A 43843-nucleotide genomic window follows, 5' to 3' on the forward strand; every position below is an offset into this window, starting at 1 on the left:
GAGCGTCACTCCTGGCTGGGCTTCCTCTCGCCGACGGTCTCCGACGGCGGCTGGTGGAGCCTGCCCGGCCGTCGGCTCGCCCTCGCGGCGCTCGTCCCGACCGCACTCGTCGGCCTCCTCTGGTATCTCTCCCACCGCACCTGGCGGGCGTACGAGTCCCAGGAACCCCTCGACCGCACGCCCGAACCCGAGAACGGCCCCGGGCACACCGCACTCGGCCGGCCCGGCTTCTGGTACGGGCGCCGCCTGGTGGCCCGCCTGCGCGCCGCCCACACCGCGGCCGGCCTGCTCACGGTGGCCGCGGCGGTCGGCACCGCGGCCGCCCGCCAGGACCGCCGGCCCGGCGGCCCGGCCCTCCTCGACGTGCTCGGACGGCTGCTGGAGGCGTCCCTGTTCACGGGCGCGCTGGTCACGGCGTGGGTGGTGTGCCGCCGGGGCCGCAGCGAACGCCGCCTCGACCGTCGCCTCGACGCCCACCTCGTGCACCGCCTGCCGTCGGCCGCCCTGGTCCTGCTCGCCCTGACGCTCGTGTACGCCGGCTGGGACCGCCCCGGCTGGACCTCCGAGGGCCGCCTCCCGGGCGACGCGACCTTCGGCGGCCTCGCCATCGCCCAGGGAGCCCTGGTGATCGTCCTCGCGATCGTCGCCCGCGCCCTGCACCACTGCCCGCAGAGCACCGCCACGCCCGGGGAACGCTGTGCCCTGAACGGGCTGGGCGGGCCCGCGGTCGCGATGCTGGCCTGCGCCCTGGGCGGCGTGATGTCCGGCGGTGTCTCGCAGCGGGTGTCGGACTGGCTCGACGGCACCGGAACCTTCCTCGACGGACCGCCGGTCCTGCTGACCTGGCAGGCGTCCGTGATCCCCGTGCTGCTCGTCGTCCTGCTCGTGCTGTGCGCGGTGCTCGGCCGCCAGACCCTGCTGCTGACCCGGGCCGAGCAGGACAAGGTGATCAGCGAGTACGGGGTGGCGCCCGGCGACCCGTCCCGCACCCGGCGCATCGCCCGGGCCCGCGCGATAGCCACGCTCACCGACCGCGCCCCGCTCCTCGTCGCCGTCACCTCCACCGCGACGCTGCTGCTGGGCGCGGGCGCGCTCGTCGGCGCCTTCGGCACCGGGAAGACACCGGTCCGGGCCGGGGAGACGGCTCAGCCCTTCGTGCACGGCGCGGCCCAGACCGTGCAGGCACTGGGCTCCTGGCTCATCGGACTCGGCTTCATACTGTTCGTCACCTGGGGCAGGCGCGCCTACAAGGACGCCTCCGCGCGGCGCACCATCGGCATCCTCTGGGACGTCGGCACCTTCTGGCCGAGAGCCGCGCACCCCTTCGCCCCGCCCTGCTATGCCGAGCGCGCGGTACCCGACCTGACCTGGCGCATGGCCTCCTGGACGCGGGCCACCGGCGGACGCCTCGTCATCTCCGGCCACTCCCAGGGCAGTGTCCTCGCGGCCGCCGCGGCCTGGCAGCTGAAACCCTCCGACCGCAAACGGGTCGCCCTGCTCACCTACGGCTCCCCGATCGAGCGCCTCTACGGCCGCTGGTTCCCGGCCCACTTCGGACCCGAAGCCCTCGACGCCCTGCACCAGGACATCGACTGCTGGCGCAACCTGTACCGGCCGACCGACCCCATCGGCGGTCCGGTGCGGCTGTCCGGCGACGACTGCGGCCCCCAGGTGGACCGCGAGCCCCTCGCCGACCCGCTTGCGTACGGCCGCACCGAGGCGCACCCGCTGCCCACGCCCGTCCTGGGCCACTCCGACTACCAGGCCGACCCGGCGTTCGCGGAAGAACGCGAGCTGCTGCTGGCCCGGCTGCGACCGGAGGTTCCCGTGCAGCGCACATGACCGGGTCAGGGCAGCTCGGGCAGGTCCTCCGCGTACAGCAACGTCAGATCGTCCTTGCTGGGCTCCGCCACCTGCGCGACGCGGCTCGCGTGCCGCTCCACCATCGCCTCGAACGTCTGGCGCGCGGTACGCCCGTTGCCGAACGCGGGGCCCTTCGGGAGTTCCGTGAAGTACTTCAGCAGGGCCTCCGAGGTGGCCGGACCCAGCTGGTACTCGTGCTCCTCGGCCTGCTGCTCCACGATCCGCAGCAACTCCTCGGGGCCGTAGTCGCCGAAGGTGATGGTCCGCGAGAAACGGGACGCCACCCCGGGGTTGACCGAGAGGAACCGCTCCATCTCCGCCGTGTAGCCCGCGACGATCACGACGACGGAGTCCCGGTGGTCCTCCATCAGCTTCACCAGGGTGTCGATGGCCTCCTTGCCGAAGTCGCGGCCCGCGTCCTCCGGCGACAGCGCATACGCCTCGTCGATGAACAGCACACCGCCGTGCGCCCGTTGGAAGGCCTCCTGGGTGCGGATCGCCGTCGAGCCGATGTGCTCGCCGACCAGATCGACCCGGGACACCTCGACGAGATGGCCCTTCTCCAGGACGTGGAGAGAGGCGAGGATCTCGCCGTAGAGGCGCGCGACCGTCGTCTTGCCGGTGCCGGGGGAGCCGGTGAAGACCAGATGGCGCTTGACGGACGCCGCCTTGAGCCCCGCCTGCTGACGGCGCCGGCCGACCTCGATCATGTCGATGAGGGCCCGCACCTCGCGCTTGACGCTGTCCAGGCCCACCAGGGTGTCCAGCTCACCGAGCACGTCCTTGGAGGCCCGCACCGAGATCTCCGGGTCGGCGGCGGACGGCTGCGCCTCGGGCACCGTGGCGCGCTGTTCGGGGATCGCGCCGAGCAGGCCCGGCGACTGGGCGGTCGTCTGCACGGCCGGTTCCGGGACCGCCGAGGCGCCCGGAGTCCGCACCCCCGCGCTCTCGTCGCTGGTGCAGTCCTCGACCACGGGGCCGGAACCGGACGTGGCGTCGCCCCCGGCGTCCGCGAACTCGTAGCCGCCCCGCGCACAGCGCTCCGTACGGCACTTGCGCAGCGTCGTACGACTGCCGTCTATCACATGGAAGCCGTAGCCGCCGCTGTTGGTCACCCGGCAGTTCAGGAAGCTGCCGCGGCCGCCGGCCGACACATAGAACCCGGCCTCGGCGGGGGAGTCCACCGTGCAGCGCTCGACGGTGGGGTCGGCGCCCTTGGTGACGATCACGCCGGTCTGCGTGCCGTCCACGGTGCAGTTGTTGAGGGTGCCGCCGCTGCCGTGGTCGCGGAACCACGCGCCGGTCGCCGCGTCCCGGATCCGGCAGTCGTCGAGCTGGGCCGTCGCGCCGTCGCTCACCGACACGGCCGTGTTGCGGACCTGGGAGAGGTCGCTGTCGACGACGTCCGCGCGGGAGCCGCGGTCGAGGACGAACAGCGCGTCCGGCACGTCGTGCACCCGGCAGGAGTCGAGGACCGCGGTGGCGCCGTCGCTGACCCAGACGGCCGGGTAGTCGCCGGTGCTGTCGAAGATCTCGCACTGGTTGGCGTCCACGCGCGTGCCCGGGTCCCACACCGACAGCCCGTTGCGACCGAACTGACGCACCGTCGTACGGGTCAGGGTCAGCACCGAGCGGGAGCGCAGATCGACCGCGTTCTCCGGGATGTCGTGGATCCGGCAGTCCGCCAGCGTGAGCACCGCGTCCGTGTCGAGGGTGACGCCGTCGGCCGTGGTGCGGTGCACATCGCAGTCCGTGAGGTGCGCGGCGGCCCGGGCGGTGATCTGGACGCCGCTGCCCCGGACCTCGTAGACCTCGCAACCCACCGCCTCCAGGGCGGAGTTCTCGCCGGTCGCGCTCAGGCCCGCGCCCGAGGTGTGGTGCACCCGGCAGCGCTCCAGCCGGGGGTGGCCGCCCCCGCGCACCGAGACGCCCGCCTGACCTGCGGCGACTACCTCGCACTCCTCGAAGACACCGCCGCCGCCGTCGACCACGGCGATGCCGATGCCCGCCGGGTTGTCGACGGTGCACCGCCGGACCGTCGGGCGCGCGCTGCCGCGTACCTCGATGCCCGCCGCGGACCGCGTGACGATCCGCAGGTCCAGCAGCTCGGGCGTGCCCTCCTCGACGAGCACCGCGGGCGCGGCCGCGTCCTGGCCCTCCACATGCAGGTCCTGCACCACGGCCGAGGCGCGCACCGTCAGCGGCACCCCGTCCGGCGGCGCCAGGCGCACGGAACCCGGGGAGCCCTCGGGGCCGCGCAGGGTCACCGACCGCTGCACGACGAGGTTCTCCCGGTAGGTGCCGGGAGCGATGGTGAGGACGTCCCCCTCGGCCGCGGCCTCCAGGGCGGCGGCGAGCGATGCGTACTCACCCGTGCGGCGCCGCCACCTCGATGTGCCGGTGTGCGTCACCTGGACCGTGCCCTGTGCCATGGCGTTGCTGTGCCCCCACCTCGTGGTACGCGGGTTGATGCCGAATGGTTCGGCCGGACCACCGTAGCGTGCGCGCGGGTGGTGGGTTGACCAGAGACGAAAGGCCGTCAGCTGCCGGTGCCGGTGCGGCCCCAGTCCGGGCCCGCCCGGTCCCATGCCTGGTCCCAACGGGCGTACCGGCGGCGGACCATGCGCCAGACGATCAGCCGCCGGCCGGCCTCGACGGCGCCCGCGGTGAGCAGGGCCGTGCCGAAGCCGGCGAGCACGGCGTGCGTCGTCGCCGTGGCGGAGTCCAGCGGGCGGGCCGTCGGGCGGCCGTGGCCGTCCGTCCATATCTCGAAGCGGTCGCCGCTGTGCGGGGTCTTGAGGCCCGCCAGGACCGTGCCGTGCTGCGCGGTGCCGTCCGGTGCGGTCCAGTCCGCGACCACCCGGGTACGGGCCTCCCGGCCGGTGGAGGTCTCGGGATCCACCTCCAGCGGCGAACCGTCCGCCTTCCGCACCACGGTGGCCGTGACCTCGTGACGCGACTCGCGCTGCTCGCGGACCGATCGCTGCAGGACGTCCTGCGCGACGCCGCCCACGAGGGAGCCCACCGCCGGCGCGACGAGGAGGATCAGGAGCAGGGCCGACAGGGCCACCCACGCCTCGACCAGATCCGTCCTACGGCGCAGCGGGTTGTGTCGCCAGCGCCAGATTCCGCCGATCGCTCGCACCGTCCGCACCCCCTTCCCCGCTCCGTGATAACCCCCGGCGGAGCCGTTCACGCGCGAGCCCGGTGAAAGAGAGAGCGAAATCACCAGGGCTCGGGACGTCTCATGAACTTCTCACGCAATCCCAACGCTTCAGGACCGGGTGGGGGTTCCCACGGATCGGCGGGCTCGCCGAACGGGGGGCTAGGCGATGACGCGCACCGGATCGCCGACGGTGATCGTGCCGTGGGAGAGGGGCACCAGGTTCTGGCCGAAGACCAGCTTGCCGCCGAGGCGCCGGTGCCGGCCCAGGGTGTACAGGGGTTCCCTGCCGCGCTCCGCGGTGCCCTGGTCGGTGGTGGTCACGACACACCGGCCGCACGGTTTGGCGACCCGGAACTCGACCTCGCCGACCGCGAGGCGCGACCAGCCGTCCTCGGCCCAGGGGTCGGTGCCCGCCACGACCAGGTTGGGCCGGAAACGGTTCATCGGCAGCGGTCCCTCCTCGGCGTGCTCGCCCCGAGCGATCAGGGAGTTGAGGGCGTCGAGGGAGGCGGTGGCGGCGGCCAGCAGCGGAAATCCGTCGGCGAAGGTGACGGTATCGCCGGGCAGCGCGTCGCGGGGTCGTCCATGTGCACGAGCCGGACGTCGGCGCCCACGTGGGCGCTGCACCAGGCGTGCGCGGCGTCGTCGGCGAGGACCCCCTCCACCTTGTCGCGGAAGATCTGCAACGACACCGTGCCCACCGGCTCGGGCACCGCCACGGTCAGCGGCTCCAGACCGGGCGCGGACAGACGCACGCCGCCGCCGGGCAGAAGCTCGGCGGCGGCCAGTGCGAGGCGCGGCTGCTGACGTTGTGTGACGACCTTTCCCCCGCCGTCGATCAGTGCCCAGCGTCGGTCTCCGGCCAGCCCCCAGGGCTCCACTACGGCCGTACGGGGCTCCTGGCCCCGGAACGCCTTGACCGGATGGACGTGAATCGACAGCAGGTGCGCGGTGCCCATGAGGTCATCCTGCCAGGCGGCGCCGACGACCTCGGACGGCTGTTTAGTAGCCGCGGTACTGCTGGTTGTTGTACGGGTCCTGGTACTGCGGCGCGGCGGGCCGGGGAGCGGCCGGGCGCATCGCCTCGTAGCCCGTGCCGGGACCCGCCGGGCGCTGCTGCTGCGCCTGGGGACCGGGGTAGCCGCGCGGCGGGCCGGCCTGCGGCGGGATGTACGCCGCCGGGGCCTGCTGCAGCGGCGAGGGCTGCTGCGCCTGCGGGTAGCCGTAGGGCTGCTGGGACGGACCCGCCGGGAGCGCGGGCAGCGCCGACGGCAACGCGGGCAGGTTGCTGCCGCCCATGCCCATGTCGTACGCGGCGGGGACCCGGATCGGGGCGATCTGCGGGGTCCCCCGCTCGGCCACGAGCGAGTCGTAGATCGGAGTGTCCGGGAAGGAGGCGTAGTAGCCGCCGCCATAGGTGGAGCGGGGGGAGGTCATGGCACATAAGTTAAGCCCACGATGTGCTGGTTGGGGAGACCGATAAGAGGGTTGTTTTCCGTGTCGGCAGTGACCTTGGAGCCCCAATGCGAGCGAACTTGGGAAAAAAGGACGGCAATCCGCGCACGGATCGTGTAAAGGCCGAGTTCCCGGCGGGTTACCAAGGGTTGGCCAGGGCTGTTCCTGTGCTCCTCATGGGCCTTCGCCGTCCTGCGCAATAGGTTGGCGGGGTAGACAGACCGGAGGGGTGCCGGGGCGCGTGCTGCCTTGCGCACCGACACGCGATGGGGGCGTACATGTCAATGTCGAAGGGTTCCAATGCTCCGGTGCCGACCACGGCACTGCGGGTGGAATTGGGGTGGCGCTCGGGACCGGGAGTTCCGGACGCGGACGCCTCGGCGCTGCTGCTCGTGGGCGGAAAGGTCCGCTCCGACGCCGATTTCGTCTTCTACAACCAGCCGGCCCATTCCTCCGGAGCCGTCCGCCACGAAGGCAAACGCGACGCCGGAGGCCGGGTGACCGACACCCTTGTCGTCGACCTCGCGCGCGTGGAGCCCGCGATCGAGACCGTCGTCCTGGCCGCCTCGACGGACGGCGGCGCGTTCGGCCGGGTACCGGACCTCTACATCGAGGTACGTGACGCGGCACAGGGCACGGTCGTGGCACGGTTCGACAGCGCGGGCGCCACGGTCGAGACGGCCTTCGTGCTGGGCGAGTTCTACCGCCGCCAGGGCGTCTGGAAGTTCCGGGCCGTCGGCCAGGGCTACGGCAGCGGTCTCGAGGGGCTGGCCACCGACTTCGGGATCACCGTGGACGAGCCGCAGCACGCGGCCGCCCCCGCTCCGACGACGCCCCGGACACCGCCGGTGCCGCCTCAGTCACCGCCGCCTCCGCCGCCGATGGTGCCCGCCTTCCCGGTCACCGTGCCCCCGCCCGTCCACCAGGGCCCGCCCTCCGCGCCGCCGGCCCCGCCCGTCGCGCCGGTCCGGCTGACCAAGGTGACGCTCACCAAGGCCGCACCCTCGGTGTCCCTGAGCAAGCAGGGCGGCACCTCGGGCGCCCTGCGGGTGAACCTCAACTGGGAGGTGCGCAAGCAGTTCTCCGGGTGGGGCAGCAAGCGCGGGCGCGCGATGGCCCTGCACAACGACCTCGACCTCGACCTGTGCGCCCTGTTCGAGCTCGCCGACGGCCGCAAGGGCGTGGTCCAGGCTCTCGGCAACTCCTTCGGCGCCCTGCACCAGCCGCCCTACATCCACCTCGACGGCGACGACCGCACCGGCGCCGTGGCGAGCGGCGAGAACCTCACCGTCAACCTCGACCACAGGAGCGACTTCCGGCGCATCCTCGTCTTCGTGACCATCTACGAGGGCGCGCGCTCCTTCGCCGACCTGCACGCCACGGTCACCCTGCAACCCCAGTACGGCGCACCGATCGACTTCTCGCTGGACGAGTGCACGGTCCCGTCGACCGTCTGCGCGCTCGCGCTGATCACCAACCACGGCGGCGACCTCGTCGTCCAGCGCGAGGCCCGCTACCTGGTGCCCGACCGCGGGGTGAGCCCGCAGCGCACCGTCGACTACGCCTACGGGTGGGGCATGAACTGGACGCCGGGCCGTAAGTAAAGGGGTCTCCCGACGGACTCAGCCCTCGTCGGCGACGGCGTCCGGACGTGCGTAGGTGCGGCCCTTCCAGGCCGCACCGCGCCCCCGGTGGTGCTGGACCGCGGAATCGACCGTCATCAGGAGGTAGAGGAACGCGGTGAACGGCAGCAGAGGGGCGAGCCACAGCGGCTGACGGAAGTAGCGGAGCATCGGCAGATAGGTCCCCGTCATCACCAGCCACGCCAGGCCGCCGAACACCGCGGCGGCCGTGCTGCCGACGGCGAGCCCGCCGAGCAGCGCGAGCGGCGGCGCCAGGTACACCAGGGCGAGGCCGAGCACCGTGCCGACGAGCAGCAGCGGGTTGTGCCGCAGCTGCGCGTAGGCGCTGCGCGACACCATCCGCCACAGGTCGTGCAGCCTCGGATACGGGCGCACGCTGTCGACGCGGTCCGCCAGTCCCAGCCAGATGTGGCCGCCCCCGGACTTCACGGCCCGCGCGAGTGCCACGTCGTCGATGACGGCCTGCCGGATGGCGTCCGGGATCCGCGCCCGCTCGGCCGCCTCGGTGCGCAGCAGGACGCAGCCGCCCGCGGCGGCCGCCGTCCGCGACCCGCGCCGGCCGATCCGTCGGAAGGGGTAGAGCTGCGCGAAGAAGTAGACGAAGGCCGGCACCACCAGCCGCTCCCACAGGCTCTCCACCCGTAGCCGGGCCATCTGCGAGACGACGTCGAACCCCCCGGTGCACGCCGCCGCCACCAGTTCCCGCAGGCTGTCGGGGGCGTGCGCGATGTCGGCGTCCGTCAGGAGGAGGTACTCGGGCTCACGCGCGCGTGCCAGGCCGACTCCGTGGCGCACCGCCCACAGCTTCCCGGTCCAGCCCGCGGGCGGTTCGCCCGGTGAGTCCACGGTCAGCGGGAGCCCGCCGTGCTGCCGGGCGAGCGTGCGCGCCAGCTCGCCCGTGCCGTCGCGGCTGCCGTCGTCGACGAGGAAGATCTCCGCCCGCCCCGGATAGTCCTGCGCGAGCAGTGAGGGCAGGCTCTCGGACAGCACCGCCGCCTCGTCGCGCGCGGGGACCACGACACAGACCGACGGCCACTCCTGCGGATCCCTGCGGGCGGGGAGCCTGACGTCCGTGCGCCAGAAGAAACCCTGACAGAGCAGCAGCCACAGCCAGGCGGCCAGGGACAGGGCGGCGATCCACACGATGGCGCTCACGCGCGCAGTCTGCCCCACCCGGCCCGGCCGCAAGAGCACATCGTCTATCGTGGCCGGGTGAAGATCGCGCTCATGGACTCCGGAATCGGTCTGCTGGCGGCCACCGCCGCGGTACGGCGCCTGCGACCCGACGCCGATCTCGTGCTCTCCCTCGACCCCGACGGCATGCCCTGGGGCGCGCGCACCACGCAGGACCTCACCGCGCGGGCCGTGGCCGTCGCCGAGGCCGCGGCCAGGTACCGGCCCGAGGCCCTGATCGTCGGCTGCAACACGGCGACCGTGCACGCCCTGTCGGCCCTGCGGGCCCGTCTGGAACCCGCCGTCCCGGTGATCGGCACCGTCCCGGCGATCAAGCCGGCCGCGGCCGGCGGCGGCCCCGTCGCGATCTGGGCCACGCCCGCCACCACCGGCAGCCCCTACCAGCGCGGCCTGATCGAGGACTTCGCCGACGGCGTCACGGTCGCCGAGGTGCCCTGCTGGGGGCTGGCCGAGGCCGTGGAGCACGCGGACGAGTCGGCGATCGACGCCGCGGTCGCCGCGGCCGCCGCCCTCACCCCCGACGATGTGACGACCGTGGTCCTGGGCTGTACCCACTACGAGCTGGTCGCCGACCGCATCCGCGCGGCCGTGCAGCGTCCCGGGCGTCCGCCGCTCGTCCTGCACGGCTCGGCGGGCGCCGTGGCCGCGCAGGCACTGCGCCGGATCGGCGCGCGCCCCGAACCCGAGACGTCCGCCCTCGGCGCAGTGACGGTTCTCCTCAGCGGCCGGGTGGGCGCTCTCCCGGCGCCCGCGCTGGCCTACCCGGAAGGCCGACTGCTCCAGGCGGCGGTCAGCCCGGCCCCCTGATCTGCGGCTGCCGACCGGTCTCCCCGGGCGGAGCAGTCACCCTGCGCAACGTGCTACCGGCGCAGCGAAACCTGAGTAACCTCATGTGTATGAGGGACCACGCCCACGACGAGAGCACCCCGCTTCCGGACGTCCCGCATCACGACGCCCCGCATCCCGACGTGTGGACCGGCCGCGCGACGAACCGGTTCCAGTGGCTGCTCGCGCTCGTCGGCGCCGCCTGTATGGCGCTCGGCGTCGAGCTCGCCGTCGACTCCGCGTGGACGTCGGGCATCGCCCCGCTCGCGATGGCCGTCGTCGGCTGCATCGCGGCCGGGCTGCTGGTCCTCTTCGGCACCCTCGCCTTCGTCCACGTCGACCTGAAGCTCGACAAGGAGTGCGTCGAAGTGCGCTGCGGCCACATCGGCGTGCCGCGCCGTCGCATCCCGCTGTCCCATGTCGCCGGAGCCGACTTCGAACCGCATGTCACCCCGCGCCACTGGGGCGGCTGGGGTTATCGCTGGCGGCCGGAGATGGGCACCGCGGTCGTCGTGCGCCGGGGCGAGGGCGTGGTGCTGCGGCTCTGGGACGGGCACTCCTTCACGATCACCGTGGACGATGCGGAGTCGGCCGTCCGCGCCATCAGGGACCGGCTGCGGACGGGCACGCCGGGCGCCGCGCACTGACCTGCGACCCCTGTCCGTCAGGCGGCCGGGCGGTCGCCGTGGTGCAGGTCCCTCTCGACGAACTCCGACGCCGCTTCGGGCAGCGCGGGCTGCTCCTGGGCGAGCGGTCGGGCCGTGGCCAGGCCGGCCAGCAGCCCCGCGCCCACCGAGACCGTGGTGAAACTCAGCGCGTTGCCGATCGCGGCGACGGCGGCGAGAGCCGTGAGTGTGGCACCTGCGCTGAGGACCACCGGCGTGGGGCGCGGCGCGCGCCAGAGCGCGAACAGCACCCAGCAGAAGACCGCGGCGAGCAGCAGACTTCCGACGACGCCCTGCTCCGCCGCCAGCTGCAGCGGCGCCGAGTGCGGCTTGCCGTCGGACAGCGACGCCTCGGCCGCCGTCGGGCTCAGCTCTCCGAAGCGTCCGGGGCCCACGCCGAGGCCGGCCTCGCGGCGGGCCATGCCCAGGGCGTCGTGCCACAGATCGATCCGGCGCGGCGTGAGCTGGTCCGTCAGCGCGCCGGTGAGGCCGGCCGGCAGCGCTTTCGCGGCGACCGCCCAGGTCAGGCCCGTCACCAGGGCGGTGGCGGCGGCCAGCGTCGCGAGCGCCGGACCCCGGTGGCGGATCCGGCCGGTGGCCAGGGAGCACAGCAGCACGGCAGAACAGGTCACCACGGCCGTGGTCGAGCCCAGGAGCGCCCCGGCGACCGCGCCGCCGGCGGCGAGCAGCCACAGCGCGACCCGTAGCAGCGGCACGCGCGTGGCCCACGCGGCGCAGCACGCGGCGCCGGCCGACAGCGTCAGCACGGCGGCGGTGGCGCCGGCGTGGCCCAGCGGCGCCACGGTCTCGGGTCCCGGGGCGAGCCGGGGCAGCGTCACCGTCAGCGTGAGCCCCGCCACCGCCCCGGCGCAGGGCGCGGCGACCGGCAGCAGCGCTCCGGAGATCCGCCCCGCCGCGTATCCGGCGGCCAGCGCCAGCACCGCGAGCAGGACGCCCTCGGGGCGTCCGCCGTGCACGGCGGCGGTGACCAGGGACCAGACGGCGCAGGCCCCGAGCACGGCCACGCCCGCCGCGTCAGAAACGTTTCGTCTTTCTCCGGTCTCTCCGGTTTCTCCGTTGTCGCCGTCCGCGCCCGTTCCGGCCGCAGACGTCATCCCCGTGGAACCCACCCGTCCCCCCGAACCCGGTCGCCCCCGCGACCGTGACGGCCCTGAACCGTGACGGACCCCGACCGCCCGCGCGACCGGAGCTCTGGCACACCGTAACGGCTGATGGGCGGTTTGTGGATGAGTTGCGCCGGGGTCGTGCGCCGGGGTGGTGCGCCCGCCCCGGCGGACTGCGCTGTCGGCCAAAAGGTCACGCGCCGTACACTCCCGGAGTGACCGTCACCGCAACTTCCGTGGGCCAGTCGGACGAGCTGGAGCCCCGCACCGCGCCGACCGCGCGCGGCGCCCGGCTCCTGCGCCTCGTCCCGGCCGCCGCAGCGGCGCTCTCCGGAGTGCTGCTCTACGTCAGCTTCCCGCCGCGCACGCTGTGGTGGCTGGCGCTGCCGGCCTTCGCGATCTTCGGCTGGGTGCTGCGCGGCCGGAGCTGGAAGGCGGCCTTCGGTCTCGGCTACCTCTTCGGGCTGGGTTTCCTGCTGCCGCTCCTGGTGTGGACCGGCGTCGAGGTCGGCCCGGGGCCCTGGCTGGCCCTGGTGGCCATCGAGGCGGTCTTCGTCGCGCTGGTCGGTGTCGGCGTCGCCGCGGTGTCGAAGCTGCCGGCCTGGCCGGTGTGGGCGGCCGCGCTCTGGATCGCCGGCGAGGCGGCACGCGCGCGTGTGCCCTTCCGCGGCTTCCCCTGGGGCAAGATCGCCTTCGGCCAGGCGGACGGCGTGTTCCTGCCCCTCGCCGCGCTCGGCGGTACCCCCGTGCTCGGCTTCGCGGTCGTCCTGTGCGGCTTCGGCCTGTACGACGTCGTGCGCCTCGTCCTGGAGCGGCGGCGCTCGGGCGAGGTGCGGCGGTCGGCGGCCGCCGTGGCCCTGCTCAGCATGGCCGTCCCGGTCGTGGCCGCCCTGGCGTCCCGCACGCTGGTGAGCGACAAGGCGGAGGACGGCACCGCGACGGTCGCCGTCATCCAGGGCAACGTGCCCCGCCTCGGCCTGGAGTTCAACGCCCAGCGCCGGGCCGTGCTCGACTACCACGTGCGGGAGACGGAGCGGCTGGCCGCCGAGGTCAAGGCGGGCAAGGTCGCCCAGCCCGACTTCGTGCTGTGGCCCGAGAACTCCTCCGACATCGACCCCTTCGCCTATGCGGACGCCGCCGCCGTCATCGACAAGGCGGCCAAGGCGATCGGTGCGCCGATCTCGGTCGGCGGGGTCGTCGAGCGGGACGGCAAGCTCTACAACGAGCAGATCCTGTGGGACCCGGTCGAGGGCCCGACCCAGACGTACGACAAGCGGCAGGTCCAGCCGTTCGGGGAGTACCTCCCGCTGCGCTCGTTCATCGGCGCCATCAACGAGACCTGGACCTCCATGGTCCACCAGGACTTCAGCCGGGGCAGCAAGCCGGGCGTCTTCGACATGGACGGCGCCAAGGTCGGCCTCGCCACCTGCTACGAGGCGGCCTTCGACTGGGCCGTTCGGGACACGGTCACGCACGGAGCGCAGATGATCTCCGTGCCCAGCAACAACGCCACCTTCGACCGCAGCGAGATGACCTACCAGCAGCTCGCCATGTCGCGCGTCCGCGCCGTCGAGCACAGCCGGACCGTGACGGTGCCCGTGACCAGCGGCGTCAGCGCGATCATCATGCCGGACGGGAGGATCACCCAGAAGACCGGCATGTTCGTCGCGGACTCCCTGGTGCAGAAGGTGCCCCTGCGCTCCTCGGAGACCCCGGCCACGAAGCTGGGCATCCTGCCCGAGATCGCCCTGGTGCTCGTCGCCGCCGGCGGTCTGGGCTGGGCGATCGGCGCCGGGGTGCGGGCCCGGCGCAGCGCGACGGACTGACCAGGCCGCTTGGATAGGGTCGGTCGTATGCCGACTCCTGAGTTCATCACCGAGATCCGGGCCTCCGCGGGCCACCAACTGCTCTGGCTTCCCGGCGTCAGCGCCGTCGTCCTCGACGACGAGGGCCGGGTGCTGCTGGGACAGCGGGCGGACAACCACGAGTGGTGCGTGATCTCGGGCATCCCGGACCCGGGCGAGCAGCCCGCGGACTGCGCCGTGCGGGAGGTGTACGAGGAGGCGGGCGTGAGGTGCGTCCCCGAGCGGGTCGTCCTGGTCCGCGCCGGGCGGCGGGTGGAGTATCCGAACGGCGACAAGTGCCAGTTCATGGACGTCACCTTCCGCTGCCGGGCCGTCGGCGGCGAGGCCCGGGTCAACGACGACGAGTCGATCGCGGTGGGCTGGTTCGCGGTGGACGCCCTGCCGCCGATGCGGGAGCGGCAGCTGTTCCGGATCAAGCAGGCGCTCTCCGACGAACCCACATGGTTCGACACCACGACTTCGGAGTGAAGTGTGGGCGGTGACCACATGGGGCGAGGGCGTGGCCCTGCCTAGGGTCGAGGCATGACTTCGCCCCGGGCCGCCTCCCCCGCCGCCGCCTCCGGCCCCGTCGCCCCCGCGCTCGACCTCGGCGGCCGCACCGCCCTCGTCACCGGCGCCGCCGGCGGCATCGGACACGCCTGCGCCCTGCGGCTCGCGGCCGCCGGGGCCGAGGTCCGGGCCGTCGACCGGGACGCGGCCGGCCTGGAGCGGCTCGCCGAGGACGCGGCCGGGCTGCCCGGCTCGGTCGCACCCCAGGTCCTGGACCTCACCGACCTGGACGCCGCCGAACGCGCCGCCGCCGGGACCGACGTGCTGGTCAACAACGCCGGCCTGCAACGGGTGGCTCCCCTGGAGGAGTTCCCGCCGGACGTCTTCCACACGATGCTCACCGTGATGCTGGAGGCGCCGTTCCGGCTCGTCCGCGGCGCCCTGCCCCATATGTACGAGCAGGGGTGGGGCCGCGTCGTCAATGTGTCCTCCGTCCACGGACTGCGCGCCTCCGCCTACAAGTCGGCGTACGTCGCCGCGAAACACGGGCTCGAGGGCCTGTCCAAGACCGTCGCCCTCGAAGGCGCGGCCCACGGTGTGACGTCCAACTGCGTCAACCCCGGCTATGTGCGCACCCCGCTCGTGCAGCGGCAGCTCGTCGACCAGGCGCGCACGCACGGCATCCCCGAGGAACGCGTGCTGACCGAGGTCCTGCTGCAGCGCAGCGCCGTCAAACGGCTCGTCGAACCGGAGGAGGTCGCCGAGGCCGTCGCCTATCTGTGCGCCCCGCAGGCGTCCTTCGTGACGGGCACGTCGCTGGTCCTCGACGGCGGCTGGACCGCGCACTGAGCCCTGGCCGCCCGGCTCCGACGGAGTTTTCCACAGGGCCGACGGGGCGGCCCGGCGATGAGGAATCCTGAGGGCATGTCCCGCGATCACGTGAAGGGCGCCGTCGCAGCCCCCGCCCCCGCCGACGACGCCGACGCGCCGTTCCTCGAACTGCTCGCCCGGGGTGCGGCCGCCGAGGCGTACGACCGGCCCGTGCTGCTGGCCCGCGCCGAGGGGGTCTCCGGCGAGCGGATCGCGGCACTCGAACACGCCAGGCTGCTCGCGCTGCGGGTGCGCACGGAGCTGGAGGGCCGACGGCGCAGGGAGGCCGAGCTCTCGGCGCTCTTCGAGACGGCCCACGACCTCGCGGGCCTGCGTGACGCGGACGCGGTCCTGCGGGCCATCGTGCAACGGGCCCGCTCGCTGCTCGGGACCGACGTCGCCTACCTCAGCCTGAACGACCCGGCCAGGGGCGACACCTACATGCGGGTCACCGAAGGCTCCGTCGCGGCCCGCTTCCAGCAGCTGCGCCTGGGCATGGGGGAGGGGCTCGGCGGCCTGGTCGCCCAGACGGCGCGTCCGTACGTCACCGACGACTACTTCCGGGACGACCGCTTCCGGCACACGGCGACCATCGACGCGGGCGTGCGGGACGAGGGGCTGGTGGCGATTCTCGGGGTTCCGCTGACGCTGGGACCGAACGTCATCGGGGTGCTGTTCGCCGCCGACCGGCGGGCCCGGGTCTTCGAACGCGAGCAGATCGCCCTGCTCGGATCCTTCGCCGCGCTCGCCGCGGCCGCCCTCGACACGGCCGACCTGCTCACCGAGACCCGCTCGGCCCTGGCCGGTCTGGAGCGCGCCAACGAGATCATCCGGGACCGCAGTGCGGTCATCGAGCGCGCCTCCGACGTCCATGACCGCCTGACCGAACTGGTCCTGCGCGGCGGCGGGGTCCACGACGTGGCGGCCGCGGTGTCCCAAGTGCTCGGCAGCGCCGTGGAGTTCACGGAGTGCGCACCGGCCGACGCGGTGGAGGCGTCCCGCGCGCAGGGCCATGCCGTACGGCACGAGGACGACTGGATCGCGGCGGTGGCGGCGGGCGGGGAACTGCTCGGCGCCCTGGTGCTGCGCGGCCGCCCAGGACTCGACCCGGTCGACCAACTCACCCTGGAGCGGGCCGCGACGGTGACGTCCCTGCTGCTCCTGGCGCGCCGCTCGGCGGCCGAGGCGGAGCAGCGCGTCCGCGGCGAGCTCCTCGACGACCTGCTCGACGCCCGCGACCGCGACCCGCGGCTGCTGCGCGAGCGTGCCGCCCGGCTGCACGCCGACCTCGACGCGCCGCATGTCGTGCTCGCGGCCCGCCTCGACGCCGCCACACCTGAGACCGCCGGGCCCGAGACCGCCGGGCCCGAGAGAGCCGGGCCCGACGCCGAGCAGGAGGCGGCTGCCCGCCGTCGACTGTGGTCCGCCGCCTCCCACCTCGCCGCCACCCGGCACGGCCTGGCCGCGGCCCGCGACGGCGGAACCGTCCTGCTGCTGTCCCTGGAACCCGGCGACACCGCCACGCAGTTGGCCCGCCGTACCGCGCTGCAACTGGGCGCCGCCGTCCGTGCGACGGTCACCGTCGGTGCGTCCGCCCCGGTGCACGGCCTCACCGCCGGCCCGGACGCGGTGGCCGCCGCATACGAGGAGGGCCGCCGCTGTCTGGACGCCCTGCGGCTGCTGGGCCGGTCCGGCGACGGGTCGGCGGCCGAGGACTTCGGCTTCCTGGGGCTGCTCCTCGCCGGCGACCGGGACGTGGCCGGTTTCGTCGACCGCACCATAGGCCGGGTCGTCGCCTACGACGAACAGCGCGGCACCGATCTGTTGCGCACGCTCGACGCGTACTTCGCCTCGGGCATGAGTCCCGCCCGCACCAAGGATGAACTCCACGTCCACGTCAACACGGTGGCCCAGCGTCTGGAGCGCGTCCGCCGTCTTCTGGGCGACGACTGGCAGCGCCCGGCCCGTGCACTGGAGGTCCAACTGGCTCTGAGATTGCACCGGTTGGCGCTTCCGGCCCGGAACTGACCGTCGTACGGAGGCAGGGAGGCAGGTCGATCGGCGGTTGAACAGACGCCTTTCGGAACTATTTCGGTTGTGGCCGGAAACCTGCGTCCTCAAGGCGGCATATTCGCCGCATTATGATAGGTATGAGTAGCGAAACTTTCGTTCGGGAACTGCTCGTGCCGAGTGTCCTGTGTCCTTTCCCCGTCGCCCACGACGAGAGGGCGGCTCGCAGGGCAGACGAAGAAATCGTTGCTTGGGCACAGAGCCTCGGTCTCTTTCCGGGGCAGCGGGCCGAGCTGAGCGGGTACCGGTTCGGCGCCTTCGCGGTGTTGACGCACCCTGACGCGGTCGACGACGATCACCTGTTGCTCGCGGCCCGCAACATGACCGCTCTCTTCGCGGCGGACGACCACTACTGCGACGAGGGAGTCGAAGGCGTCCGTCTGGCCCTGAGCGCCTCGAAGCTCGCGGGGACGTTGACCGCGCTGGAGAGCTGCTCCCCGATGCCGGACTGTCCCTCGGTCGAGGACTTCGTCGGCGGCGACCCGGTGACGCATGCGCTCCGCGAGACCGCAGGCCACCTGGCACGCCTCGGCACGCCGACGCAAGTAGGCCGTTTGCGCCACGAGACGATTGCCACATTCCTGGCCATGGCGGCGGAGAACTCCTGGCGTATCGCCGGGCATGTTCCCGATCCCGCGGAGTACCTGGCTCATCGCAAGTACAACGGCGCCATGGCCTGCCTGGCGCTGATCGACGTCGTCGGCGGCTACGAACTGTCCGCCCGTGACTGGGAGGACCCCGGCGTCCGGTCGCTGTCGCTCGCCGCCTCTTTGATGATCATGCTGGTGAACGACCTGTACTCGGTCGCCAAGGAGAGTGCGGACGTCGGCAGCCACAGCCTGCCCACCGTGCTGTCCGCACGCCACGGCTGGTGTCTCGAACAGAGCATGGACGCGACCGGCGAGCTCCACGACCGCCTCATGCGCTCCTATCTGCGTCTGGAGCCCGAGGTCGCGCGCGGCGCCTCGCCCGAACTCGGCCGCTACCTCGCCGGACTGCGGCACTGGATGCGCGGAAACCTCGAATGGCACACCCTCACCGGACGGCACAATCATCGCGAGGGACGCCCCACCCCCCGGACGGGGCCGCAGGGGCCCACCCATGATCGGCTGGAGGGCGATGTGCAGTCCCGGCCCGCCGCCGGTTTCTGCCCGCACTGCGGGGACCGCCACGAGGCGGCCACGGCGGTCGCGTAAACCCGCCGCCGCCTGAACCCGCGGTCGCGTGAACACGGTCGCGTGGATCAGCCCCCACGCGTCGAATCCTTGACCCCCGGTCGGTGCTCCACGATGCTTGTTGCGGCTCATGAGAAGTGTGCCGTAATGAGCAACATCAGACTCAGGTCTCGCACCAACCGAGGAGTGGCCATGACGCATCAGGTCCGTGCTGTCGTCGCGCGCGGCAAGGGCGCCCCCGTCAGCCTGGAAACGATCATCGTGCCCGACCCGGGCCCGGGCGAGGCGCTGGTGAAGATCGAGGCCTGCGGGGTCTGCCACACCGATCTGCACTATCGCGAGGGCGGCATCAACGACGACTTCCCCTTCCTGCTGGGCCATGAGGCCGCGGGTGTGGTGGAGTCGGTGGGGGAGGGCGTCACCGACGTCGCCCCGGGTGATTTCGTCATCCTCAACTGGCGTGCCGTCTGTGGGCAGTGCCGGGCCTGTCTGCGCGGGCGCCCGCAGTACTGCTTCGACACCCACAACGCGAAGCAGAAGATGACCCTGCTCGACGGCACCGAGCTGTCGCCGGCCCTGGGCATCGGCGCCTTCGCGGAGAAGACGCTGGTGGCGGCCGGGCAGTGCACCAAGGTCGACCGGGCGGCCTCGGCGGCCGCCGTCGGCCTGCTGGGCTGTGGCGTGATGGCGGGCATCGGCGCGGCCATCAACACCGGCCAGGTCGGACGCGGCGACAGCGTGGCCGTCATCGGCTGCGGCGGCGTCGGGGACGCCGCGGTCGTCGGAGCGCACCTGGCGGGCGCGGCGAAGATCATCGCCGTGGACATCGACGACAACAAGCTGGCCACCGCCAAGAAGCTGGGCGCGACGCACACGGTCAACTCCAGGAACGCCGACGCGATCGAGGCGATCCGGGAGCTGACCGGCGGCTTCGGCGCCGATGTCGTCATCGAGGCGGTGGGCCGCCCGGAGACGTACAAGCAGGCGTTCTACGCCCGCGACCTGGCCGGCACGGTCGTCCTCGTCGGGGTGCCGACCCCGGAGATGAAGCTGGAGCTGCCGCTGCTGGACGTCTTCGGCCGGGGCGGCGCGCTGAAGTCCTCCTGGTACGGCGACTGCCTGCCGAGCCGGGACTTCCCCATGCTCGTCGACCTCTATCTGCAGGGCCGGCTGGACCTGGACGCGTTCGTCACCGAGACCATCGCGCTGGACGACGTCGAGAAGGCCTTCGAGCGGATGCACGGCGGCGACGTGCTGCGCTCGGTGGTGGTCTTCTGATGGCCGGCGCCCGTATCGAGCATCTCGTCACCTCGGGGACGTTCTCCCTGGACGGCGGCACCTGGGACGTCGACAACAACGTGTGGATCGTCGGCGACGACAGCGAGGCGATCGTCGTCGACGCCGCGCATGACGCCGAGGCGATCGCCGCGGCCCTCGGCGGGCGCACCCTGCGCGCCATCGTGTGCACCCACGCCCACAACGACCACATCGACGCCGCGCCCGAACTCGCCGCGCGCACCGGCGCCCCGATCCTGCTGCACGGCGACGACCTGCCGCTGTGGAAGCAGACCCACCCCGACCGGATGCCCGACGGCGAACTCGCCGACGGCCAGGTCCTCGACGTGGCCGGCATCGAGCTGACCGTGCTGCACACCCCCGGCCATGCCCCCGGCGCGGTGTGTCTGTACGCGCCGGACCTGGCGGCCCTGTTCAGCGGTGACACGCTCTTCGCGGGCGGACCGGGGGCGACGGGACGGTCGTACAGCGACTTCCCGACGATCGTGGAGTCCATCCGGCACCGGCTGCTGACGCTGGGGGGCGACACCGTCGTGCACACCGGTCACGGGGACACGACCACGATCGCGGCCGAGGCCCCGCACCTTCAGGAGTGGATCGACCGGGGCTTCTGACCGTCGCCCCCGCACTGTGCACGCCCCCTCCCCGACCTGCGGTCCGGCGAGGTGGGCGTGCATTTGCTGTCCTCGTCTGCGTTTCGCATAGCGCACAGCGTTGTGTGATGAGAAACAGCAAGAGGCCGCTCCGCGGGCCCTCTGGACGCCTTGACAAGGGTTCGGGGCGACCTCAGACTGATGTTGCGCTTACCGCAATCCGTTTCGCTATACGCACCGAGGTGTCATGATGATTCCCGCGTGCCGACTCGCGGATCTCCCGCGAGGTGAGGCCTTCCGGCTCGACATCGATCCGCCGGTCTCGGTGTTCCACACCGACGACGGCGAGATCTTCGCCATCGACGACACCTGCACCCACCAGGACGCCTCGCTCGCCGACGGCTGGCTGGAGGGCTGCGAGGTGGAATGCCCACTGCATGCTTCGAAGTTCGACCTGAGGACCGGCGCGGTCGACTCCCCGCCGGCCAAGCTGCCCGTCCGCACCCATGAGGTCGTGGTCGAGGACGGCATGATCCACGTCCGGTTGTCCACGGACGCCCCCAACCTGCCGCCGTGCATCTCGGCCCGGCTGGCCGGGGGTCCCGCGTGAGGACCGTCGCCGTGGTGGGAGCCTCGCTCGCCGGGCTCTCGGCGGCGCGCTCACTGCGCAAACAGGGGTACGACGGTCGTCTGGTCGTCATCGGGGACGAGTTCCACCGCCCCTACGACAGACCGCCCCTGTCCAAGGAGTTCCTGGCCGGCACCCTCGGTGAGGCGGACCTCGCGCTGGAGACGGACGACGAGGAACTGGCGGCGGAGTGGCTGCTCGGCGTACGCGCCACCGGACTCGACCACGCCGAGCGCGCCGTCCGGCTCGCCGACGGCCGGACGCTGCGCGCCGACGGCATCGTCATCGCGACCGGCGCCGCCGCGCGCACCCTGCCCGGCTCCGAGGGTCTGGCCGGAGTGCACACCCTGCGCACCCTGGACGACGCCCGTGCGCTGCGCGACGAACTGGGCCGCGGCGGACGGCTGGTGGTGATCGGCGGCGGCTTCATCGGCGCCGAGGTCGCCTCCACCGCCTACGCCCTCGGGCTCGACGTCACCGTGATCGAGGCCGCCCCGACGCCGCTGGCCGGACCGCTCGGCGAGACCATGGGCGCCGTCGTCTCCGCCCTCCACGCGGACCACGGCGTACGGCTGTTGTGCGGGGTCGGCGTCAAGGGGCTGAGCGGGGAGAGCCGCGTCGACGCCGTGCTCCTCGAGGACGGTCGCAGCGTTCCCGCGGACATCGTGGTCGTGGGGGTGGGCGCTCGACCGTGCGTCGAGTGGCTGGAAGGATCCGGCGTCGCCCTCGACAACGGCGTCAAGTGCGGTGCGGACGGCCGCACCAGCCTGGCCGGCGTGGTCGCGGTCGGCGACTGCGCCAACTGGTACGACCCCCGCGCGGGCTCGCATCGTCGCGTCGAGCACTGGACCGGTGCGCTGGAGCGTCCCGCCGCGGCCGTCGCGACACTGCTGGCGGGGGGTGCGGTGGAGCCGGGGGTGCCCCGGCCGCCCTACTTCTGGTCCGACCAGTACGGCGTGAAGATCCAGTTCGCCGGCTCCGCGGCGGGCGCGGACAGTGTGACGGTCGAGGAGGGCGCCTCCGGCGACCGCAATGTCCTGGCCGTCTACCGGCGCGCCGACCAGCCGGTCGCCGTGCTCGGGATGAATCAGCCGAGGCTGTTCACCCGCTGGCGCAAGCAGTTGAACGCTGCGCTGTGAGCGCCGTGACGTGTCGTTCTTTTTCTACGGCACTGCGGCACCGCTGTGGCTGGTCGCGCAGTTCCTCGCGCCCCCATGGGGCGCGCTCCTACCACCACGTCTCCTGAGGAGTGCACCGTGACCTCGACCAGTCTGCCGGACAGTCTGATCGCCACCCTCCCCGGCTCCTCCTACACGGATCCGGCGATCTTCGCCCAGGAGCAGGAGCGCATATTCGAGACCATGTGGTTCTGCGTGGCGCGCTCCTCCGAGCTCGCGAAGCCCGGCGCCTTCCGGACCGTCGACGTCGGCCGCGAGAGCATCCTGGTCACCCGTGCGCGTGACCACTCCGTCCGCGCCTATTTCAACGTCTGCCGGCATCGCGGCGCCAAGCTGTGCACGGAGGAGACCGGCGAGGTCAAACGCGCCTTCCAATGCCCGTACCACGCCTGGACGTACGACCTGAACGGCAAGCTCGTCGCGGCGCCCAACCTCACCAAGATGCCCGACGTCGGCCGCACCGAGTACGGCCTGGTGAGCGTGGCGGTCCGCGAATGGCTCGGCTACGTATGGGTCTGCCTGGCGGAGAACCCGCCCTCCTTCGAGGAGGACGTCATCGGGGAGGTCATCGGCCGCCTCGGCGACGTCGAGTCGATCGAGCGCTACGACATCGACAACCTCTCGGTGGGCAAGCGGATCGTCTACGACGTCAAGGCGAACTGGAAGCTCATCATCGAGAACTTCATGGAGTGCTACCACTGCGCCACCATCCACCCCGAACTCACCGAGGTGCTCCCCGAGTTCGCGGACGGCTACGCGGCCCAGTACTACGTCGGGCACGGCGCGGAGTTCGGCGAGGAGATCCAGGGGTTCACCGTGGACGGCTCCGAGGGCCTGGACCGCATACCCGGCGTCGCCGAGGACCAGGACCGCCGCTACTACGCGATCACCATCAGGCCGCAGGTCTTCATCAACCTCGTCCCGGACCATGTGATCTTCCACCGGATGTACCCGGTGGCCGCCGACCGCACCATCGTCGAGTGCGACTGGCTCTACCTTCCGCACGTCGTCGAGAGCGGCAAGGACGTCAGCCGGTCCGTGGAGCTGTTCCACCGCGTCAATGTGCAGGACTTCGACGCCTGCGAGCGCACACAGCCCGGGATGAGCTCCCGGCTGTACGCCAAGGGAGGCGTGCTGGTCCCCAGCGAGCACCACATCGGCGCCTTCCACGACTGGGTGAACGAGCGTCTGGGCACCCCTCAGGGGTGACTCAGCCCAGGTAGCCCATCCGGTGGCTGATTTCGTCGGCGCCCTTGATCAGCACCGGAGCCAGCTCGTGCAGACGCTCCTCGGTGAAGCGGTACGAGGGGCCGGAGGCGCTGAGTGCGGCGATGACCTCGCCGTCCCGGTTGCGGATCGGCGCGGCCATGGCGTGCAGGCCGAGCTCCAGCTCCTCCAGGGTCCAGGCGTAGCCGCGCTCCTTCGCCTCGGCGAGGTTCTTCTCGAGCTTCGTCTTCGCGGTGATCGTCTGCGGGGTGGACTTCTTCAGACCGGCCTCGGCGAGCAGCGCGGCCCGCTCCTTGGCCGGCAGGTGGGCCAGCAGGATCTTGCCGCTCGACGTGGCGTGCAGGGGGGTCAGCTCGCCCACCCAGTTGTGCGCGGTGACGGCGCCCGGGCCGCGCACCTCGTAGAGGTTGATCGCGTACTGCTCCTGCATGACCGCGATGTTGACGGTCTCGCCGATCTCCTCGGCGAGCCGCTCGCAGACCGGGCGGCCCTGCTGCGTGATGTCGATGCGTCCCGTGACGGCGCCGGCCAGGCGTACTATGCCGAACCCGAGGCGGTACTTGCCACGCTCGCCCGCCTGCTCCACCAGACCGCGCGCCTCGAGGGCGCCGAGCAGCCGGAAGGCGGTGGACTTGTGAACGTCGATCTCGGCCGCGACCTCACTGACGCCTGCTTCGCCGCGCTGCGCGAGGATCTCCAGGACGCTGATGGCGCGATCCACCGACTGGACTCCGCCGGCCTGTGAATTCGACGATTCTGGGTCAGTGCTGTAGTTGCTCACAGTGAAACTATACGCGTAGTAAACAACACACTTGCAAGTAACGGGACGGAAATCAAGGCTCACTAAGTTGCGTGGTTCGCAACCTGGTGCATATAGCGCTACCGGTACTAGCATGCCTCGCGTATCTACGGCGCGAGCGAGACGAGGCACCATGGCTCCCTTGCAGTACGACTTCGTCATCGTCGGCGGCGGATCGGCCGGCAGCGCACTGGCGAACAGGCTCTCCGCGGACCCGGCGAACCGGGTGCTGGTACTGGAGGCCGGCCGGTCCGACTTCCCGTGGGATGTCTTCATCCAGATGCCCGCGGCGCTGACCTACCCCATCGGCAGCCGGTTCTACGACTGGAAATACGAGTCCGAGCCCGAACCCCACATGGGCGGCCGACGCGTCTACCATGCGCGCGGCAAGGTGCTGGGCGGCTCCAGCAGCATCAACGGCATGATCTTCCAGCGCGGCAACCCCCTGGACTACGAGCGCTGGGCGGCCGACCCGGGCATGGAGACCTGGGACTACGCCCACTGTCTGCCCTACTTCCGGCGGATGGAGAACTGCCTCGCGGCCGACCCGGACGACGAGTTCCGCGGCCACGACGGCCCGCTCGTCCTCGAACGCGGCCCGGCCACGAACCCGCTCTTCGGCGCCTTCCTCAAGGCCACCGAGGAGGCGGGATACGCCCCCACGGACGACGTCAACGGCTACCGGCAGGAAGGTTTCGCCAAGTTCGACCGCAACGTCCACCGCGGACGCCGGCTGTCGGCCTCGAAGGCGTACCTCAAGCCCGTGAAGAAGCGCCCCAACCTGACGGTCAAGACCCGTGCCCTGGTCACCCGTGTCCTCTTCGAGGGCAAGCGCGCCGTCGGCGTCGAGTACCAGCGGGGCAAGGGCGCGCTCCAGCAGGTCCGCGCCAAGGAGGTCATCCTCTGCGGCGGCGCGATCAACTCCCCGCAGCTGCTCCAGCTCTCCGGCGTCGGCAACGCCGAGGAGCTGCGCGCCCTCGGCATCGACGTCGTCCACGACCTCCCGGGCGTCGGCGAGAACATGCAGGACCACCTGGAGGTGTACGTCCAGTACGCCTGCAAGCAGCCGGTCTCCATGCAGCCGTACATGGCGAAGTGGCGCGCCCCCTTCATCGGCCTGCAGTGGCTGTTCCGCAAGGGGCCGGCCGCCACGAACCACTTCGAGGCCGGCGGGTTCGCCCGCAGCAACGAGGACGTCGAGTACCCCAACCTGATGTTCCACTTCCTGCCCATCGCGGTCCGCTACGACGGCTCCTCGCCGGCCGGCGGCCACGGCTACCAGGTCCACGTGGGACCGATGTACTCCGACGCCATCGGCTCGGTGAAGATCAAGAGCAAGGACCCGCGCGAACACCCGGCGCTGCGCTTCAACTACCTCTCCACCGAGCAGGACCGCCGTGAGTGGGTCGAGGCGATCCGGGTGGCCCGCGACCTCCTCAACCAGCCCGCGATGGCCCCCTACAACGACGGGGAGGTCTCGCCCGGCCCGCAGGTCGACTCGGACGAGGAGATCCTCGCCTGGGTCGCCAAGGAGGGCGAGACGGCCCTGCACCCGTCCTGCACCTGCAAGATGGGCCCCTCCGCCGACGAGATGGCCGTCGTCGACCCGACCAGCATGCGGGTGCACGGCGTGGAGGGCCTGCGCGTGGTGGACGCGTCCGTCATGCCCTACGTCACCAACGGCAACATCTACGCGCCGGTGATGATGGTCGCCGAGAAGGCCGCCGACCTGATCCTCGGCAAGGAGCCGCTGCCCGCCTCCAAGGCCGCGTACTACCGCCACCGCGACGCCCAGAAGCAGGCCGGGTAGACCTTGGCCGGCCACGGGCTGAGGGCGCTGCTGGAGAGTGTGCGCTACGAGGTGCTGCCCGCCGGGGCGACCGAGGACAAGGTCCTCGCCCATGTCCCGCGCCACGTCGTCGTCACCGTGACGGCGTCGCCGGTCAAGGGCCTGGAACCGACCCTCGACCTGGCCGGCCGGCTCGCGGCGCACGGCTACCGCGTCGTCCCGCACGTGCCCGCGCGGCTGCTGCGGGACGACGCGCATCTGCAGGACGTCGCGGGCCGGCTCCGCGAGGCGGGCGTGGACGACGTCTTCGTCCCGGCGGGCGACGCGAACCCGCCCGCCGGGGCCTACGACGGGGCGCTGCCGGTGCTGCGCCGGCTGAGCGAGCTGGGCAGGCCCTTCGCGCACGTCGGCGTCACCGGCTATCCCGAGAGCCATCCCCTCATCCACGACGACGTCACGATCCAGGCGATGTGGGACAAGCGCGCGCACGCCACGAACATCGTGAGCAATCTGTGCTTCGACCCTCGGGTGCTGGGGGAGTGGATCGCCCGTATACGACAGCGGGACGTCACCCTGCCCCTGTACGTGGGCGTCGCCGGGCCCGTGCAGCGGGCGAAGCTGTTGTCGATGGCGACGAAGATCGGCGTCGGGGAGTCGACGCGCTTCCTCACGAAGCACGCGTCGTGGTTTCTGCGTTTCGCCACGCCCGGCGGGTATTCGCCGGAGCGGCTGCTGGCGCGTGCCGAGGGGGCCCTCACCGCGCCCTCGGCCGGGGTGGCGGGGCTGCACCTGTTCACGTTCAACCAGATCGCCGAGACGGAGGCGTGGCGGCGGGCCGTGCTGGAGCGGCTGACCGGCTGAGCATGCCGGGGGCTGTGCCCCCAGCCCCCCAGACCCCCCTTCGGCCCCTTTCGGCCCTGAAGGGGCCTGCTCAAAACGCCGGACGGGCTGGATCCACCCGTCCGGCGTTCGTATGCAATGGGGCTCAGCGGAAGACCACCGTGCGGTTGCCCTCCACCATCACGCGGCTCTCGCTGTGCCACTTCACCGCGTGCGCGAGCACCTGGGCCTCGACGTCACGACCGACCGTGACCAGCTCGCCGGGGTCGAGCGAGTGGTCCACCCGGACCACGTCCTGCTCGATGATCTGGCCCTCGTCGAGGTCCGAGGTCACGTAGTGCGCCGTCGCGCCGACGAGCTTGACTCCCCGGTCGTAGGCCTGGTCGTAGGGCTTCGCGCCCTTGAAGCTGGGGAGGAAGGAGTGATGGATGTTGATGGCGTGGCCCTCGAGCTGCTTGCACAGGTCGTCGGAGAGGATCTGCATGTAGCGGGCCAGCACCACCAGGTCGACGTCCAGCTCGCGCACCAGCTCCAGCAGCCGCGCCTCGGCCTCGGCCTTGGTGTCCCTGGTGACCGGGACGTGGTGGAAGGGGACGCCGTAGGTGTCGGCCAGCGCCTCGAAGTCCCGGTGATTGGAGACGATCGCCGGGATCTCGATGTTGAGGGAGCCGGTGCGCTGCCGGAAGAGCAGGTCGTTCAGGCAGTGCCCGAACTTCGACACCATGATGAGCGTCCGGGTCGGGGTGGAGGCGTCCCGGAGGGTCCAGGAGATGCCGTAGGCCTGGGCGACGGGTCCGAATCGGTAACGCAGATTTTCCAGATCGGCGTTTGGATCGGAAACGTCGAAGTGGACCCTCATGAAGAAGCGGCCCTGGAGTCGATCATCGAACTGCTGGCTCTCCAGGATGTTGCCGGAGTTCCTCACGAGAAAGCCACTCACGGCGTGGACCAGCCCGGCGCTGTCGGGGCAGGAGAGGGTGAGGACGAACTCACGGCCAGGTTGCGGTCGAGGGGACATGCAGGCCTCCGCTGGTGCGTATTGCACAACATGGTGAGCGATACGCAACATGGTCGGCTCGGTGCCGTCTGAGGTCAAGGGCGGCAGGGCAAGTGCCCGCAAAGCCGAATCGTCACCGGTGAACCTCTTGACGCCGGTCGGGACATTCGCCAGGGTGTTCCACCACAAGCAATTGATTGCATGATGCGCAACGCATTTTCGGTTCAAGGGCTTTGAAGGGCTAGGCGCGTGGCAGACCTGTATGTAGACGGGAAATGGCGGGAGCCGGTGGCCGGCGGGCGCCGGGAAATTCGATGTCCCGCCGATGGAACGCTCTCGGCCACCGTGTCCGAAGGGACCCGGGCCGACGCCGAGGCCGCGATCGCCGCGGCCCGCCGCGCCTTCGACGAGGGAGTCTGGCCGCGCACCCCCGAGCGGGAGCGGGGCGCGCTGCTGCTGCGCACCGCCGACATCCTCGAGCGCGACGCCAAGGAATTCGCCCGCGCCGAATCGCTGGACACCGGCAAGCGCCTGGTGGAGAGCGAGTACGACATCGCCGATGTCGTCTCCTGCTTCCGCTACTACGGCGGCATCGCGGGCACCGACGCCGGCCGGGTGATCGACACCGGCCGGGACGACGCCGTGAGCCGTGTCGTGTACGAGCCGATCGGCGTGTGCGGCCTCATCACCCCCTGGAACTACCCGCTGCTCCAGGCGTCCTGGAAGGTCGCGCCCGCCCTCCTGGCGGGCAACACGATCGTCCTCAAGCCCAGTGAGCTGACCCCCTCCACCTCGATCCTGCTGATGCGGGCGCTGGAGGAGGCCGGGCTCCCGGCGGGCGCCGCCAACCTGGTCCTGGGCGCCGGGCCCGAGGTGGGCGCACCGCTGTCCGAGGACCCGGCCGTCGACATGGTCTCCTTCACCGGCGGCCTGGAGACCGGCAAACGCATCATGGCCACCGCCGCGGCGGGCGTGAAGAAGGTGGCCCTGGAACTCGGCGGCAAGAACCCCAACGTCGTGTTCGCCGACGCCGACTTCGAGACGGCCGTGGACTTCGCTCTCACGGCCGTCTTCCTGCACTCCGGGCAGGTCTGCTCGGCCGGCGCCCGGCTGATCGTCGAGGACTCGCTGCACGACCGCTTCGTCGACGAGGTCGTCCGCCGGGCACGGCAGATCCGCCTGGGCGGGCCCTTCGACGCCGATGCGGAGACCGGCGCGCTGATCTCCGCGGCGCACCGGGACAAGGTCGAGGCGTATGTGGCCGCCGGGCTCGCCGAGGGCGCCGTACTGCGCTGCGGCGGTGCGCGACCCGACGACCCGGTTCTGGCAGACGGCCACTACTACCCGCCGACCGTCCTCGACGAGTGCCGCCAGGACATGCGCGTGGTCCACGAGGAGTCCTTCGGGCCCGTGCTCACCGTGGAGCGCTTCGCCGACGAGGACGACGCCGTACGCATCGCCAACGACACCGAGTACGGACTCGCCGGAGCCGTCTGGACGCAGGACGCGGGCAAGGCCCAGCGGGTCGCCGGGAGGCTGCGCCACGGCACGGTGTGGATCAACGACTACCACCCCTATGTGCCGCAAGCGGAATGGGGTGGCTTCGGGCACTCGGGCGTGGGCCGGGAGCTGGGACCGACCGGCCTGGCCGAGTACCGAGAGCCCAAACACATCTGGCAGAACATCCAACCCCGGCCGCAGCGCTGGTTCCGCGGCTGAACGCCGAAAAGAGGTCGATCGTGACCCCAGTACAGACCGAGGTGCCGCAGCGGCGCGGCACACCCCAGGACTCGGACGGCACGCCGGTCATCTCCGTGCGCGGCCTGTGGAAGGTGTTCGGGCCGAAGGCCGACCGGGTGCCGGAATCGGAGGAGCTGTGCGGGCTCACCCGACGTGAGCTCATGGACCGTACGGGATGCACTGCCGCCGTACGGGACGTGCACTTCGACGTGTCGCCCGGCGAGGTGTTCGTCGTCATGGGTCTGTCCGGGTCCGGGAAGTCGACCCTTGTGCGATGTCTCACCCGGCTGATCGAACCCACCGCCGGGGAGATCGTCTTCGAGGGCGAGAACATCCGGGACGCGGACGACAAGCGGCTGCGCGAGCTGCGGCGGCAGAAGTTCTCCATGGTCTTCCAGCACTTCGGGCTGCTGCCCCACCGCCGCGTCGTCGACAACGTCGGCTTCGGGCTCGAGATACGTGGCATGGGCCGGGCCGAGCGCATGAAGCGGGCGCTTGAGGTCGTTGAGCTGGTCGGTCTCTCCGGATACGAGAACTCCTACCCCGACCAGCTCTCCGGTGGCATGCAGCAACGCGTCGGTCTGGCACGGGCGTTGGCGGGCGACCCGGACGTCCTCTTCTTCGACGAGCCGTTCTCGGCCCTCGACCCGCTGATCCGGCGGGACATGCAGAACGAGGTCATCCGACTGCACCACGAGGTCGGCAAGACCATGGTCTTCATCACCCACGATCTGTCCGAAGCCCTCAAGCTGGGCGACCGCATCCTCATCATGCGCGACGGCAAGATGGTCCAGTGCGGGACCGGCGACGAGCTGGTGGGCGCCCCGGCCGACGACTACGTACGCGAGTTCGTCAAGGACGTGCCGCGTGCCGATGTCCTCACCCTGCGCTGGATCATGCGCCCGCCGGCCGACGGTGACGCCCTCGACGGGCCCGAACTCGGGCCGGACGTCGTCGTACGGGAGGCCACCCGGGCCGTGCTCGCCGCCGAGAAGCCGGTCAAGGTCGTCGAGAACGGCAAGCTGCTCGGCATCGTCGGCGACGAGGAGATCCTCGCCGTGGTCGCCGGAGGCGGGGATCTCCCGGTCCAGAAGGGCGGCGACGCGCGATGACCGTCGCCGTGGAGAAACCCCCGACGCCCGAGCCGCCCGGGCCCGAGGACGCCGTGCCCGAGGCCGCGCCCGTCGCCGCCGTACGGCAGGTCAGCCGGCGCATGGTGGTCGGCGCGATCCTCGTCGTCTGGCTGGTGCTGTTCGCCGTACTGCGCGGCACGAACACCCTGACGCTCGCGGCGGCCGACCTCACCGGGCTGCACCGGTGGCTGAACGACGTCAACGACTCGATCGGCGCCAACCGCAACTCCAACCCGCTCTTCCTCTACTTCTTCAACGAGATCCGCCTGGTCATCGACAACCTGGTGACCTTCGTCCAGCATCTGATCTCCCAGCCCTCCGACTCCCGTCCGCTGCCGCAGATCGGGTGGCTCGGGGTCGTCGGGATCGCCGGGTTCGTGTCCTGGGCGGTCGGAAACTGGCGGGTGGCGCTGCTGACCGTCGCCGGGTTCACCTTCTTCGGGCTCCAGGGCCTGTGGCAGGAGAGCATGGACACCCTGGCGCTGGTCCTGTGCGCGGTGTTCGTGGCGCTGCTGTTCGCGATCCCGCTGGGCGTGTGGGCGGGGCTGTCCGACCGGGTCAACCGGATCATGACGCCGTTCCTCGACTTCATGCAGACGATGCCCACCATGGTCTACCTCGCCCCGCTGACCCTGTTCTTCCTCATCGGCGGCGCGTCCGCGACCATCGCCACCGTCATCTACGCGGCCCCGCCGACGATCCGTATCACCGCGCACGCCATCCGGACCGTGCCGGAGACCACCGTCGAGGCGGCCGACTCGCTGGGCGCGACCCGCTGGCAGTCGCTGCTGAAGGTCCTGCTGCCGATGTCCAAGCGGACCGTCGTCATGGGCGTCAACCAGACCATCATGGCCGCCCTCGCCATGGTGACCATCGCCGCCCTGATCGACGCGCCCGGCCTCGGCAAGACCGTCATGCAGGCACTCCAGTCGCTCGACGTGGGTACGGCCTTCAACGCGGGCCTCGCCATCGTCGTCATGGCCATCGTCCTCGACCGGGTCACGACCGCGGCGAGCGTACGGGAGGAGGCGGCCCGGCGTTCGGCGGGCCCGCTCCTCGCCCGGCGACGCCAGCTGGTGGTCGCGGGGGCGGCGGTCGCCGCGATCCTCGTCTACCTCTCGCACACCTACGTGTGGGCGGCGGAGTTCCCCGGCGAGGGCGGTGTCGGCAGCTCCGTCGCGAGCGCCGCCGACACCGCGAGCACCTGGGTGCAGGACAACCTGTCCGGTCTCACCAACGCCTTCCGCGACGCCCTCACCAACGGCCTGCTCAACCCGTTCCAGTCGCTGCTCACCGACTCGCCCTGGTGGCTCGTCGGCGCGGTCCTGATCGGGCTCGGCGTGGTGTTCGGCGGCTGGCGGGCGGGGGTGACCACGGCGGTGTGCGTCGGGCTGCTCCTGGCGACCGGTGTGTGGTCGGACAGCATGACGACCCTGGCGTCCACGCTCGTGGCCACGGTCATGACGATGCTGCTGGCCGTGGTCGTGGGGGTGTGGATGGGGCGCAGTCCGCTCGCGGACCGGCTCATCCGGCCCACCCTCGACGCGGCACAGGTCATGCCGCCGTTCGTCTATCTCGTGCCGTTCCTCGCATTGTTCGGTGCGACGCGCTTCACGGCGATCGTCGCCGCGGTCGTCTACGCGGCTCCCGTAGCGATAAAGATCATCGCGGACGGGGTGCGCAACGTGCCCGCGACCACCGTGGAGGCGGCCACCTCCGCCGGGTGCAACACCTGGCAGATCATCACCAAGGTTCAGCTGCCGATGGCACGCAGCGCCCTGACTCTCGCGACCAACCAGGGCCTGATCTATGTGCTGTCGATGGTTGTGGTGGGCGGCCTGGTAGGCGCAGGCGCCCTCGGCTACGACGTCGTGGCCGGCTTCTCGCAGGGGCAGCTGTACGGGAAGGGGCTCGCCGCTGGGCTGGCCATCGTCCTTCTCGGAGTCATGTTCGACCGGATCACTCAGGCAGCGGCGCGGCGTACCAGCGCGTAAGGAGCTACGGACCATGGCAAGGCAAGCAAAACAGTGGAGAGTCGGCGCGGCCGGCATGGCCGTTCTGGGGCTCACCCTGACCGCCTGCGGCGGTGCGAAGGTCGGGGACAGCAGCTCCTCGGGATCCGACAGCTCGGGCAGCTCCGCCAAGTGCGGCACCTTCAACCTCGCGGTCAACCCGTGGGTGGGCTACGAGGCGGACGCGGCGGTCGTCGCGTACGTCGCGGAGAACGACCTCGGCTGCAAGGTCACCAAGAAGGACCTGAAGGAGGAGATCGCCTGGCAGGGCTTCGGGACGGGCGAGGTGGACGCCGTCCTGGAGAACTGGGGCCACGACGATCTGAAGAAGAAGTACGTCGAGGGGCAGAAGACGGCCCTTGAGGCCGGCTCGACCGGCAACAAGGGCATCATCGGCTGGTACGTGCCGCCGTGGCTGGCGAAGGCCTACCCCGACATCACCGACTGGAAGAACCTCAACAAGTACGCGGCGAAGTTCAAGACCTCGGAGTCGGGCGGCAAGGGTCAGCTGCTCGACGGTGACCCGTCGTACGTCACCAACGACGAAGCCCTGGTGAAGAACCTGAAGCTGGACTTCAAGGTGGTGTACGCGGGCAGCGAGACCGCGCTCATCCAGGCCTACCGGAAGGCCGAGAAGAACAAGGAATGGGTGATCGGCTACTTCTACGAGCCGCAGTGGTTCCTCTCCGAGGTGCCTTTGGTGAAGGTGAACCTGCCCGCGTACACGGCCGGCTGCGACGCCGACGCCGAGAAGATCGCGTGCGACTACCCCGAGTACGACCTGGACAAGATCGTCAGCGCGAAGTTCGCCAAGTCGGGCAGCCCGGCCTATGACCTGGTGAAGAACTTCAACTGGACGAACGACGACCAGAACGTCGTGGCGAAGTACATCGCCGTGGACAAGATGACGCCCGAGGCGGCGGCGAAGAAGTGGGTCGACGCCAACCGCGCCAAGGTGGACGCCTGGATCAAGTAGGCCGGTCGCGGATGCCCGGTGGGCGGTGTGCCTCGTGCGCACCGCCCACCGGGCATCGCTGTTTTCCGGGGCGTTTTTCGAGGCCGTCCTCCTGCGTCACGGGCCCTCTTGACACCCACCTGCACGACAGGCACATTGAGTTGCGCAACCTGAATCACGTTGCGTAGAGAGCAACTGAACCGGAGGTGCGGCGATGGCGGGACCCCGAGTGGTCATCATCGGAGCGGGCGTCGTTGGAGCGGCACTCGCGGACGAGATCTCCGCGCGAGGCTGGACCGATGTGACCGTGGTCGACCAGGGCCCGCTGCCGGCCACCGGGGGCTCCAGCTCGCACGCCCCGGGTCTGGTCTTCCAGACGAACTCCTCCAAGACCATGACCGAGCTGGCCCGCTACACCGTCGAGAAGTTCTGCTCCCTCGACGTCGACGGCAAGCCCTGCTTCCTCCAGGTCGGCGGCCTCGAAGTGGCGACCACCCCCGAGCGCCTGACCGAGCTCCAGCGCCGCCACGGCTGGATCACCGCCTGGGGCATCGAAGCCCGTCTGCTGACCGCCGACGAATGCGTCGAGCAGCACCCGCTGGTCAACCCGGACCGGGTCCTCGGCGGCCTCCTGGTGCCCACCGACGGCCTCGCCAAGGCGGTCCTCGCCGTCGAGGCGCAGATCCGCCGGGCCACCGAGCGCGGCGTGCGCTTCCTGGCCCGCCACGAGGTCCTCGACGTGACCCGGGCCGACGGCGAGGTGACCGGCGTCCGCACCGACCAGGGCGAGATCCCCGCCGACATCGTCGTGTGCTGCGCCGGCATCTGGGGCCAGAAGATCGCCCGCATGGTCGGCATGAACCTGCCGCTCACCCCGCTCGCCCACCAGCTCGCCTGGACCGGCCCGGTACCGGCGCTCGCCGGACAGCCGGAAGAAGCGGTGCGTCCGATCCTGCGCCACCAGGACGCCGACCTCTACTACCGCGACCGCTTCGACGCCATCGGCATCGGCTACTACGGCCACCGCCCGATGCCCGTCTCCGTCGACGACATCCTCTCCGTGGACGAGGCCGAGGCGATGCCGTCGGTCCTGAAGTTCACCGAGGAGGACTTCGAGGACGCCTGGACCGAGACGCGGTCCCTGCTCCCCGCGACGCAGGAGGCCAAGGTCGAGGAGGGCATCAACGGCCTGTTCTCCTTCACCACGGACAACTTCCCGCTGCTCGGCGAGTCCCCGGACGTCAAGGGCTTCTGGGTCGCCGAGGCCGTCTGGGTCACCCACTCCGCGGGCGTCGGACGGGCCATGGCCGAATGGCTGGTCGACGGCCACTGCTCCTCCTTCGACCTGCACGAATGCGACGTCAACCGCTTCGAGCCGCACCAGCTGTCCCCGGAGTACGTCCTGGCCCGCGACTGCCGGAACTTCGAGGAGGTCTACGACATCCTCCACCCGCTCCAGCCGTCCGGTGACCCGCGCCCGATCCGCACCAGCCCCTTCCACGCCCGCCAGCAGGAGCTGGGCGCCTTCTTCCTGGAGGCGAACGGCTGGGAGCGCCCGCAGTGGTACGAGGCCAACGCGGGGCTGGTCGAGGGCCGCAACATCCCGACCCCCAACGACTGGGCGGCGCAGTACTGGTCGCCCATCGTCGGCGCCGAGGCGCAGGCCACCCGCGAGACCGTCGCGATGTACGACATGACCGCCCTCAAGCGGATCGAGGTCGCCGGCCCCGGCGCAGGCGCCCTGCTGGACCGGCTGTGCACCGGCAAGATCACCAAGTCCGTCGGCTCGGTGACGTACACCCTCCTCCTGGACCACGACGGCGGCATCCGCAGCGACGTCACCATCGCCAGGCTGGCCCCCGACCTCTTCCAGGTCGGCGCCAACGGCAACCTCGACCTCGACTGGTTCACCCGCCATCTCCCCGCCGACGGCACGGTCCAGGTCCGTGACATCACCCCCGGCACCTGCTGCATCGGCCTGTGGGGCCCGCTCGCCCGCAAGGTCCTCCAGCCCCTGACGGACGAGGACTTCTCGAACGACGGCCTCAAGTATTTCCGCGCCAAGCGCGCCTACATCGGCTCGGTCCCCGTCACCGCGATGCGGCTGTCCTACGTCGGCGAGCTCGGCTGGGAGCTGTACACCACCGCCGACCAGGGCCTGAAACTGTGGGACACCCTGTGGCAGGCGGCGCAGCCCCTCGGCGGCGTCATCGCCGGCCGCGGCGCCTTCAACAGCCTCCGCCTGGAGAAGGGCTACCGCTCCTTCGGCACCGACATGACCTACGAGCACGACCCCTACGAGGCCGGCGTCGGCTTCGCCGTCAAGGCCGACAAGGACGACTTCATCGGCAAGGCCGCGCTGGAGCGCCGCAAGACGGACGTACGGCGCAGGCTGACCTGCCTCACCATCGACGACCCGCGGTCGGTCGTCATGGGCAAGGAGCCGGTGTACGACGGCGACCGGGCGGTCGGCTACGTCACCAGTGCCGCCTACGGCTACACCATCGGCAAGGGGATCGCCTATGCGTGGCTCCCGGCCGAACTGGCCACGCCCGGGACGACCCTGCACATCGGCTACTTCGACCAGCGCGTGGCGGCGGTCGTGGCCGAGGAGCCGTTGTTCGATCCGACGATGTCCCGTCTCCGTGGCTGAGTTCCCCACGCCCCGCACCGCTCAGGCCCGTTGGAAGGAGTACGGTCGGTGACCGCACAAGTGCTTGACGGCAAGGCGACCGCTGCCGCGATTCGCCGCGAACTCGCCGATCGTGTGGCCAAGTTGACGGCCGACGGCGCTCGCCCGCCGGGCCTCGGCACGGTGCTGGTCGGCGACGACCCGGGCAGCCGCGCCTACGTCGCCGGCAAACACCGCGACTGCGCCCAGGCAGGCATCGCCTCCATCCGCCGGGACCTGCCCGCCGACGCCACCCAGCAGCAGGTCGAGGACGTCGTCGACGAACTCAACGCCGACCCCGCCTGCACCGGATACATCGTCCAGCTCCCGCTTCCGCGCCACCTGGACGCGGGCGCCGTGCTGGAGCGCATGGACCCGGCCAAGGACGCCGACGGTCTGCACCCCGTCAGCCTCGGCCGGCTCGTCCTGGGCGTCGAGGCCCCGCTGCCGTGCACACCGCGCGGCATCGTCGAACTGCTCCGCCGCCACGACGTCCCGCTCGCCGGCGCGCGGGTGTGCGTGATCGGCCGGGGCATCACGGTCGGACGGCCGATCGGACTCCTGCTCACCCGCCGCTCCGAGAACGCCACCGTGACCCTGTGCCACACCGGCACCAAGGGCCTGGCCTGGCATGTACGCGAGGCGGACATCGTCATCGCCGCCGCCGGCTCGGCCGGGCTGATCACCAAGGACATGCTGCGCCCCGGCGCGGCGGTCCTGGACGTCGGCATCACCCGCGACGACCAGGGCGGCCTGGTCGGCGATGTGCACCCGGACGCCGCCCAGGTCGCCGGATGGATCGCGCCGATGCCCGGAGGAGTGGGACCCATGACGCGGGCCATGCTGCTCGCCAACGTCGTCGAGGCCGCCGAGAGGAACGCGAACACCGTATGAACCTGTCCCTCGTGAAGGACGGAGACGTCCGATGAGCCCCCGCACCCCCGGTGCCGAGCTCCCCGAGCACCCCGACTGGCTGTGGCGCACGCCCGAGCCGAAGCGCAGCTACGACGTCATCGTCGTGGGCGGCGGCGGCCACGGCCTGGCCACCGCCCACTACCTCGCCAAGAACCACGGCATCACCAACGTCGCGGTGCTGGAGAAGGGCTGGCTCGCGGGCGGCAACATGGCCCGCAACACCACGATCATCCGCTCCAACTACCTGTGGGACGAGAGCGCCGGCATCTACGAGCACTCGCTCAAGCTGTGGGAGGGACTGGCGGAGGAGCTCGACTACCCGATCCTCTTCTCCCAGCGCGGCGTGCTCAACCTGGCCCACAGCCTCCAGGACGTCCGCGACAGCGTGCGCCGCGTGGAGGCGAACCGCCTCAACGGCGTCGACGCGGAATGGCTGGACGCCGAGCAGGTCAAAGAGGTCTGCCCGATCGTCAACATCTCACCCGACGTGCGCTACCCGGTCCTGGGCGGCACCTACCAGCCCCGCGCCGGCATCGCCAAGCACGACCACGTGGCGTGGGGCCTGGCCCGCTCCGCGGACGCCGCCGGCATCGACATCATCCAGAACTGCGAGGTCACCGGCCTCGACATCGTCGGCGGGCGGGTGGTCGGTGTGCAGACCACCCTGGGCCCCATCGCGGCGGGCAAGGTCGCGCTCTGCTCGGCCGGTCACACCTCGGTCCTCGCCGCCATGGCCGGCATCGAACTCCCGCTGCAGAGCCACCCCTTGCAGGCCCTGGTCTCCGAGCTGCTGGAGCCCGTGCACCCGACGGTCGTCATGTCCAACGCCGTCCATGTGTACGTCAGCCAGGCGCACAAGGGCGAGCTGGTGATGGGCGCGGGCATCGACTCGTACAACTCGTACACCCAGCGAGGCGCCTTCCACATCATCGAGGAACAGATGTCGGCGGCCCTGGAGCTGTTCCCGGTCTTCGCGCGCGCCCATGTGCTGCGCACCTGGGGCGGCATCGTCGACGTCAGCCCCGACGCCTCGCCCATCGTCGGCCTCTCGCCGGTCGACAACCTCTACCTCAACTGCGGCTGGGGCACGGGCGGGTTCAAGGCCACCCCGGGCGTCGGCTGGGTCTACGCCCACACCATCGCCCACGACACGCCTCACCACCTCAACGCCCCCTTCTCGCTCGACCGTTTCACCACCGGCGCGCTCGTCGACGAGCACGGCGCGGCCGCGGTGGCCCACTAGTCCACCAGGGAGTCGAACCATGCTGCTCATCCCTTGCCCCTGGTGCGGGCCCCGCGACGAGGCCGAGTTCCACTACGGCGGCCAGGCGCACGTGCCCTATCCGCAGGACCCGGCGTCCCTCACCGACGAGGAGTGGGCCCGGTACCTGTTCTTCCGCGACAACCCGAAGGGCCCGTTCGCCGAACGCTGGACCCACGCGGCGGGCTGCCGCCGCTGGTTCAACGCGGTACGGGACACGTCGACGAACGAGATCCTGACGGTGTATCGGGCGGGGGAGGAACGTCCGGCGACTGTGGCGCCTCAGCCGGTCACTTCCCAGCCGCGTCCGGCATCACCAGCCCGTCCGGCGATTGAGGACGAGGCACCTTCAGGGCCGATCGGCGGCCTGCGGGCGGAGCCTCCCGCACGGCTCGACAGCCAACCGAACCGCCTGGCCACGGGTGGCCGAGTCGACCGAGACACCCCCCTCACCTTCACCTTCGACGGCACCGAATACCAGGGCTACAAGGGCGACACTCTCGCCTCCGCCCTCCTCGCCAACGGCGTCATCCAGGCCGGCACCAGCATCAAGCTCGGCCGCCCGCGAGGCATCTTCTCGGCCGGCGTCGAAGAGCCCAACGCGGTCGTCCAGATCGAGGCCCCCTTCCCCGAGCCCATGCTCCCCGCGACCACGGTCGAGCTGTACGACGGCCTGGTCGCGAGCAGCCTCCCCGGTCAGGGCCGCCTCGCCACCGAACCCGACCCCGCCCGCTACGACGCCGTCCACACCCACTGCGACCTGCTGATCGTCGGCGCGGGCCCGGCCGGCCTCGCGGCCGCCGCGGCCGCCGTGAGGAGCGGCGCCCGCGTCATCCTCACCGACGACCAGCCGGAGCCCGGCGGCAGCCTCCTGGGCACGGGCGAACACCTCGACTGGGTGGGGCAGATCACCGGGCAGCTCGACGCGGCCCCCGAGGTACGGGTCCTGCGCCGCACGACCGTGTTCGGCTACTACGACGACAACCACCTCCTCGCCGTCGAACGCCGTACCAACCACCTCGGCGCGGCCGCCCCCGAGAACGTCTCCCGCGAACGCGTCTGGCGCATCCGCGCCCGACGGGTGGTCCTCGCCACCGGCGCCCACGAACGCTCACTCGCCTTCGCGGACAACGACCGCCCCGGAGTGATGCTGGCCGCCTCGGCCCGCACCTACGTCAACCGCCACGGCGTCCTGCCCGGCCGTCGTGCGGTCGTCTTCACCACCAACGACAGCGCCTACGCGGCCGCGCTCGACCTCGACGCGGCAGGCCTGGACGTCACGGCGATCGTCGACACCCGCGCCGAAGCCGGCGCGTGGGCGGAGCGCGCCCGGCAGGCCGGCATCGAGGTGCTGACCGGGCACGCCGTCACCGGCACGCAGGGCGAGTCGCGCCTCACCGCCGTGACCGTCGCCCCGTTCGGGGAGTCCACCGGGCAGCGGGAGTTCGCCGCCGACCTGCTGCTGGTCTCCGGCGGCTGGAACCCGGTGGCGCACCTGTTCAGCCAGGCTGGCGGCAAGCTGCGCCACGACGAGACACTGGGCTCCTTCGTGCCCGACACCTGCCGTCAGGCGGTCGAGGTCGCGGGCGGCGCGAACGGCGTCCTCGATCTGCCCACCGTCCTCGCCCAGGGCGCCGCCGCCGGCGCACGCGCCGTCGAGGCCGAGGGCTACCCGGCCGCCGCGCCCCGTCTCCCCGCCACGGAAGCCCAGCCGCAGGCGACGGCGCCCCTGCACGTGTACGTCGTCCCCGGCACCCCGGGCGCGCCCCGCTTCGTCGACCTCCAACGGGACGTCGTCGTCGACGACCTGGTCCGGGCGACCGGCGCCGGGATGCGCTCCGTCGAGCACACCAAGCGGTACACCACGGCCGGCACCGCCAACGACCAGGGCAAGACCTCCGGCGTCCTGGCCAGCGGCGTCGTCGCCGAACTGCTCGGCGTGGACGTCTCGGCGCTCGGCACGACCACCTTCCGCCCGCCCTACACGCCGGTCTCCTTCGCGACGCTCGCCGGCCGGGACCGCGGCGTGCTGCACGACCCGATCCGCACGACCGCCGTCCACGAGTGGCATGTCGCGCACGGCGCGCTCTTCGAGAACGTCGGCCAGTGGAAGCGGCCCTGGTACTACCCGCGAGGCGGCGAGGACATGGAGACCGCCGTGCTGCGCGAGTGCGCCGCAGCCCGCGAGAGCGTCGCCTTCATGGACGCCTCCACCCTCGGCAAGATCGACGTCCAGGGCCCCGACGCCGCCGTCTTCCTCGACCTGCTCTACACCAACATGATGAGCACCCTGAAGGTCGGCATGATCCGCTACGGCGTCATGAGCCGCCTGGACGGCATGATCTTCGACGACGGCACGGTCATCCGCGTCGCCCAGGACCGCTTCCTGGTCACCACGACCACGGGCAACGCGGCGGCCGTGCTGGACTGGATGGAGGAGTGGCTGCAGACCGAGTGGCCCGAACTGCGCGTCCACTGCACCTCCGTGACCGAGCAGTGGGCCACCGTGGCGCTGGTCGGTCCGAAGTCCCGCGCGGTCCTCGGCGCGCTCGCGCCCGAACTGGCCGTCGACAACGACGACTTCCCGTTCATGGCCTGGCGGGAGACGACCGTCGCCGGCATCGACGCGCGCGTCTGCCGGATCAGTTTCTCCGGCGAACTCGCCTACGAGATCAATGTGTCGCCGTGGGAGGCCCTCGCCCTGTGGGAGGCGCTGTACGAGGCGGGCGTCCCGTACGGCATCACCCCGTACGGGACGGAGACCATGCACGTCCTGCGCGCCGAGAAGGGCTACCCGATCATCGGCCAGGACACGGACGGCACGGTGACTCCGCAGGATCTCGGCATGGGTTGGGCGGTCTCGAAGAAGAAGCCCGACTTCATCGGCAAGCGCTCCTACGCCCGCGCCGACGCCGTCCGCCCCGATCGCAAGCACCTGGTCGGCCTGCTCCCCGAGGATCCGAGCACCTTCCTCCCCGAGGGCACCCACCTGGTCGCCGACAGCGTGCTGCCCGCGCCGCCCGTCCCGATGCTCGGCCATGTCACCTCCAGCTACCGCAGCGCCGCCCTCGGCCGGACCTTCGCGCTCGCCCTGATCAAGGGCGGCCGGGACCGCATCGGCGAGCGGCTGTACGCCCCCGTGGGCGACCGGCTGGTTCCGGTGACGGTCGCAAGCCCCGTCCTCTACGACCCCGAGGGAGCCCGCCGCGATGGCTGACACCGCACTCACCGCCCCGCCCCGCAGCCCCCTGTCGCACGCCGCGGGCCGCCTGGCCGCCGCCACCCGCACCTCCGGGGGCGCGATCCGGCTGGCCGAACTCCCCTTCCTGGCCCAGCTCAACGTGCGTCTCGACGCCAAGGGACCGGCGGCGGACGCCGTCGGCCTCGCACTGGACCTCCAACTGCCCCTCGAACCCAACACCGTCGTCCACGCGGGGGAGTCGGCCGTGCTGTGGCTCGGCCCGGACGAATGGCTGCTGCTGGGCCGGCCGGGGACCCAACGGGACCTGGAGAGCCGGATCCGGGAGGCCGCCGGGGACGAACCGGTGTCCGTCACCGACGTCTCCGCCCAGCGCACCACCCTGCTCGTCACCGGCCCCCGCGCCCGCGACCTGCTGGCCCACGGCTGCCCGTTGGACCTGCACCCGCGCGCCTTCGGAGCCGGCCGCTGCGCCCAGACGACGCTGGGCCGCACCCAGGTCGTCCTGGTCGCCCGGGACGAGCCCAGGGCCGGATTCTGGGTACTGGTCCGTTCGTCCTTCGCCGGCTATCTGACGGACTGGCTGCTCGACGCGGCGACGGAATACGTCTGACACCTCGACGAGGTCGGCTGTGGGAGCCCCCCGAGGGTTCCCACAGCCGACCTCATGGCCTTCCTGTCAGCATTCGATGATGTTGACGGCGAGCCCGCCGCGGGCCGTCTCCTTGTACTTGACGCTCATGTCGGCGCCGGTCTCCTTCATGGTCTTGATGACCTTGTCCAGGGAGACCATGTGGTTCCCGTCGCCGCGCAGGGCCATACGGGCCGCGGTGATCGCCTTGACGGCGGCCATGCCGTTGCGTTCGATGCAGGGGATCTGGACGAGGCCGCCGACGGGGTCGCAGGTGAGGCCGAGGTTGTGTTCCATGCCGATCTCGGCGGCGTTCTCGACCTGTCCGGGGGAGCCGCCGAGGACTTCGGCGAGGGCGCCGGCGGCCATGGAGCAGGCGGAGCCGACCTCGCCCTGGCAGCCGACCTCGGCGCCGGAGATGGAGGCGTTCTCCTTGAAGAGCATGCCGATGGCGCCGGCGGCGAGCAGGAAGCGGACGACTCCGTCCTCGTCGGCGCCGGGCACGAAGTTCATGTAGTAGTGCAGGACCGCCGGGATGATGCCGGCCGCGCCGTTCGTGGGGGCGGTGACCACACGCCCGCCGGCCGCGTTCTCCTCGTTCACCGCCATCGCGTAGAGAGTCGCCCACTCCATCGCGTGGATCCCCGGATCGCCGGCGGCGCGCAGCGCCCGCGCGGAGACCGCGGCCCGGCGCCGGACCTTCAGCCCGCCCGGCAGGATCCCCTCCAGGGACAGGCCGGCGGCCACGCAGGTCTGCATCACCCGCCAGATCTCCAGCAGCCCGGCCCGGATCTCCGCCTCGGTGCGCCAGGCGCACTCGTTCTCCAGCATCAGCGAGGAGATCGACAGGCCGGTCTCCTTCGTCAGGCGCAGCAACTCGTCGCCCGTGCGGAAGGGATGCCGCAGGACCGTGTCGTCGAGCTTGATGCGATCCGCCCCCGCCGCCTCCTCGTCCACGACGAACCCGCCGCCGACCGAGTAGTACGTCTTCGACAGCAGCTCCGCCCCCGAGGCGTCGTACGCCCGGATCGTCATGCCGTTGGCGTGGTACGGGAGGGCCTTGCGGCGGTGCAGGACCAGGTCGCCGTCGACGTCGAAGGAGATCTCCTGGGCGTCGCCGATCTCGACGCCCAGCAGCCGCAGCCGCCCGGTCGCCCTGATCCGCTCGACATCGTGCCCGGCCCGGACGATGTCGACGGTGTGCGGCTCGTTGCCCTCCAGCCCGAGCAGGACGGCCTTCGGCGTCCCGTGCCCGTGGCCGGTCGCGCCCAGCGAGCCGTACAGCTCGGTGCGGACCGTGGCGGTCTGGGCGAGCACGCCGTCCTCCTTGAGCCGGACGACGAACCTGCGGGCGGCCCGCATCGGGCCCACCGTGTGGGAGCTCGACGGGCCGATGCCGATCGAGAAGAGATCGAAGACGGAGATGGCCATGAACGAGCTCCTACAGCGGGAGGACTACGACGACAGACCGGGGTAGAGGGGGTGCTTGTCGGCGAGGGCGGTGACCCGGGCCTTGAGCGCCGCCGCGTCGGCCTCCGCGAACGGGGACGGCGCCTTCAGCGTCTGGGCGATGAC

At 71.5% G+C, this 43843-nt stretch carries 33 protein-coding genes and 1 pseudogene (1 of these 34 only partly in view); 25 read left to right on the top strand and 9 right to left on the bottom strand.

The annotated features are described in order from the left end of the window. A protein-coding gene (locus ABZ725_RS15720) for a hypothetical protein (protein ID WP_358803229.1) crosses the window boundary here: on the top strand, positions 1–1842 show its 3' portion. The gene continues 465 nt to the left of window position 1, outside the view; only the last 1842 of its 2307 coding nucleotides appear in the window; its start codon lies beyond the left edge, outside the window; its stop codon occupies positions 1840–1842. 5 nt (positions 1843–1847) lie between these two features. Here ABZ725_RS15720 and ABZ725_RS15725 read toward each other — a convergent pair whose 3' ends face one another. From ABZ725_RS15725 to ABZ725_RS15740, 4 genes and pseudogenes are all read right to left on the bottom strand, one after another. Continuing rightward, positions 1848–4295: a right-handed parallel beta-helix repeat-containing protein gene (locus ABZ725_RS15725; protein ID WP_358803230.1), complete on the bottom strand. Its 2448-nt coding sequence runs from the start codon at positions 4293–4295 to the stop codon at positions 1848–1850. A 107-nt stretch (positions 4296–4402) separates the two neighbouring features. Further along, positions 4403–5008 carry a hypothetical protein gene (locus ABZ725_RS15730; RefSeq protein WP_358803262.1) on the bottom strand — a complete coding sequence of 202 codons (606 nt, stop codon included), beginning with the start codon at positions 5006–5008 and terminating at the stop codon, positions 4403–4405. A gap of 180 nt (positions 5009–5188) precedes the next feature. Further along, positions 5189–5988, bottom strand: a pseudogene (locus ABZ725_RS15735) (MOSC N-terminal beta barrel domain-containing protein). A 43-nt stretch (positions 5989–6031) separates the two neighbouring features. Next, the gene (locus ABZ725_RS15740) at positions 6032–6466 is read right to left on the bottom strand and encodes a DUF6643 family protein (RefSeq protein WP_351916984.1); all 435 of its coding nucleotides are present in this window, start codon (positions 6464–6466) and stop codon (positions 6032–6034) included. A 302-nt stretch (positions 6467–6768) separates the two neighbouring features. On the opposite strand from ABZ725_RS15740, the gene ABZ725_RS15745 reads away from it, so the two are divergent. Beyond that, positions 6769–8088: a TerD family protein gene (locus ABZ725_RS15745; protein ID WP_358803263.1), complete on the top strand. Its 1320-nt coding sequence runs from the start codon at positions 6769–6771 to the stop codon at positions 8086–8088. Between the two features lie 18 nt (positions 8089–8106). Here the strand turns inward: ABZ725_RS15745 and ABZ725_RS15750 are convergent, their stop codons facing one another. Next, entirely contained in the window at positions 8107–9282 is a 1176-nt protein-coding gene (locus tag ABZ725_RS15750; protein WP_358803231.1) for a glycosyltransferase, read from the bottom strand. 57 nt (positions 9283–9339) lie between these two features. On the opposite strand from ABZ725_RS15750, the gene ABZ725_RS15755 reads away from it, so the two are divergent. Together ABZ725_RS15755 and ABZ725_RS15760 are read left to right on the top strand one after the other, a co-directional pair. Further along, positions 9340–10128 (top strand): aspartate/glutamate racemase family protein, encoded by a 789-nt coding sequence (locus ABZ725_RS15755; RefSeq protein WP_358803232.1) that lies wholly within the window; start codon positions 9340–9342, stop codon positions 10126–10128. An 89-nt stretch (positions 10129–10217) separates the two neighbouring features. Continuing rightward, entirely contained in the window at positions 10218–10793 is a 576-nt protein-coding gene (locus ABZ725_RS15760) for a hypothetical protein (protein WP_351916980.1), read from the top strand. Between the two features lie 17 nt (positions 10794–10810). Here the strand turns inward: ABZ725_RS15760 and ABZ725_RS15765 are convergent, their stop codons facing one another. Further along, entirely contained in the window at positions 10811–11836 is a 1026-nt protein-coding gene (locus ABZ725_RS15765; protein ID WP_358803233.1) for an O-antigen ligase family protein, read from the bottom strand. A gap of 314 nt (positions 11837–12150) precedes the next feature. Between ABZ725_RS15765 and lnt the strand changes: the two genes are divergently transcribed. From lnt to ABZ725_RS15815, 10 genes are all read left to right on the top strand, one after another. Beyond that, on the top strand, positions 12151–13761 hold the full coding sequence (gene lnt, locus ABZ725_RS15770) for an apolipoprotein N-acyltransferase (RefSeq protein ID WP_358803234.1): 1611 nt from the start codon (positions 12151–12153) through the stop codon (positions 13759–13761). A gap of 27 nt (positions 13762–13788) precedes the next feature. Further along, complete coding sequence (locus ABZ725_RS15775) at positions 13789–14268, top strand: NUDIX domain-containing protein (RefSeq protein WP_351916974.1); 480 nt, start codon at positions 13789–13791, stop codon at positions 14266–14268. Between the two features lie 54 nt (positions 14269–14322). Beyond that, positions 14323–15138 (top strand): 3-hydroxybutyrate dehydrogenase, encoded by an 816-nt coding sequence (locus ABZ725_RS15780; RefSeq protein ID WP_358803235.1) that lies wholly within the window; start codon positions 14323–14325, stop codon positions 15136–15138. A gap of 75 nt (positions 15139–15213) precedes the next feature. Then, a complete protein-coding gene (locus ABZ725_RS15785; protein WP_358803236.1) occupies positions 15214–17187 on the top strand; it encodes a helix-turn-helix domain-containing protein in 1974 nt (657 codons plus the stop codon). A gap of 305 nt (positions 17188–17492) precedes the next feature. Beyond that, on the top strand, positions 17493–18425 hold the full coding sequence (locus ABZ725_RS15790) for a terpene synthase (protein WP_358803237.1): 933 nt from the start codon (positions 17493–17495) through the stop codon (positions 18423–18425). Between the two features lie 171 nt (positions 18426–18596). Next, positions 18597–19682, top strand: coding sequence for an S-(hydroxymethyl)mycothiol dehydrogenase (locus ABZ725_RS15795; protein ID WP_358803238.1), 1086 nt, complete (start codon positions 18597–18599; stop codon positions 19680–19682). Further along, positions 19682–20314, top strand: a complete 633-nt coding sequence (locus tag ABZ725_RS15800) for an MBL fold metallo-hydrolase (RefSeq protein ID WP_351916964.1) — start codon at positions 19682–19684, stop codon at positions 20312–20314. Before ABZ725_RS15795 ends, ABZ725_RS15800 begins: the two co-directional genes overlap by 1 nt. Positions 20315–20540: 226 nt before the next feature. Continuing rightward, entirely contained in the window at positions 20541–20903 is a 363-nt protein-coding gene (locus ABZ725_RS15805; RefSeq protein ID WP_351916962.1) for a bifunctional 3-phenylpropionate/cinnamic acid dioxygenase ferredoxin subunit, read from the top strand. Beyond that, positions 20900–22060: an FAD-dependent oxidoreductase gene (locus ABZ725_RS15810; protein WP_358803239.1), complete on the top strand. Its 1161-nt coding sequence runs from the start codon at positions 20900–20902 to the stop codon at positions 22058–22060. Before ABZ725_RS15805 ends, ABZ725_RS15810 begins: the two co-directional genes overlap by 4 nt. A gap of 117 nt (positions 22061–22177) precedes the next feature. Then, positions 22178–23308 (top strand): aromatic ring-hydroxylating dioxygenase subunit alpha, encoded by a 1131-nt coding sequence (locus ABZ725_RS15815; RefSeq protein ID WP_358803240.1) that lies wholly within the window; start codon positions 22178–22180, stop codon positions 23306–23308. A gap of 1 nt (position 23309) precedes the next feature. Here ABZ725_RS15815 and ABZ725_RS15820 read toward each other — a convergent pair whose 3' ends face one another. Next, the gene (locus tag ABZ725_RS15820) at positions 23310–24107 is read right to left on the bottom strand and encodes an IclR family transcriptional regulator (RefSeq protein WP_358803241.1); all 798 of its coding nucleotides are present in this window, start codon (positions 24105–24107) and stop codon (positions 23310–23312) included. Between the two features lie 151 nt (positions 24108–24258). Here ABZ725_RS15820 and betA point away from each other — a divergent pair, with 151 nt between their 5' ends. Next, entirely contained in the window at positions 24259–25935 is a 1677-nt protein-coding gene (gene betA / locus ABZ725_RS15825; RefSeq protein WP_351916954.1) for a choline dehydrogenase, read from the top strand. A gap of 3 nt (positions 25936–25938) precedes the next feature. Further along, on the top strand, positions 25939–26775 hold the full coding sequence (locus ABZ725_RS15830) for a 5,10-methylenetetrahydrofolate reductase (RefSeq protein WP_358803242.1): 837 nt from the start codon (positions 25939–25941) through the stop codon (positions 26773–26775). A 124-nt stretch (positions 26776–26899) separates the two neighbouring features. On the opposite strand, the gene purU is transcribed toward ABZ725_RS15830, so the two are convergent. Continuing rightward, positions 26900–27772, bottom strand: a complete 873-nt coding sequence (gene purU, locus ABZ725_RS15835) for a formyltetrahydrofolate deformylase (RefSeq protein ID WP_351920375.1) — start codon at positions 27770–27772, stop codon at positions 26900–26902. Positions 27773–28000: 228 nt separating this feature from the next. Between purU and ABZ725_RS15840 the strand changes: the two genes are divergently transcribed. The 9 genes from ABZ725_RS15840 to ABZ725_RS15880 all read left to right on the top strand — a co-directional run bounded on the left by ABZ725_RS15840 (position 28001) and on the right by ABZ725_RS15880 (position 42250). Further along, positions 28001–29470, top strand: a complete 1470-nt coding sequence (locus ABZ725_RS15840) for an aldehyde dehydrogenase family protein (protein WP_358803243.1) — start codon at positions 28001–28003, stop codon at positions 29468–29470. Between the two features lie 20 nt (positions 29471–29490). Then, a complete protein-coding gene (locus tag ABZ725_RS15845; RefSeq protein ID WP_358803244.1) occupies positions 29491–30603 on the top strand; it encodes a glycine betaine/L-proline ABC transporter ATP-binding protein in 1113 nt (370 codons plus the stop codon). Further along, positions 30600–32618 (top strand): ABC transporter permease subunit, encoded by a 2019-nt coding sequence (locus ABZ725_RS15850; RefSeq protein ID WP_358803245.1) that lies wholly within the window; start codon positions 30600–30602, stop codon positions 32616–32618. The genes ABZ725_RS15845 and ABZ725_RS15850 overlap by 4 nt, the downstream gene beginning before the upstream one ends. Before the next feature lie 13 nt (positions 32619–32631). After that, a complete protein-coding gene (locus tag ABZ725_RS15855; RefSeq protein ID WP_351920382.1) occupies positions 32632–33612 on the top strand; it encodes an ABC transporter substrate-binding protein in 981 nt (326 codons plus the stop codon). A gap of 193 nt (positions 33613–33805) precedes the next feature. Next, positions 33806–36244: an FAD-dependent oxidoreductase gene (locus tag ABZ725_RS15860; RefSeq protein ID WP_358803246.1), complete on the top strand. Its 2439-nt coding sequence runs from the start codon at positions 33806–33808 to the stop codon at positions 36242–36244. 48 nt (positions 36245–36292) lie between these two features. Beyond that, on the top strand, positions 36293–37156 hold the full coding sequence (locus ABZ725_RS15865) for a bifunctional methylenetetrahydrofolate dehydrogenase/methenyltetrahydrofolate cyclohydrolase (protein WP_351920387.1): 864 nt from the start codon (positions 36293–36295) through the stop codon (positions 37154–37156). Positions 37157–37187: 31 nt separating this feature from the next. Next, the gene (locus tag ABZ725_RS15870; RefSeq protein WP_358803247.1) at positions 37188–38420 is read left to right on the top strand and encodes a sarcosine oxidase subunit beta family protein; all 1233 of its coding nucleotides are present in this window, start codon (positions 37188–37190) and stop codon (positions 38418–38420) included. 19 nt (positions 38421–38439) lie between these two features. Continuing rightward, complete coding sequence (locus ABZ725_RS15875) at positions 38440–41655, top strand: sarcosine oxidase subunit delta family protein (protein WP_358803248.1); 3216 nt, start codon at positions 38440–38442, stop codon at positions 41653–41655. After that, the gene (locus ABZ725_RS15880; RefSeq protein WP_358803249.1) at positions 41648–42250 is read left to right on the top strand and encodes a sarcosine oxidase subunit gamma family protein; all 603 of its coding nucleotides are present in this window, start codon (positions 41648–41650) and stop codon (positions 42248–42250) included. Before ABZ725_RS15875 ends, ABZ725_RS15880 begins: the two co-directional genes overlap by 8 nt. Before the next feature lie 66 nt (positions 42251–42316). Here the strand turns inward: ABZ725_RS15880 and ABZ725_RS15885 are convergent, their stop codons facing one another. Continuing rightward, positions 42317–43699 carry an L-serine ammonia-lyase gene (locus tag ABZ725_RS15885; protein ID WP_358803250.1) on the bottom strand — a complete coding sequence of 461 codons (1383 nt, stop codon included), beginning with the start codon at positions 43697–43699 and terminating at the stop codon, positions 42317–42319. Between the last annotated feature and the right edge of the window lie 144 nt (positions 43700–43843).

The organism is Streptomyces sp. NPDC006872, assembly GCF_040635845.1.
In the GTDB taxonomy this organism is placed as follows: domain Bacteria; phylum Actinomycetota; class Actinomycetes; order Streptomycetales; family Streptomycetaceae; genus Streptomyces.

Coding starts and splice junctions, on each gene's coding strand:
- ABZ725_RS15785 (WP_358803236.1), top strand. CDS start 15,214: ATGTCCCGCGATCACGTGAAGGGCGCCGTCGCAGCCCCCGCCCCCGCC.
- ABZ725_RS15740 (WP_351916984.1), bottom strand. CDS start 6,466: ATGACCTCCCCCCGCTCCACCTATGGCGGCGGCTACTACGCCTCCTTC.
- ABZ725_RS15860 (WP_358803246.1), top strand. CDS start 33,806: ATGGCGGGACCCCGAGTGGTCATCATCGGAGCGGGCGTCGTTGGAGCG.
- ABZ725_RS15780 (WP_358803235.1), top strand. CDS start 14,323: ATGACTTCGCCCCGGGCCGCCTCCCCCGCCGCCGCCTCCGGCCCCGTC.
- ABZ725_RS15805 (WP_351916962.1), top strand. CDS start 20,541: ATGATGATTCCCGCGTGCCGACTCGCGGATCTCCCGCGAGGTGAGGCC.
- ABZ725_RS15855 (WP_351920382.1), top strand. CDS start 32,632: ATGGCAAGGCAAGCAAAACAGTGGAGAGTCGGCGCGGCCGGCATGGCC.
- ABZ725_RS15885 (WP_358803250.1), bottom strand. CDS start 43,699: ATGGCCATCTCCGTCTTCGATCTCTTCTCGATCGGCATCGGCCCGTCG.
- ABZ725_RS15870 (WP_358803247.1), top strand. CDS start 37,188: ATGAGCCCCCGCACCCCCGGTGCCGAGCTCCCCGAGCACCCCGACTGG.
- ABZ725_RS15775 (WP_351916974.1), top strand. CDS start 13,789: ATGCCGACTCCTGAGTTCATCACCGAGATCCGGGCCTCCGCGGGCCAC.
- ABZ725_RS15800 (WP_351916964.1), top strand. CDS start 19,682: ATGGCCGGCGCCCGTATCGAGCATCTCGTCACCTCGGGGACGTTCTCC.
- ABZ725_RS15880 (WP_358803249.1), top strand. CDS start 41,648: ATGGCTGACACCGCACTCACCGCCCCGCCCCGCAGCCCCCTGTCGCAC.
- ABZ725_RS15725 (WP_358803230.1), bottom strand. CDS start 4,295: ATGGCACAGGGCACGGTCCAGGTGACGCACACCGGCACATCGAGGTGG.
- ABZ725_RS15795 (WP_358803238.1), top strand. CDS start 18,597: ATGACGCATCAGGTCCGTGCTGTCGTCGCGCGCGGCAAGGGCGCCCCC.
- purU (WP_351920375.1), bottom strand. CDS start 27,772: ATGTCCCCTCGACCGCAACCTGGCCGTGAGTTCGTCCTCACCCTCTCC.
- ABZ725_RS15760 (WP_351916980.1), top strand. CDS start 10,218: ATGAGGGACCACGCCCACGACGAGAGCACCCCGCTTCCGGACGTCCCG.
- ABZ725_RS15850 (WP_358803245.1), top strand. CDS start 30,600: ATGACCGTCGCCGTGGAGAAACCCCCGACGCCCGAGCCGCCCGGGCCC.
- ABZ725_RS15875 (WP_358803248.1), top strand. CDS start 38,440: ATGCTGCTCATCCCTTGCCCCTGGTGCGGGCCCCGCGACGAGGCCGAG.
- ABZ725_RS15745 (WP_358803263.1), top strand. CDS start 6,769: ATGTCGAAGGGTTCCAATGCTCCGGTGCCGACCACGGCACTGCGGGTG.
- betA (WP_351916954.1), top strand. CDS start 24,259: ATGGCTCCCTTGCAGTACGACTTCGTCATCGTCGGCGGCGGATCGGCC.